Here is a 57,671-nt window from a genome sequence, read left to right on the forward strand (position 1 = left end):
GCTTTCGCACAGAAAACATTTGTTGCTGCCGCTTCGCTTTCGCACAGAAAACATTTGTTGCTGCCGCTTCGCTTTCGCACAGAAAACATTTGTTGCTACCGCTTCGCTTTCGCACAGAAGACATTTGCTGAATGTAGATAAAAAAATCAGTATTCATCTCTCCATCGATACAGATTGAAAGAAGAATACTGAAATAAGTTAAAACATTCGATATCCACTTTTACGTAAATAAATCATGACAATCCCCGCAACAATTGAACCTGCAAAACCACCAGATAAGATGGAAATATCCACAAATTGCAGTGCTTGCAATTTATCTAAAAGTGCAGGAAATGCGGAACCTGGATTGAAAATATAATCTAAAAAGCTTACATCATCGATAATAAAGATAACAACAATTGGATACACAATTGCCATTAACCATGTCATTCGCAGAAGCATATTCAATAAAAATCCGATACCAAAGAACATGACGAAAAATAACAAAATTGAAATGATTAACTGTACTAATGAAACTGGACCATCCATGTATGTATAACCTCCGTTTTCCTCTCATTAGTTTACATGATTACTACAATGCTTTCAATGAACATATCCTTGAATTCGCCTGTTCGTCATATTTAGGCAAATCAATTCTATTTTTTTCGCCAGGTTTTCCTTTTGGCCACTGTATCTCTCTCCTTCGGTCGGGTTTTCCTTCTCTCTCCGCGGGTATTTCTTCTCTTCGCGCGGATACCACAACTAGTAGAATCATATTTACCATCAAAAAAACTATTGAAAACTAATCGTCTATTAGTTTTCAATAGTTTCGCATTCTACATTATGAAGCTGTTTGTGATAATAAAAACCTCGGTGATTTCCAAAGCTCCGCCCATTTTTTAAAGGCCGTTATAACAATGATTAACCCTAAAATTAACATAATTACTGACAAAATACCATTTAATACATTGTAACCAGCAGCTGCTGTATTCCAATATACATTTTTAACCATCCAATAGCCGGCTACGTTTACAGTTACATATAAATATGCCAATGGGATGAAGCATGTTAAGGCGTAGATTCTCTTATCTGCAACCTTCAATACCATAGTTACACCACATACTAAACCAATGGCTGCCATTAACTGATTCGAAACGCCGAATAATACCCAGATCGAACTGATATCTCCTGAATACAGTAAATAGCCCCACATAAAGCATGCAAGTGCACTTGCAAAGATTGTACCTGGAAGCCAATTTGTACGCTTCAATGGCTTATAAACATTGCCGCCAAAATCTTGAATTAAATAACGTGCTACACGTGTTCCTGCATCAATAGCCGTCAAAATAAAGACCGCTTCAAACATGATAACGAATTGATAGAAATAGGAAGACATGTTAGCAAACCAAGGAATTCCCGTGAAAATATCAGTCATGCCAACAGCTAAAGTTACAGCTCCACCTGTACGCCCTTCTAAATCCATACCAATACTTTGTGCTAAGGCGTGTAAATGAACTGGCTCCATCCCTAATGTAGCAAAAACTGCTGGTGCTGAGTTAATCGCAAAATAATCTGCTGGATGAAGGGCAGTTGCCGCAATTAAAGCCATTACACCTACTAAAGATTCTACAAGCATGGCACCAAAGCCTACGATGCGAATATCTTCCCAACGATCAATCATTTTTGGAGTTGTCCCAGAGCCCACAAAAGCATGGAAGCCCGAAATTGCTCCACAGGCAATTGTAATGGATACAAACGGCCAGACAGGTCCAGCAATGACAGGTCCACCGCCATGAATAAACTCCGTAAGTGGTGGGAATTGAATGCTTGGGTTAACGAAAAAGACCCCTAAAATTAAGGCAATAAATACCCCAATTTTCATGAAACTACTTAAATAATCACGCGGCGCTAATAACAGCCAAACAGGTAATGCTGCCGCAAAGAATGCATAGATAGGTAGAATAATAGCTAAAGTATCACGATCAAACGTTAAAAAATCACCAAATGCTGTTCCTTGAATCATTGGCCCAACAAATACACCGATCAGCAGCAAAATAAACCCTATTGTCGAAGTCACCAGTAAATTTCCTGTTTTACGATAGGCAATACCAACAAGCATCGCTATTGGAATCGTAATGCCTACCGCAAAAGTTCCCCATGGATTTCGCTCCAATGCACCGAGGACAACCATTGATAGCCCGGCCATTGTGATTGTAATAATGAAAAGCATGGCAAGACCTGTACAGAATCCAGCGACAGGACCTAGCTCCTCCTTCATTACTTCTGAGAGCGACTTTCCACCGTGACGCATAGAAGCAAATAACACAACAGCATCATGGACAGCACCACCGATAACCGCACCAATTAACAGCCAAAGGAGCCCTGGCAAATAACCAAATTGTGCTGCTAAAATTGGTCCAACTAACGGTCCAGCGGCTGCAATCGCTGCAAAATGATGCCCAAATGTTACCCATTTATTCGTCGGAACATAGTCTTTACCATCTTCCAAAGCGTGTGCGGGGGTGGGTGTATCATCTTTAATCTTTAATACTTTCTTTGTGAAAAATATGCCATACAAACGATAAGCAATCATCAGTATACATATGGAGCCTATCACAATTGTAATCGCATTCATTTTAACACTCCCTTTACTTTTTCCACATCATAGCAAATGAATAATACAATTATTCGTTAAATTCACTGAAATGTCAGAAATTAAAGTTAAAAGGAAGTTTTCTACTGTTGAAATGCATTTATTTCGATAGCTGAAAGATTTTCCGTACATCCTTCATATAAAGTCTACTGACAGGTATCGAATGCCTATTATGCAAAATCAAATTGTATTTCGAGCTGCTCCAAGGCTCCAGTTCTACAATATGTTCTAAATTGACGATAAACGCCCGATGTACACGCACAAAACCTTTTAAAGTGAGTTTTTTCTCCAGAATGGCTAAAGACTCTGAAGCAAAATATCTCCCTTTCTCAGTGACAACAATCGTCTTACTATCTTCAGACGTACAATATAAAATGTCCTGTATTTTAATAAGTAAAATTCGATCATTCACATATACTGTTAATTTATCAAGCCTGTCCAATTGGAAATGCTTTAATTCTTCCAACGTTTTTTCCTGTGTCACGTTTCTTTTGGCCACTAACTTTTCCACAGCATTCAGTACACGCTCTGGCTCAAAAGGCTTCAAAATATAATCAAAGGCGTTCACTTCGAACGCTTGCAAAGCATATTCATCATAAGCTGTCGCAAAAATGATTTCAGGCTTATGGATACTTTGCTGCAATTGTTTTGCCAGTTCAAGACCATTGTTGACACCAAGCTGAATATCTAAAAACACACAATCAACTTGCTCAAACCTTGGATTCTTCAATAAATCCTCCAGATCCTCCGATTCACCATTCACCTCAACTAGCTTTGTTTGCTCTAGTAAATAGCGTAACTCAGCCCTTGCTAACGGTTCATCATCTACAATATAAACATTTAACATCTATCTACTCCCATCTTGTTGCTTTTAAAGGTAGCTGTATCAAAATTTTTGTGCCAACATCCAGCGTACTTGAAATATGAAAATCTGCTTCTGTTCCATAGATTTCATGAATACGCTGATAAATATTCCATAAAGCTGTCCCTGTTCCTTGTTCGGATTGCATGATCGTTTTGCCAAGCTGTTTGACCTGCTCTTTTCTCATCCCGCAGCCATTATCCTCCGTTAACAGAAGTAGCTTATTATTAATTTGTTGTACTTTGACATTAATTTTGCCTTCCTTACGATTTTTAAAGGCATGGGAAATGGCATTTTCGACAAGTGGCTGTAAGGTAAATGGGGGAATTTGTACGTCAAAAAGCGATTCATCCAGTTGAAATTGCACATCATAACGATTCGGAAATCTTGTTTGCTCTATCGACAAATAGGCCTCTACATGGTCGATCTCATTTTTTAATGGTATCAACATTTGACGGGCTCCCTGCAAATTACTCCTAAAAAATGTACTAAGCTTTAGCAATAATACCCTAGCTTCATCTGCATCCGTTCGTATCAAGCTTGAAATGGTATTGAGACTATTAAAAAAGAAATGTGGGTGTACCTGTGCTTGTAGCGCTTTAATTTCGGCATCCTTTAATAACTTTCTTTGTTGCTCAATTTCAGCATATTCGAGCTGTGAGGAAAATAGTCGGCTTAGGCCCTCAGCAAGCTCCTTCTTTACTCCTGTTAACGAAGTAGCATTTATAAAATATAGTTTTAGGCTACCTACCGTTTTATGCTGAACTTTTAATGGTAAGACAATTGCAGCACTTAACGGACATCCTTCATGTGGACAATTGATTTCTTTAGCAGAAGTAGCTGTAATAATACGCCCTTCTACTAATACACGCTTTGTTAAAGAGGTCATTATTTCTCGATGAATTAAATGATGATCCTCCCCTACTCCAACATGTGCTAAAACCCCTTTTTTATCAGTAATCGCAACTGCATCAACCTTTATTTCTCTTTTTATGATTTCTGCAACCGTTTGGCACGATTCTTCATTTAATCCTTTGCGGAAATGTTCAATTGTTTGTTGAGCAATTGAAAATGCTTGATGTGTTTGTATTGCTTTGGTGCGCTCTTCTTCATCAATAAAGGTTTTAATAATAATGAAAAATAAGAAAATCCCAAAGGCATTCATCATGATCATTGGTAGCGCAATTAAAGACACCAATTGCAACGCTTGTTCAAATGGCTTTGCGACTACTAAAATAACAATCATTTGTATAGTTTCTGCACAGATTCCAATCACAACAGCTTTTTTATAGGAAAAGGTTTGGCGTATTTTTAATTGCTTACTTAATCCCCCTGTTATAAACCCAGCTAGTATTGTCGAAACCCCACAGGCAACTGCTGTAAAACCTCCAAGGCTGATACGGTGAATTCCTGCTATAAGGCCTACACTTACACCAACAAGTGGCCCGCCAAAAATACCGGAAATGGCCACGCCAATTAGCCTCGTATTGGCAATAGCCTCCTCTGCATTTATCGTGCTATGTATCATTTTATTCAAAGGATGAATGCTGCCACTTTCGATTTTTATCCCTGTGTAGCTACTAACAATACTTAATGCACTGAAAATCACAATAAGCCAGATTTTTTCTTTACTCCCTTGATCCTGAAATAGCATCCCTCGGAAAAGGTGCCATCTTGACATTAAAAAGGCAAACACGATGATTAGCCCTACTCGCTCAAGCATAAACAAAAATAGTTCCATCATAGGTCTCCTCCTCTGTCACTTTATTTTTTAAAGAACAATCGATAGGATGAATAACCAAATACGTCCCCTGGATTAATACCATCGATCCCCTGTAATTGGTGCTTTTCAAATTGATTGGATGCCATTTCCCTTAACATAACGGAAGTCATTTCATCTTGTGCAAGCTCCTTTGGATATATCCATTTTGCTTCTAATAATTCATTTTCCTGAATACAAATCTTTTGCTGCTCATCTTTCATTCGACAATAAAATATCGCCATATTATCACTGATTTCACCACGAATAACACCCGTTCGAAAACCGATTAAGCCAGATACGTAGCAATCGATACCTGTTTCTTCCTTTAATTCGCGGACAACAGCTTCATCTACAGTTTCACCCGCATCGACAAAACCGGCTGGCAATGACCATCGTCCCTTTAAACCGCTATAAGCTTTTTTGACAACGAGCCATTGACCAAGCTCATTTACAGTAACCCCTGCAACCCCTAGCCAAACTTTTCCTCTATCTTTTTTCATAACACTCACCCCTATATCGTTATTATAACTGCTTGTTTTCTATGTATAGAAGTATTAGTTCAGAATTTTTTCGTCAATCCAAACTCTTAGTACCAAAATACGTATATGAACCAATTTTGTGAATATGTTACACTAAATAAAAGACTGCATATTCTTTCATTCGCAAAGGAGGAGGTTTATGTTAAACGAACTATCACCTAGGGCAAAGTTTTTTCTTTTGGCGATAGCGCTGTTTTTAGTATCTCCCATCATTGTTTTCATGTTGCCATTTGCTATTTCGCAGACGTTCTATTTTAGTAGAGAAAATATTGTTTTAATCACACTAACAAAAAACTTTGTTATGCTTTCTCTCGCACTTGGGCTAATGATTATAACGGTGATTATGCTTGGATTCAAAAGAAATAAATACACTTATTCGATTACGGTCATAACAATCGCGAGTAGTCTGGTATTAGGCTACTTTTCTCTTTTAAGTTATATTGCTATACAGAAAACACAAATTGTTTTCCAAGAATTTCATCATCAAATCACATATGAATGGCAGGATATTAAGGAAGTCATTTATGAATATGAAATAGGAACAGTAGGCACTTATTATTTCCAAACAAAAAATAATGAAAAGTTTGTCATTGAAGAAAACGCGCAATTTGGTACTGAAGAAAAAAGTGCCATATACCGTTTAGCATATGAAAATGGAGCTTTATTTGTAGAGCAAGAGAAGGTTGAATAACTTTTATGGAGTCCATATAGGAAAAACAATTGCTTATTTTTGATTTCTAACCAAACTTTTCCTCTACAATTGTTCTTAATTTTAGACTTTTTAACATTAAATATTATCGCCACATTAAAAAGCCTCTTTCGTATAGTAGTACGCGAGAGGCTTTTAGCTTTTTTCATAGCAGTATTTGGTCTACTGTTAAAAATAGTTTATTACTTTTTTATTCATACGCTATTTTAGGATTTGTTTGCATCACTAAATCAAAAAATCTTATGCTTCCAAATACCCATTCCAATTAAGCATTAATATTTTTTTTAAGTTCGTCACTTGATCTTCGCCTATAGTATTGATCAGTTGTTGTTCAATTTCAGCTTTATAATGTTCGTTCTTTTCAAAACAGTCTTGACCAAATTCAGTCATATGAATGGCTTTATGTTTTTTACTATGTTCGACATTTATGACCTTCACCAAACCTTTTGCTTCCAAACTTTTAATAAATTTATGAGTTGCTTGTCTTGTAAAATCAACATCCTTAGCAACATCAGAAATCATAGGTTGTTTTTTATAAACCATCCCTAAAATACACCATTCTGAGTTTGAAATATAAATATTATTATGTTTATTCCACTTCTCTTCAGCAAGTCGTCGAAGTAGTTCGTGACGTTCGCTTAATAAATCAATTACATCTCGATTCTGCAATTCGTCCTTCAACTAGTTCACCTTCATTCCATATTTTTCGTTATTACTATACAAAAAAACGACAGCAATCGTCAATCAAGTTGACAAAATTCTTTTAATTGCTTATAATGAATTTAGTCAACCAAGTTGACAATATAGTTTGTTGGAGGGAATATACATGTACAATGTTGGCGATGTAGTCATTTATTCATCACACGGACTTTGTTCTATTGAAGATATTTGTGAACAAACCTTTAACGACATTACTAAAACTTATTACGTTTTAAAACCACAAAATGAACCACAATTATTCATCCGTATCCCTGTTGACAACTCCCAAAAACGGCTTAGAGACATTATTAAAAAAGAAGAAGCACTCAATATTTTACATTCATTCACATCACCTGGCGTGGAATGGATTGAACAAAGTACTCATCGATTGAGATTTCATCTAGAAATAATTAAATCCGGTAATCGCCAAAAACAAGCAAACCTGTTAAACACATTGTTACGAAAAAAACTCGAATATAGCGCTACTGAAAAAAAATTCCCTAACCAAGAAGAGAAATTACTGAAATCTTTACAAGATACCATTTTTTCAGAGTTCTCCATAGCTCTTAATAAATCATCGGATGAAATTTATGAATATGTATTAACACAGCTTCACTAACTGTGAATTGTTGGTACATTAATAAGGCCACGATTAAAAATAATCGTGGCTTATTTCTTATTAAAAAAGAAATATAAATTCCATATATTACTTTAAAAACTTATATATTTTGTGGTCTTTCGAAAATTATTTCATAGTAAGTACCCATTGCTACTCCAGAAATAAAATCAGGAGTTAAGATTTGAATTTACACGTACTCCTTTTATATTTATGCATCAATCCACTCAATATAAAAAATTAGTAACTATTTTTTACTATACTTAGAAAGTATTTTCCTCCGACCATTTCATTTGTTTCTTTGCCATCATACAATTTCTTCAAGAGTGTTGCCTATATGCATCACTTTATATTTTATCAATATCATAACCCCATCAATATACACCAAGGACAATCCAAAAACAGAAAAAGCATATTTGATACACAAAAGAGAATATGTTAGTTTTATTAACAAGATACTTTCAATTTCGCACCACTAGCTCGATAGTTATTAGACGAAAATACAAATTATGTTGCACATTTGCATCTCTATGAAGAAAGGAGGCTTTCCATGGAACATGCTATGAAGTTACAACCGATTGGAGTTTTCCCTAGTGATACGACTACCCTAGTGCATCTCTTAAATACAATGACAACTCAATCATATCATTATGGTATCATTATTGGGCGTTTCGGAAAATTAGAAGGCTTCTTTAACGCAATGGACCTATTACAATATTGCATGAAGATTGGAATTGATTATATAGAAGATATTGATCAATTAAAGGCATTTACACGTATGATTCATAAACAATTTACTGTCCTTACACATATTCCATCTACTGAATATGAATGGCCGATAGATACACATTTACTCATTATTAAGCACGATAATAAATATATAGGATGCATCGATAAAGCAACCTTTTATGAAGCTGTTGCACAAGCGCATCAGTTTCAATTAAAACATTATAAGACCGTTTTTCAAGCCGTACCGAGCGGCATAATGGCGGTCGATATTCAAGGTAATATCACGATGATGAATCAAGCAGGTGAAAAAATCTCTGGTGTCCCACTTGAAAAAGCAATTGGTCGCTTTATTACTGACGTGGTTCCACCAAAAGGATTGCTACAAGTACTTCAAACAGGACAGGGACAAGTAGAAAAATATAAGGTGCGCAAACGTTGGTACATTTCTCACCGTGAACCAATTTTTGATGGCAAACAGCTTGTTGGAGCTGTTGGTGTATTTGAGGACATTTCAAAAATGGAATCCCTCACCTCTGAATTAGAAACGTACCGGCAACTAGTCCGTGAAAATGAAATGCTACTGGAAACGAGTGATCATGGCATTGCCATTATGAATCCAGCCGGAGATATTCTGCGTCAGAATGCTTTATTTCATCAATTCTATGTATCTATTATGTATGAAGAGTCACAACGTGTTAGATTTTCTCATGCACTGCAAGAAATAATACAAAATAAAAAAATACAAAATACCATTCGCATGACAAATCGGCATCAACAAGTACTAGATTTTCATTTTTCTATTATCGTCAATCAAGAGCAAAATTCAATTGATCGTATCGTTATACGTATTTCCAATATTACGACAATGTCTCACCATCTAAAAAAAATGAAAGCACTTCAGCAGCAGCTTCATCATGTTTTTACTTTAAAAAATGAATTAATTGTTCAGTATCCGCCAGAGCTTATGAACAAAATTAAACAAATTGCTAAAGTAAGTTCCTCTGTCTTGATTAAAGGAGAAATCGGCTCAGGTCGTTCAACATTAGCTAAACAAATTGTGTTGAATAGTGAACGTAAAAAGGCACCCTTTATCGAGATTGATTGCCGAACAAAAACAAAAGATGAATTGGAGCATTTATTATTTTCTACTTCAATTGAAGGTTATTATTTATTTTCTCTCGCTACAAATGGTACGTTATACTTCAAAAATATTGATTATTTACCTTTTACGTTACAAGAAAGACTTGCTTCCCTCATAGAACAACAGAGTTCCACCATAAATATTCGAATCATGGCCTCCATTAGTTTGGATGTTTCCTTTGATTCAACACCAAATTTCAGCGAAAAACTTTATTATTTGATTAATTCCATTACGTTTCATGTATCGTCAATAGCTGAACGATCAGAAGAAGCAAAAGCAATTATTCAACATTTTATTCATCTCCTAAACGAAAAACATAATCGTTCTATTACATTAACTGCAGATGCGATTCAATTTCTATTGCGGCAACAATGGGCAGAAAACTTCACAGAAATTTTCTCATTATTAGAACAGCATGTTTTATCATCTAACCGAATCCTTCTTCATGCTTTTCATATTAAACAATTACTAGCTGTTCAAGAGGACATAAGCAAAAAGCCGATTATCGTAAATGATATTTTACCGCTAAAAACGGCCGTGAAAGAGCTAGAAAAAGAACTGCTTCTTTTACTAAACGAAAAAAATATTTCCTATCGTCAAATGGCGAAAATCCTAGACGTTAATCCCTCTACTATTGTCAGAAAAATCAAAAATATAAAGGAGTGAAGTGCATGGTTAACTCAATCTCTATTATCGGTGCAGGCATTATGGGAAGAGGTATCGCCTATACCGCCGCAATTAGCGGGTACACGGTAACATTGCATGATATTTCTACCACTAGCTTACAAAGAGCCCAACAAGAAATAGAACAAATAGCAAGACAAAGCATGACTAAAGGATTTATCTCAACACAGCAACAACAAGCAGTGGAGCAAATTCAATATACGACTTCTATCGAACAAGCTGCTACTAATGCTGAACTCGTGATAGAAGCTGTCGTTGAACGTATTGAGGTTAAAACTACGATTTTTAAACAACTCGATACACTTTGCCCACCTGAGACCATTTTAGCAACGAATACATCATCACTTAGCCCAACGGAAATTGGTTGTCAAACAAACAGGCCACATAAAGTGCTTGCTATGCATTTCTTTAATCCGGTACACAAAATGAAGCTTATTGAAATCATCCGCGGTCTCGATACATCCGATGAAACCGTTAAAACTATTAAACAAATTGCTAAACAAATGCAAAAAGAGTCAGTTGAAGTTCATGAATTTCCCGGATTTGTTACTTCCCGCATGAATGCTCTTATTGGGAATGAAGCAATGAACATGCTGATGGAAGGCGTAGCATCTGCTGAGGATATCGATAAAGCAATCAAGCTAGGGCTCAACCATCCTATGGGTCCCCTTGAAATGGGTGATTTAGTCGGACTAGACACAAGATTACGCACACTAGAGTATTTACACAAAACACTTGGTGAAAAATATCGCCCAAGCCCGATATTAGTAAAATATGTAAAGGCTGGTCGCTTAGGCAGAAAAACAGGTAAAGGATTTTATAACTATGAGGAGTGTGAACAACATGCTAACACTTGATTATATTCATCTTTCAATCGTTCAACAGATTGGCTATATAACGCTCAATCGACCAGAAGTACTCAATGCACTGGATGAAAAAATGGTAAAAGAATTGCAAGAAGCTTTTACGTACTTAGAAAAAGAATCGGCCATCCACATCATTATTGTACAAGGAGCTGAAGGGAAGGCTTTCGCTGCTGGCGCCGATATTAAATCATTAGAAAAACGAACATCTTTAGATGGTTTAGTCCTAGGCATGCAAGGTGTATACAATCAAATCGAACAGAGCACTAAGGTGACTATTGCTGTTATTAATGGTTTCGCACTCGGCGGTGGCTGCGAATTGGCACTCGCTTGTGACATACGCATCGCAACGGAAAAGGCGAAATTCGGATTACCTGAACTCAGTTTAGGGATTTTACCTGGTGCGGGTGGTACCCAAAGACTTGCACGCATTATCGGTAAAGGACGTGCGCTCGATCTTATCCTCACAGGAAGAATGGTTTCAGGTGAAGAAGCACAGCAAATCGGAATCGCAACCTATTACTGTCAAGAAGCACAGCTAGAACAACAGATACAAGAAATTACCGAAGCTATTTTGAAAAAGAGTCCCATCGCTATACATCTTGCTAAACAAACTGTACACCATGGCTTTGATGTAGATATGCAGACTGCACAATGGATGGAGAAGTTAGCTATTTCCCTGCTCTTCGGTACAGAAGATAAAGCAGAAGGAACACGAGCATTTATCGAAAAACGACCGGCAAACTTCACAAATAAATAGAGGAGGGTTATATGATGAATTTTTCATTTAGTCAGGATACCTTAGCGTTAAAGGGCTTAGTACAAAAGTTTATTCGGGATGAAGTAGAACCATTTGCAAATCAAATCGAAGACCAAAATACGATTCCCCCACACCTTGTAGAAATGGCAAAAAAAATGGGCCTATTTGGTTTAAGTATTCCTGAAGAATATGGTGGGCTTGGACTTGATATGGTCAGTAAATGTGCCATATTAGAGGAATTAGCGAAAACACATAACGGATTTACTACATTAATTTCTTGTCATATTGGTATTGGCTCTGTTGGCATCGTGGAGTTCGGCTCCCCTTCTCAAAAAGAAAAATATTTACCACGCATGGCAACTGGTGAATGGATTGGTGCATTTGCCTTAACTGAACCATCTGCTGGTTCAAACGCAGCAAATTTAAAAACGACAGCTGTGCGCAAAGGCGAAAAGTATATTTTAAATGGCTCCAAGCATTATATTACAAATGCACACGACGCCCATGTCTTTACGGTCATGGCGGTGACAGATCCAACGAAAGGCGCAAAGGGAATTAGCTCGTTTATCGTAGAAAAAGGAATGCCCGGTTTTGAAATTGGTGCACCCGAAAAGAAACTTGGATTACGCGGCTCAAACTCAGCTGAGCTATTTTTTGAAAATGTTGAAATCCCGGCTAAAAACTTACTTGGATTAGAAGGGGCCGGGTACGTAAATGCGTTGAAAATTTTAGCAAATGGGCGAGCAGGTATGGCTGCTCGTTGCTTAGGCTCTTCCGAAAAACTATTAGAGCATTCCATGCAACATACAGCAGAACGTGAGCAATTTGATCAACCTATTTTCAACTTTCAGGCAATCCAGCATATGTTGGCTGATATAGCGATGCAAATAGAAGCATTGCGCGCTTTGACATATCGCGTTGCTTGGATGGTCGATCAAGGAGAACGTGTTGTAAAAGAAGCAGCAATAGCAAAATTATTCGGTTCTGAAGTATATAACCGTATTGCTGATACAGCACTACAAATTCATGGTGGGCTTGGTTATATGAAAGACTATCCAATTGAACGCTACTTCCGCGATGCCCGTATCACACGCATTTACGAAGGGACTTCTGAAATCCAACGTAATATTATCGCTTCCGAGTTGGGACGTGAATATAGCAACAAAAAAGGCGTGAATGTATGAGAGATGTGTATATTGTCGATGCAGTCCGCACACCCATTGGCAAAATCGGGGGTGCCTTTAAAGAAATAGGAGCTGACAAGCTAGCAGCACATGTGATACAAGGACTTCTCAATAGACAGCCATCCCCTATTCAAGTCGATGAAGTCATTTTAGGTCAGGCTAGGCAAAGCGGTGAAGCGGCAAATATTGCACGTGTGGCATCGTTACGTGCCAATATTCCAATTGAAACTACTGCTTATACTGTTCACCGTCAATGTGGATCTGGTTTACAAGCAGTAAATAATGCCGTACAGCAAATCGCACTTGGTCTAAACGACGTCATTATTGCCGGTGGCACAGAAAGCTTAAGTACAGCTCCATTTTACTTAAGTCAAGCCCGTTACGGATTGGGTGTAGGGAATGTTGTTTTATATGACTCTAATACGGAGAGCCAAGTCAATTCGCAACCAACTGACATATACGGGCATATCACCATGGGTTTAACAGCTGAAAACTTAGCTGAAAAATATCATATTTCTCGAGAAGCACAGGATGCATTTTCTTTACGTAGCCAAGAGCTTGCACTAGCAGCAATCGAAAACAAGCTATTTCACGATGAAATCATTCCATATGAAATAAAAACAAAAAAATCGACGACAATCATCGATACAGATGAACATCCGCGTCAAACTTCCCTTGAACAATTAGCAAAACTAAAGCCTGTATTCAAAGAGGACGGAACCATATCAGCAGGCAGTTCAAGTGGTCGAAATGATGGTGCCTCTGCCCTTTTACTTATGAGTGAAGAAAAGGTAAAAAAGTATGACTTAACACCAAAAGCAAAAATTATTGCACAAGCAGTCGCTGGCGTAGCACCGGAAATCATGGGTATTGGGCCTGTACCAGCCACAGAAAAGGCACTTGCTCAGGCAAATTTAACACTTGATGATATTGATTTAATTGAACTCAATGAAGCGTTTGCTGCTCAAGCTCTTGCTGTCATTCAAGAAGGAAAATTTAAAATAGAAAAAGTGAATGTTAATGGTGGCGCTATTGCATTCGGTCATCCTATCGGTGCAACAGGGGCTATTATCTTAACAAAGCTTGTCTATGAATTACAGCGACGTAATGGTAGGTATGGTCTCGCTACGCTTTGTATTGGCGGTGGACAGGGCATTACAACTATTATCGAAAACTACACATTTAATTCCTAGGAGGAGGATTTCGCCTATGCTAAATTTTGAATTTACTGATGAACAAGAGCAATTCCGTAAAATTTTACAGGCCTTCGCAAAGGAAGAGTTATTACCACACTATACAAAATGGGATCGTGAGGGCATCACACCCCGACATCTTTGGAAAAAGCTTGGTGATTTAGGGGTTACAGGGCTTCGTATTCCCGAACAATATGGTGGTGTCGGAGCAGATTGTATCACAACAGGCATTGCAGCAGAAGAGATTGGGCGTGGTGATTTTAACTTAACATACTCCGTTATGTTAAATGGTCTAATCGGGGAAATTCTTACCCAACACGCAAGTGAGGAAATAAAAAATGAATGGTTACCACAAATTGCAAGTGGTGAAAAAATTGTTGGCATTGCTATTACAGAACCTGCTGCAGGAACAGATGCTGGAGGCATCACGTCGACGGCACGCCATGAAGGCAATGAATATGTATTAAACGGTGAAAAATCTGGCATTAGTGTTGCTACATGTGGAGATGCTTTCATCGTCTTTGCTAAAACGAATCCTTCGCTCGGAAATCGGGGAATTAGTGCATTCCTTGTACCATCTAATGTCGATGGATTTGAAGCTAAAGGCTATGAAGATATGGGGAATATCCCTATTGGACGCGGCTCGATTTATATGCACGATCTACGCATTCCAGGAACAAACCTAATTGGGCAAGAAAATCAAGGATTCTCACAAGTAATGAACGGCTTCGACTTAAGTCGGTTACTTATTGGTTTACAATGTGTTGGCGCCGCGATGCAAAGTATTGATGAAACAATTGAACACGTAAAAATTCGGCACTCATTCGGGCGCCCCTTAGCCACATATCAAGCTGTTTCGTTCCCTATTGTGACACATCATACACAACTGGAACTCATTAAATGGCAAGCTTACCGTGGATTATGGTTACGCGACCAAGGGCAAAAACATTCAAAAGAAGCTTCGAGTGTGAAATGGCTTGGTCCAAAATACAGCGTAGAGGCTATTCATGAATGCCTTCTGCTGAATGGACACTATGCATATACAAAAGAGTTGCCGTTAGAGCAACGATTGCGTGATGTAATTGGCTTAGAAATCGGGGACGGTACAGCACAAGCAAATCAAATGGTTATTGCAAAAGATATTATCGGAAAAGAATTCCGTACACATCAAACTCAAACAGTTTAGGGGGAATGAAAATGGAAATTTCAAATCCGCTTGTTGGCACTCACCAGCAAATAGAACTGACTGATATTTTATACAAAAAAGAAAAAGGTATTGCCACAATCACCATCAATCGTCCAGAAGTGTATAACGCATTTCGTGGGGAAACGGTACAGCAACTCATTTGGGCATTTCGTGAAGCTTGGGACGATAATCACATTGGGGCCGTCATTTTAACAGGTACAGGCGAAAAAGCATTTTGTGTGGGTGGAGACCAAAAATCAAAAGGTTCGGAGGGAGGTTATAACTACAATGGTGGATTAGGTGGCGGCATTGGCTTAGAAATTGAAGCGCTCCATCAAGTCATTCGCAATATACCAAAACCAGTTATAGCTGCAGTAAACGGTTTTGCAATCGGTGGCGGGCACGTTTTACACGTGATTTGTGATTTAACAATTGCTGTAGATACTGCGAAATTTGGACAAAGTGGTCCCAAGGTAGGTAGCTACGATGCAGGATTTGGCTCTGCTTATTTAGCTCGCATTGTTGGCGAGAAAAAAGCACGTGAAATTTGGTATTTATGCGAGCAATATACAGCTCAAGAATGCAAAGAAATGGGCTTAGTCAATAAAATCGTACCAGCAGCACAATTAATGGAGGCTGCTTATGAATGGGCACAAAAATTACTTGAAAAGAGCCCAACTGCCTTAAAGATGCTGAAATATTCTTTTAATGCAGATAGCGCTAATATTCAAGGCATTTCACAGCTTGCCATGGGTAGTTTAGCCATGTTCTATAATACCGAGGAATCCAATGAGGGGAAAGAAGCATTTTTAGAAAAGCGTCCAGTCGATTTCAATAAATTCCGTGTATAGAATAGGAGGCATTTTGAATGAAACAACTGCAAACGACGTTAACAAAGGAATATGTAGAAAAGTATCAATCTATTTGGCCACAAAAAACGATAATTGACTATCTAAATGATGCCGTAACAAAACATCCAAATAAAGTCGCTATCATTGATCGCAAAAGTCGCTATACTTATCAGGAACTTTCAAACATGGTGAACCGTGTAGCACTAGGGCTACAACAATTAGGCGTAGAAAAAGGTGATGTAGTGTCATTACAACTACCTAATTGGAATGAATTCATCATTTTACATTACGCTATTACACGACTCGGTGCCATTACAAATCCTTTAATTCCCATTTATCGTGAGCGCGAGATTAGTTATATGGTTAGAGCAGTAGAATCAAAAGTTATCATTATTCCAGATACATTCCGCGACTTCAATTATGTAAAGATGTATGAAAATTTACGCCATCAATGGCCAGCTGTTAAGCATATACTTGTCATCGGCAACAGTGTTTCAGAAAATATGAAATCTATTGACTTCTTGTTTAATACAGCTTGGGAGGAGCAAATCGATGTTGCACTTCTCGACACCATTGAGCATCATCCAGATGACGTAACAGAAATTATTTTCACTTCAGGTACTACTGGTACGCCAAAAGGTGTCATGCATACGCATAACACACTTTGTGTCTCTACAAACTGGTGGATTGAACGTTTACGTTTAACTAGTGACGATGTGTTCTTTATGGCCTCTACGTTTGCACATCAAACAGGCTTTGGTTATGGTGTACGTTTACCCACTCATTATGCTGGTACAGCTGTTTATCAAGATATTTGGAACACGAAGGAATTTTTAGGACTTATAGAAAAGGAGAAAATTACATTTACAGCAGGCGCTACACCATTTTTACAGGATACCGTGTATTCACCTTATATTAAAGATTACGACCTTTCTTCATTCCGGGCATTCATTGCATTAGGTGCCCCTATTCCGCGAGCACTTGTAAAACAAGCCAAGGAAATTGTAAACTTTAGTATTTTATCTGGTTGGGGGCAAACAGAAAATGGTCTAGTGACACTCACTAAACTCGATGATTCAGACAATAAGTTAACGAATACGGACGGAGTGGCCCTCCCTAACATGAGGGTAACTGTAGTTGATACAGATTTCAATGAAGTCCCACCAAATGTAGAAGGCAACTTATTGTGTAAAGGTCCTGCCCTATTCGTTGGCTACTTAAACCAATTAGACATTACTCAAAACGAATTTATAGATGGCTGGTTTATCACGGGAGATCGTGCCGTCATGGACGAGGGTGGCTATATTCGTATCTCCGGTCGTAACAAAGATGTTATCATCCGTGGCGGTGAAAATATCCCAGTTGCCTATATTGAAAATATTTTATATGAACATCCAGATGTGTTTGCTGCACAACTTGTAGCAATGCCAGACCCACGTCTTCAGGAAAAAGCCTGCGCGTTCATCTGTATGAAACCTAACACAACACCTTTAACGATGGAATCGATGCAAGCCTTTTTACATCAAAAAGGAGTGGCAAAACCATACTGGCCTGAACATCTAGAATTGCTAGAAGATTTCCCTCGTACAGCGAGCGGTAAAATTCAAAAATTTAAACTACGTGAAATGGTGGCTCAACAAGCACCACTTTCATAAGGGGGATTGAGAAATGACAAATCAAGTAGCATTTATTACAGGAGCTGGAAGTGGCATTGGGCGTCAAATTGCGATAACTCTAGCAGCGAAAAAATTTGATGTGATTGTAGCGGATATTAACGAGGCAAATGCTGAGCAAACTGTAACTTTTATTCAAGAACAGCATGGGCATGCTATTGCTATTTACTGCGATGTGACACGGCTAGAAAGTGTAGAAGAGGCGGTAAGTAAGAGCATTGAGCAGTTAGGTAAAATAGATGTGTTAGTCAACAATGCAGGCTGGGATAAAATTGAGCCCTTTTTAAAAAGTGAACCAACTACATGGGAAACCATTATCAACATCAACTTAATGGGGCAAATTCATACATGTAAAACGATTTTACCAATTATGATTGAAAACGGTTTTGGCAAGATAGTCAATGTAGCATCGGACTCAGGACGTGTTGGATCGAGCGGTGAAGCTGTATATTCCGCTGCGAAAGGCGGTGTTATTGCGTTTACAAAAACACTTGCACGTGAAATGGCCCGTCATAAGATTAATGTAAACTGTATAGCTCCTGGTCCGGCCGATACGCCACTGTTTAAGGAAATTAGCGAGTACAATGCAGGCATTGCAGAAGCATTAGTAAAGGCTATTCCATTTCGTCGCTTAGCGCAACCAGAAGATATCGCTAACGCAGTAGCCTTCTTGGCATCAACTGAAGCAGAGTACATTACAGGTCAAACGCTATCAGTAAATGGCGGCTTAGCTATGGTATAGAAATAACAGGGGTTACGCTTTGTGACTCCTGTTTTCTTAAGGGGGTATAAGAAATGGAACAAGTTATTTTAGTCACCGGAGCATCTGATCGTGTTGGACGTGCTATCGCTTTACAAGTAGCATCTCAAGGCGCTACCGTTGCAGTTCACTATCATCATTCGAAAGAAAAAGCACAAGAAACGGTCAGACAAATTACTACGTTAGGTGGGAGAGCTAAAAGTTTCCAATCAAACATTGGCATTTTAGAAGATGTTCAGCGGCTACAACAAGAGATTACAGCTTCTCTTGGATCTGTGACGGCCATCGTGAATAATGCCGCGTTTACACAAATGAAATCATTTTTTGATTATAAACCAAATGAATGGCAGCAAGAGCTAGATGTATGTTTAAACGGTGTTATCCATTTAGCTTATGTATTTTTACCACAAATGAAGGAAATCAATAAGGGTAAATTTATAACATTAATCGGTGATTCCGCTCGTACAGGCGATCGCAAACTCATTATTTCTGCTGCTGCCAGAAGCGGTGTTATTAGTTTAATGAAATCTCTAGCACAAGAAATTGGTCGCTATCAAATCCAATGCAATACGATTTCAATTGGTTTACTAGATCAAGGTGACTTACATTTTTCTCCCGATGTTCAAAAGCAGATATTAAAGGGCTATCCGTTACAACGCTTAGGAACAGTAGATGATGTCACAGGGGTAGTCGCCTTTTTACTAAGTGACGCAGCTAATTGGATAACAGGTCAAGTGTTATCTGTTAACGGTGGACACTCGATGCTTAGTTAATTTTACGCGAAAGCGAAAACTCACGTATCGTAATTGTTGATTAGCCAAACTCGATGGAGTTTTCGCTTTGTGTAAGAAAATATCTTTCTTACATGGTAATTGAAGAACGTATTATATTTAAGATAATAGTTCAAACAGATTTATATTTTAAAAGACCGATATTTCTTAAGCATTTATAATACATAAAGATGTAAGAGAGGTAATTTTATGATTTTTTCACTAAACAAAACTTACCCCACCATCAGCAATGATATTTTGTCCCGTTATATAAGTTGCCTCATCAGACATTAACCATGTCACGACTGCCGCTGCTTCTTTAGGTGTTCCTATTCTACCTAAAGTATTTAGATTATTATATTTATCTTCTAGCCTTTTTGCTTCTTCTGCTGATAAACCTTCAAATTTACTATCGATCATAGAAGTTCTAATTGCACCTGGTGTGAGAGTATTAACTCTTATTCCTTGCTTCCCGTATTCATGGGCAACACACTTTGTTAGAGTAATGATACCACTTTTACCTGTAGCATAGGCGGTAGTACCTGGTGAGCATAAAAAAGCATCAAGCGAGGACGTATTTACGATAGAACCCCCTCCATTTTCTAACATTGCTCGAAGCTCATATTTCATACAAAGCCAAACACCTTTTATAGAGACACCCATCATGTTATCAAAATCCTCTTCGCTAAATTCATGAGTGAGTGCTGTTTTACCTTCAGTATTTCCAGCATTATTAAAAGCAAAATCTAATTTGCCAAAAGTTGATACGGTTTTATGGACCATTTGTTTTACTTCATTTGATTTACTTACATCAACAGATAAATACATGACATCGGAATGTATTTGCTTTAATCTTTGTAAAGCTGCCTCTCCCTTTTTCTGATTTCTTCCTACAATAACTACTTTCGATCCCTCTTGGGCTAAACTTTGGGCAACGGCTAATCCGATTCCTGAAGTCCCGCCGGTAATTAAAGCTACCTTATTTTCAAACCTCATATGATACCCCTCCTTTCATTAATATTTTGCCTACTTTATTTACATGCCTTCTTATTCTCCTAAATGGCCCGTTAGTCGAATAGTAACAATCTTTCGGAGAATTATCCATCATTTTCACAAAATAAAAAAATTTGTATATAAGGTCAGAATACCAGAAAGCGCCTGTCAGAATCGAGGGCTTTGGGGGTCATGCACTTAAAGGTGAATATCTAAGTGCTTAACCTGTATATCACCGTCAGTCATCTGCACATATCTGCGAGTCATCGTAATACTGGAATGACCTAAAATTCGCATTAGTGTATACGGATCACCACCATTTAAAATGAAATTACGAGCAAACGTATGTCTCCACGTATGTGCGGTACTTCTAATTTCTTTACCAACTCCGGTAACATCTCCACAATATTTCAATCGTTTATTCATCTGCGTATCGCGCACTTCTTCACCGTAACAGGATAAGAAAATCGTTTCGATTCCGGGAAATGCTGCTTATTCCCGTCTACCAACTTAAATAGAAGTTTTAATGTATCTTGCGAAATCGGTACGACTCGATATCGTCGATTTTTATTAAACTCCGCACCCAAATGAATGCAACGAGTCTTAATGTCGATTGATTCAGGTGTAATCGAAAGCAATTCATTCATTCATTCATTCATTCATTCATTCGCATTCCAGTATCTAATAGACAAATTTGAAAAACATAATCGCGGAATCCTACATAAGTACGTTGATCGCAGGCGTTTATTAATGCTCCAATTTGTTCATCTGTAAACGATTCAATCTTGTCTACATCATCTTTTTGGCACCTGATATTATCCATCGGGCTCACTCGTACCATTTTCTCCGCCTTCCAAAAGTTAAAGGCTACCTTCAAAGCTCTAATCCGCATATTAATAGTTGCAGATGACAAACCTTTGCCGTAGTCACCGCTCATGTATTTGTGATTTTTAAAGCGCGGTGCTTCTTCTGTTAAATAACGAATGTAATCACGGCACATTGTCGATGTAATATCATTTACATATCGAACCTTATAATCAGCCTCGAATAGCCATTCGGTAAAATAACGCCAAGTATTCGAATAATCCTCTTGCGTCCTTCTCTGAATACCTTCGTCGATCTTAGCCGTAATGAAATAATTCCAAGCGTCAGATAGACCGATTTTATGAACGGCCGTAATCTATTCATTTTCACGTGTCTCTACCCTTGCTCTACGTCGCTTAATAGAACGGTTTTCATACATAAAAAAAGCGCTCCCTTCCGTATCGTTTTCAATACGTAAGAAAGCGCAATTTAGCGTTAATATTCATATATCCGATAAAAACCAACTAACAACAAGTCGGTATAAATACGTAAGCATGACGTTCTACTGTCCGTTCAATTCGTTAGTCGCAAATCTCAGGTGTACCTTCACGTTTTGCTGTTTTGAAAGACGTCCCACAGCCACATGATGCGATGGCATTTGGATTATCGATGGTGAAACCTCCACCCATGAGCGATTGTTTATAGTCAATTTTTGTTCCCATTAATATCGGCGCATCTTCACGGGAAACAAGAATTGTTAGACCATGTTGTACATCTTCAAAATCATCTTCATTTTTCTCTTTATCAAAATGCATACCATACGATAGGCCGCTGCATCCTCCACCATTAACAACTACGCGTAAAAAAGAGCCTTGTTCCTCATTATGCTCCATCATCTCATTAATATGAAAGCCAGCAGCTTGTGTAATTTCAATTACTTGCTTTAAACTTGTCATCCCAATCACCTTCCTTCTTACTTAATATCATATCAATTTTGACTATTGTATGACAAATATTCAGCTTCAAGAGGATATTAGTGATAATTCTAATTTTTTTCACATTTTTAGTATTTTCGATTCATGTTTATAAAAACCCAATTGGTATAATAGTTATAATAACATCGATGAAAGAGGTATAAAATATGGAGATTTCACCGTATTACGAAAAAAAAATTCAATGTCTTAATTGTAAGAAAGAATTTCCAACATTAAAAGTACGCTCTAAATTCATTAAAGTAGACCATACCGAAACAGATTTTCATCCCATCTATGCAGATGGAGTAAATGCCCTTTATTACAATGTATTCGTTTGCGAGCACTGTGGCTTTTCATTTACTGAAGATTTTACAAAATATTTTGCGCCTGGCATTCAAGATGATATTCGCACGCAAATCACAGAAAAATGGGTACATCATGATTTCAAAGGTGAACGTACTGTATTCCAGGCAATTCAAGCCTATAAATTAGCTTTTATTTGTGGCACTATTAAAAAAGAAAAACATGTTGCTTTAGCTGGACTAGCATTACGTCTTGCATGGCTTTATCGTTCCCTTAATAACAGTGGTCAGGAACAGCGATTTATGAAGATGGCCTGTGAAAACTATATGGAATCCTATTCGACTGAGGATTACAGCTCAACTCAAATGTCAGATGTACGCATTATGTATATGATTGCCGAATTATCACGACGAATCGGTGATATTGAAAACGCTACACGCTTCTTTTCAAAGGTTATTGAAAAGCAAAGTATGGGTGGCGAAGCAAAGATAATTGATATGGCGAAAGAACAATGGACTATTATTCGTGCAGAAAAAGAACATGCTCGACAAGTGTAGCCTTGTACCTATTCAATGAAAAAAGTTCTAGTCTGAATAATATCAGCTAGAACTTTTTATCTTCATTCGGCACGCAATTACGCCAAGGCGTAATCGATTAGAATACTTGCTCTACTTCAATAACACCTGGTACTTCTTCTAATAATGCGCGTTCGATACCAGCCTTAAGTGTAATTGTTGAACTTGGGCAACTACCACATGCACCTAATAAACGTAATTTTACAATACCGTCTTCTACATCTACTAATTCACAGTCTCCACCGTCGCGTAGTAAGAATGGGCGTAATTTATCTAATACCTCTTGAACTTGATCGTTAATTGTTGCTTCTGCCATTTGTCTCGACTCCTTTCCTTATAATGATTATAATGTTAGCAAAAGAAAAAATCCAATATAGAATCACGGGGAGAGAGATACTATGGAACTAACGAAACCAATCATCGAAATTTATGGTACGGCAGTAATCTGCGCGAGCTGTGTCAACGCGCCATCTTCAAAGGATACATATGAATGGCTACAAGCAGCCATCGATCGAAAATACCCAAACCAAGGATATGATATTCGCTATATCGATATTGAAGGACCAATTGAGAATGAACGTGATCAGGATTATGCTACACGCATCCAAGAAGATGAATTTTTCTATCCACTTGTTCTAATAAATGATGAAGTCGTTGGTGAAGGCTATGTGCAATTAAAACCTGTATTCTCAGCACTCGAAAATTTAGGTTTCGTACCAGACGAAACTGTTTAAACAAATGATAAGGGATTGCTTCAATTTTTTTTGAAGCAATCCCTTTTATCTAGGTGAAAGACCCAACTAACATGGTCTAACATCATCTAATTAATCATTTTGACGTTTGTAATACCATAATAATCCTGATTTCATCAAACGGGCGATACGTCCTGTTACTGTTGTATCTGCTAAATAAACGAAGCCTTGTTTTTTACCTAGAGCTCCCATGAAACCTTTTAATTTGATATCTGGCATTTTCTCAGGTAAATGTTCGCCTTTCCAACGCATGCGTAGCACTTTCACGATTTGCTCTGCTTGTTCCTCTGCTAACTGCGCAGTTGGAGGGAATTCTGAAGAAGCACAGTCGCCGACAACATATACATGCTCATCATCAAGAACATTAAAATATTGTGTTACAAGAGGGCGATCTTGTTTATCTTTCTCAACTTCCAGATCACGAACAATTTTGACAGGCTGTACACCAGCAGTCCATACCACAGCATCAAGTACAATCTCTTCTTCATGATTATAAATTTTACCCTGTTCAACTTTTGTAATATTTGAATTGGCAATGACATCAACATTATGTTTCACAAACCAATCTTTTACATATTTACTTAGCTTTTCTGGGAAGTCCTTCAGAATTCGTGGACCACGGTCAAATAGCTGAATTTTTAAATCTGATCGACTTTCACGAAGCTCACTTGCAAGCTCAATCCCACTTAAGCCAGCTCCTATAATTCCGACTGTGGAGCCTGCTGGTAAACCACAAAGTGCTTGGAATGTTGCACGTGATTGCCCCATTGTCTGAATGCTATATGTGTACTCATCTGCCCCTGGTACACCATGATATTTATCCTCACAACCAAGACCTATGACTAAATCATCATATTCAATACGTTGCCCATCTTCTAAAATGACTACTTTTTCCGCACGATTAATTTCAACGATTTCTCCATATACAGCCGTTAAACGTTCATGCTCTGGGAAGCTTACACGAATTTCTTTATCTGTTGAAGTCCCTGCTGCTAACGCGTAAAACTCTGTTTTTAAACTATGGAAAGGGGCTCTGTCTACTAGCACGACTTCTGTGTCTAATGGAAGGTTATTTAATAGTCGAAGCATGACACGCATATTGCCATAGCCGCCACCTAAAAGTACTAATTTTCCCATAATAGTCTCCTTTTATATCTCTTAAAATAATTGTTCACAAAGTATCCACAAATGAGTATAACCGATTGTGAGAAGTTTCACAATATAAGAATGCAATTTTGTGAAAGATTTCACAAATTGACTGATAACTCGCTCTTTTCAAACGCTTTTTGATTCCTTTACCTTTTAAGCAAAATGTTGAAGTAGTTCTGTTTTATACAAATATTGTGTCACTGTCGTATTACTTTTACCTCTTTACTACTGAGTATACTTTCACTTCAAGGTAAACTTAAATCGTTGACGAATGTTTTAAAAGCGAGTAGCATTACTTTGGTGAGGTGACATGTATGAATCCAATGGTTGAATTTTGTATAAGTAATTTAGCAAATGGCTCTCAAAAAACTTATGAAGTACTAGAACGCGATCCGAATATCGACGTTTTGGAATATGGCTGCCTCAGTTACTGTACAAAATGTTCAGAATCCTATTATGCGATCGTCAATGGTGAATTAGTGGAAGCTGATTCTCCTGAAGAATTAACGAAAGCCATTTATCAATTTATCGAAGAAAATCCTTTATGGTAAAGATAAAACATGTTCTACTAATAAATTTGAACATATGAAAAGGATGTTATGCCAAAAAATTCGACATAAGCATCCTTTTTATGTTTAGTCTTAAAAAGACCTATTAAATTAGAGCTTCCACTACATAAGTAGGTTGCTGTTTCTTCTCTTGCACAATCTTTGTTGGTGTAACACCTGTATTTACATGGATTGTATCACAGCCAAAACGAATGCCACACATAATATCTGTGTCATAATTATCGCCAATCATCACCATTTCATCTTTTACAAAGCCATGCTCAGTGGCAATGATTTCAAGCATTGCAGGTGATGGCTTACCGATATAAATTGGCTCAACATCTGCAACTTCTCCCACTAATCGGGCAAACGCCCCATTCCCGGGGAGGAATCCATATTCTGTCGGAAATTTAATATCTTGATTCGTTGCTATAAACTTCGCGCCATTTTGCACAGCAATCGTGGCCTTAGCAAGTGCCATATAATCAAGTGTTCGATCAATCCCCATGACAAAAACCTCTGGTTCATCTTCGATTGGTTCAATGCCCTCATTTAATAACGCTTTACGAATACCATCAGAGCCCATCATTGCTACTTTTTGGCCTGGGAAATGCAAGGCAACATATTTCGCCGTTACTAAAGCACTCGAATAAATATGTTCTAGCGGTGCATGTACACCAATATCACATAAAGCTTCCTGTAGTTGCTCTCTTGTCTTAGAAGAATTATTTGTTACGTAAAATGGCTCGATTCCTACTTGTTGTAAACGGTTAATAAAAGTAACCGCAGAAGAGATACCTTCCTTTCCACGGTAGACTGTACCATCTAAATCGAAGCAATACGCCTTGTAGGACTTCATTGATGATCCTCTGGCAAAAATGCTGAAACAGGGCCAAGTTCATTTGTTAAATAACTGCTCACAGCTGGTGAAAATTTCTTTAATACTGGCAGACTCGCTGTTAATACATGTACAACTTCCGGAATATCTACATCTATAAATTCACGAACAAGCATTTTACGTAGGCCAACAACTGCCTTTAATGATGCTTCCATTTCAGTTGATACGACTTTTTCATCGATTAAAATATCAATAATATCCTCATAGCTTCCTGGATCACGCATAATGAAGCCGTCAATCATTAAATTCCCTACATCCATCATTGACTCCATCACGTTGTGACCAATACGCTCGATTGCTAATTTTTTAATATCATTTTGCAGCCAGTTATCTTCTGACTCTAAAATAGCTAATAGTCCATCTAAGTACTGTAAATTTTTTGTGATTTTATTACGATCTACAAAATACACAAGGAAAGCCCCCATTCAAATCTTTAAAAGTTGATAGTCTTTTCTCTTCTATAGTACCATATCTATAGGACTGGAAGGAGATTAAAAGATGGAACGTTTTTTTTTATATGATGATGTAGAAGATACAAAAACACGCTTTGTTAGTTTTGCTGGAAAAAAGTTACGTTATGATTTAGCCATTTTGCAATCGGGCCGCTTCTTTGGTAAAGTGCTTGTCATGGATATCCAATTTGGACGCTTTGCTATAATTGGTCCAGATGATATAGAAGAGCCTGGTTACCTTGAACACGTATACAATCGCACAGAGGAAGACACAGTCGAGCTACGAGAATATTTACGTGAGTTATTAAATTGACACCCTTTAAATTGGGTGGTTGATTTTCACTGCGAGTTAGCGCTTTCCGCAGGCTTGGCTTTAACTTTTTTCAGCGGGTGTCCAAACACCTGCTGAAAGAAGTTAAAGCCTTCAGACGCAATTATGCCTCGGCATAATTGATTCTCCTCGTCACTATGTTCCTGCAGGGCTTTCAGCGCAAGCTCATCCCGAAGGAGCGAGATAGTTTCGAAAAAACCTCACAAAATACTTATGTCGGGGTCTCACGATTATAATACAATACAGCTATAAATTTAGATTAATACAAAAAAATTTCCGCTTTTCTGTAGACATAGGGATATACTTTACGCTTTGTTCAACAGAAATATGGCGGAATTTTTTTGTAAGTATCTTAAATTGAGAAACATTGGATCGTGCTCCTACTTTTCATTATTTAAAGTAGAAGGATTATTTTTATTGTGAGGCTTGTCTTTGTTTTCATTATCATTTTGTTTTTTTGCTTGTTGATTTTGTCCAATGACACCTAAGTCATCAACACTAATATCAAAGCCAAACCCATACTCTTCTCGATCTAACGGTTTTTTATTGCGCTTTTCTTTAGTCAAATTAATCACCTCCAATAAATAAATTATCCTTATTTAAGTAATTTATACGCCATGCTTAAAAGGACGAATTGCTTTTTCACATCAGCCAATTACTCTGTCGCATCGTTAATAATCCAATCAGTGGCACTGATTAAATCAGGAAAAACGGCATCTGCTAACGGATCTGTCTTACCTAAAAATACTCCCTTAGTTCCTGCTCGTTTGCCAGCAATGATATCTGTATCCGTATCTCCCACCATATAGGATTTTGATAAATCAATATTATACTTCTGCCCAAGATCAACGATTAACTTGCTATTAGGCTTACGACAGACACAGCCCGACTTTGGTTTATGAGGACAGTAGACAACTTCATGAATAGTGGCCCCCTTCTTCTTTAACTCTTTTACCATGTGTTCATGAATTTTTTGAAGCTTCTCCTCTTTCATATACCCCAATCCAACACCACCCTGATTGGTTACCACAAATATATAATCAAAATACTTATTCAATTTTTTTATAGCCTCTGGAACACGTGGCAGGAAGTAAAGATCCTTTGGCTTATTCACAAATTTAACGCGATTCGTTAATACTTCATTGATGACGCCATCGCGATCCAAAAATACAGCTCTTTTCATCTAATATCACACCTTTGAAAGTAAATAATTCAATACTATTGTTCCCCAAATTTTTAAAAAGCTATCAATGCATAAAATAAAAACCTGATGCAAATCGCATCAGGCTTTTAAAGGTTTATTCAGCTATTTGTTCATTCTCAATAGGCTGTGTCACTTCGTTTTCTTCACCTACAACTTCTGGCTGTTGAATAGATTTACCGGATTTATGTAATACGAAATATGCACAGCCAAAATTACAATACTCATATAAGTAATCTTGAAGCGTACTAATTTTCGTATCGAAAGTAGATTTCTGATTTTTATCGTCAAAAAAGCCTTTTAAACGTAACTGATTATAGCCCCAGTCACCCACAATATAATCATATCTGGCTAAAATATCTGAGTATCGTTCCTTAAATACTTCCTCTTGAAAAGCTTCTCGGTAATCTTTAATAAGCTCATATTCATATCCTTCAATAATGATCAAAGTGACACCAACTTTCCATTACAGCGATTGTTTTTAAATTTCTGCTTGTAATTGACGTTCTTTTGTTGCTGCGTTAACTTGTTCATCAGCATGATAGCTACTACGTACAAGTGGACCAGCTTCACAATGTTTAAAGCCTTTCTCCATTGCAATTTTACGCAATTTACCAAACTCGATTGGGGAATAATACTTTTTAACAGGCAAATGCTTTTTCGTTGGCTGTAAATATTGACCAATTGTCATAATATCTACGTTATTTGCGCGTAGATCATCCATCACTTCTAGAATTTCTTCATGTGTTTCACCTAAACCTATCATTAAAGATGACTTTGTAGGGATATCTGGCTGCATTTCTTTTGCCAAACGAAGGAATTCTAATGAACGCTCATATTTTGCTCGTGCACGCACTCTAGGCGTTAAGCGGCGCACTGTCTCGATGTTATGATTTAAAATATCTGGTTTAGCATCCATTAACATTTGAAGGTTCTCTTCTACACCACCTAGATCAGATGGTAAAACTTCTATCGATGTGAACGGACTTTTACGACGAATCGCACGTACTGTTTCAGCTAATACCTGTGCACCGCCATCCTTTAAATCATCACGCGCAACCATTGTAATAACAACGTGTTTCAAATTCATAATTGCTACTGAATCTGCTACGCGTTCTGGCTCAGCTAAATCTAACTCATTTGGTAAACCTGTTTTAACAGCACAGAAACGGCAAGCGCGTGTACAAACAGAGCCAAGAATCATCATTGTTGCTGTACGTCGTTCACCCCAACATTCATGTATATTAGGGCAGCGTGCTTCCTCACATACTGTATGCAGATTTTTTTCACGCATGAGCTTCTTTAGCCCTTTATATTCATCATTCGTATTTAGTTTTATTTTTAGCCAATCTGGTTTTCTTAGATGTTCTTCTTTGTCTTTGCTTGTAGGTTTACAAGATGTCATACGAATATCGCCCCTATCAAAAAATGTGCATTTTTATATTAACTATCTTCACTGTTGTCAATGTAACATAATAAATGAACTGCAACAACTATCACAGTAACATTTCTATTTATTATTAGGTACAGGTATTTCAAGTGAGGGATGTACAGCTTCGCTACCATTGGAATAAACATTGGGAACTGCACCTTTTGTTATACCCATTGCCACCGGAATATCCTGAGTAACGGTAGCAGTTTTACTAGCAAAGGGGACAATAATTTTTACATTTACCTCCAAATGAATTCGTACCTCCACTAATGCACTATTAATACCGTATTCCGTTATTGAAGAGTTAACATCACTATGCACATTGCCCATTACATGAAAGCGTACTGGAATTTTTGGTCCTAAATTCCCAAGCAAAGGGATATTGGCCGCCTGGCTAATAGGTACATAAAAAACTATCCCATCACCTTCCTTGATCCTATTATAATCATATTCAACATTATCAAGATTTGGTAAATCAGACAACTCTCCTTGCTCTGCCTGCTCTAAATACATTTTGACTTGCTTTACAGTTTCTGCTCGTACTCTGTTAATTATTTCGGTATTAAATGTCAAATCAGAGTTGCTGCCAGGGTTTAGTTCCACAAGAATATCATTAATATCTAAAACATTTGATGTGGCTTTACTCACTACATAGGATGCAATCTTATTCGTTTGTATTTCAGCATAATCTAAGTAGACGGGCATAAGTCGCTCATTTAAAAAATAAATAAATAAAATAACACCAACAATAACACTTACAATTAAAAGGGTTAAACGATTCAACCGGTTTCCCTTTTTTCGATAGTTACCATAGTTACCATAATTACTGTATGATCGCAATTTCATCCTTTTTCGAGGGAAAAACAAAAAAATCTCCTCCTGTTCCATAAAGTATGAACAGGAGGAGATTTTTATTCGACCTTCGTTGGGACAACATAATCCGCTTCAACACTTTCTATTGTTACGGTTGGATAATCCACTAAATTAATTTCATATGTAGCTGCTAATAACTGATTTTCCTCTTCAAAAATACGAATCCACGGTAATGCTGCATTCAATGTATTTTGTCTTGATACAATACCACGGCGACCATCCGATAATTTTAAAATAACGCCATTAGGATAATGTACAACAGCTTTTTTTAGCGCTTTGACAATACGTGCATCGTATATAGTACCAGAGCCTGCATCTACAATGGCTAAGCCTTGAGATGGCAGCATTTTTTCACGGTATACGCGACTTGTTGTCACCGCATCAAAGACGTCTGCTACACCAATAATTTTGGCAAAAGGATGTATTTCAAAATCCACTAAGCCCCTTGGATAGCCACTCCCATCGATTCGTTCATGATGTTGGAATGCACAATGGGCAACAAGCAATGATATGGAGTGTAAATTACGTAACAAGTCAAAGCCATATCTAGTATGCTTCTTCATTGTTTCAAATTCCTCATGCGTTAGGCGCCCTGGTTTTGTTAGGATTTCTTTTGGTACCATTAGCTTTCCTACATCATGTAACAAAGCACCAATCCCAATAAGTCGTAAATCCTCAGCTGAGTATCCAAGCTCTTTTGCAATTGCTATCGAATAAAGCGTCACTTGAAAAGAATGTTGATATAAATATTCATCAAATAAATACGCATCTGTTAGTATTGTTAGAATTTCATCATTACCAGTGACTGCCGACAATAGCTCATCTACAATTGAGACAATGGCTTTTGATTGCTGGTCAAGTACATAAGAGGCATTTACTGGATTTAATCCATCCAATGACTGGAAAGAGTCTTTAATGGTCGAAACTGCTTTATTTCGAATAGCAGGTGGAACTGTTTCCTTCACCTCAATACCCTTAGAAATCTCATCGTTTATATACAAATAATGCATATTCAATTCTTGAAGTCTTTGAATAATACGTGTATTAATGACAACGTCCTTCTTTAAAAGCGGATGTCCTGCCTCATTCCAAATGGTTCTTCCTAGTACCATTCCTTCTTTTAATACATCGATTGAAATTAATCGCATCCTCTTCCCCATTCCATTCTAAAAGCAGTTTTATCCCGCATTAACGGGCAGTAATTTAGCTGTACCAAAGCAAAGAATTTAGATGAGAGACTAACTGCCCGTAAAAGCCCGATTGAGGCCAACACGATGTTGGTCACACAAGCGTTTCCGCAGGATGCGGAGTACTTTGCTTGTGTTCCTCTACAATAATCAGTGGGGAATCCCACTGATTATTGTTTCACTTTATCTAGTGCTTAAAGAATCTTTGCCCATAATCTAACATAATGTTTCGTAAAAATTCCGGTAGAATATATTTTTTCTTCGCATATTTAAAACTTGGATAAAAATATCCAAATGTAAACAAATCAAGTGTTACTAATTTATAAATTTGATCGTTATCTGCAAGCTCACCATTGATAAGTAATTGACGATCCTTGTTCATGGAAAAGCCATAAGTTAGCATCTTCCCAAAGATAACGCCTCTAAACCCTAAACCTTTTAGCTCAATATAGGGCCACTCTTCATTTTTGGATTGCTGAAAAATTTCTTTCATTTCATTAACAGATAATTCTATCGTACATAAATTAATTGGATGTGGAAAAATTCTATGCAAATCTAGTGCAGTCACAGTTCCCTTTGGTAGTCCATCTAGAAAAATACCCGCATTAAATAGCGCGCAGTCTGCTCCACTTTTCTCCAAAATGGCATGTGCAAATAAATCGGATAGTTGAGAGTAATGGAACCATTCCTTATTGTACGATCTTCTTGTTGTAAATACTGGCCTATCAAGCAATTGTTTGCCTACTTCTTCATAAGATTGTACGATATCTTTTTCATTTTTAATTGTAGGCAAATCCTTATTATGAATTAAAGTATCCTTTTTTTCAACAATTTTCCTCAGTTTTTTATCATATTCTAAAACAAGATGGCCTGTATATTGTCCAAATTTCCCTCCGCCAGTCAATAATACGTCATTAATAAGCTTTCCGTTTGGCAGAACATGATGTGTGTGTGAGCCAAAAATAACATCTATTTCCGGGCATTCCTCAGCTAAAAGCTTATCCTCGGTTATTCCTAAATGTGACAAACAAACAACAATATCTACTTCCTGACGAAGCTGATGAGCCAAGCGAATGAGTGTGCTCCTTGCCTCGTCCATCTGCCAGTTTAATTCCTTATAATAAATTTCAAACATTGCAGTCGCAGCGATAACTGCAAGCTTTGTACCATGAGCAGTCGTTAAGATAACATATGGTTTCATCCACGCTGGATTTGTTCCTTGTGAGGCATACACATTGGCCACTACAACGTCAAACGTTGCTTCATCATACAGATGAAATAGTTCATTATGTGACAATGTAATACCTTCGTTATTGCCTATTGTCACGACGTCGTAATCTGCTTCATTCAATAATTTCACATTACCTTTACCGACCGTTGCTTCTGTATAAATATTTGAACGATCTAAGTGATCACCGACATCAAATAAATAACTTGTTTCTCCCAAGGTTGCAAGCTCAGTTCGCATCTCTTTCACATAGCGTTGCATTCGTGGCCAATACTTAAAATGACTGTGCAAATCATTCGTATGAAAAATATGAATTTTTTCCAGCAATTAAGCCACCTCTTCTTTAAAATTACTTCCGTGTCTGTAGAAGATTTGCTTTCAAAATCACCCTTACTCATCAGACCTTAATGTCAATGGAAGACGATTTATAGAGACCTCAAATCAATATTACAACAAACCTTCGATAATGGAACGAATTCCTAATAATAATAAAATAACTCGAAGTGCTACTACAAGAGTATCTGATTTAATTCTTTTATTTAATGCTGCCCCAAGCTTTGCTCCTATATAAGCTCCTGGAATAACAGGAATCGTAAAGAGCCATGGCACATGTCCTAAATAAATATGACTCGCCGAATTAACAATCGACGATAGGAATACCATGAACATCGATGTTGCTACTGCAACATGTGGTGGGAATAAAAACAAAAGAATCATGGCAGGCACGATCATCGAGCCACCACCGATACCAAATAATCCAGAGGCAAAGCCAATCCCAAATGTTAATACAATGGCAAACCAAATTGGATACCCATATACAAAAGTATTTCCTTCTTTATCTTCGAATTCCTGTTGCATACCATTTTTTACAAACCATTCTACAGGTTTCAATCTATCCCGTACAAGTAATATCGTGGACAAAATGATTAGTAAAATACCAAAATACAAATTAAATGATGGTAAATCTAGCCCTTTATTTACCCATGCACCCAGCATTGTTCCAGGAATACTTCCTATAAAAAATATCCAACCGCTTTTATAATCAACTGTTTTAGATTTCATATAGCTTAACGTAGAGGCCAGTCCAGTGAAAATCATCATGACAGCAGATAAACCAACCACTTTTTGTGGCGTAATATCTGGAATCATCCCTAAATTTAACCCAACGAATAATGTTGCTGGGACTAAGATAATTCCTCCGCCAAGCCCAACCAACGAGCCAATTACCCCAGATAATAATGCAATAATAACTAAAAGAAAAAATTCCATTATAGTTCCCCTTCAAACATGTTTAATTGTTTAGGCGCTAACCCAACATCTCTTATTGCTAATATTCCTTGTAATTCCTTTGCATTTTTAGCAGCGTGTTGTCCTGAATTGTTATTAAATAATACATATAACTCCCCAACATCTGATTGTAAACGTTTAATTTGCTGTCCAAGCTGTTGCAATTCTTCACTATTATAATCGTATAAAAAACGAACCTTGCGCCAATTTTCGGCATTACCTGTATTACGCCACCCATGAATATTACGTCCATGAATACGTACAAGTCCCTTATTTGCAGTAACAGTTGGATAAAATGGTACAGAGCCTACACCAGCCTGTGGTTCATCACAAATCGTATGAATAAATTGATGCTCCCGTAAAAAATCCATGGTTTGCTGCTCGACATTGTCTGCATACCATGTTCGATTTCGAAATTCAATAGCTACCTCAAAGTCCTTAAGCTGCTGCCGAATATACAATAAATATTGAACATTTATCGCCTGACAATCGAACCATGGTGGAAATTGTGCTAATATCATCGCTAACTTTCCATGTCGTTTAAATTCATTAGCACATTCGATAAAAGCATTAAACATGTCATTCTTCGATTCAAATGGTATATCACCACGCAAATGACCAGTCATTCCTTGATAGGCCTTGACCACAAAACGGAAATTTTCTGGCGTATCCTCACACCATTTTCGAACATTTTCTATAGATGGTATTGCATAAAAAGAAGTATCTACTTCTACCGTTAAAAAATGACCTGTATAATCAAACAATTTATCTTTTGAGGCAGTCACTCCACTATAAAGTGAAGGATGATCCCCCCAACCAGTTAATCCAACTCGAATCATGTGACTCCCTCCTCTATGTACATTATCATAGCACACACTTTCTAACTAAATATGAACCCAGCGTAAAAAAATACTGCTTATAAACAAGCCAAATATGTATATTCCTATAATTTAACTATATGAAAAAATATAGGATTTTCATCAAAACGTGGGTTTGATTTCCGTTCCAGCTGAGCGCTTCCCTGAGGGCGTTCAGCCGGAACGAAAATCAACTTATACACATTAATATACGTTTTAATAACTGTCATTCTGAACTACAATAAAATGAACTTTACAGGTGTAAAGAGCTGTTGAATGAGCAAGGTCAATTAGGAGTACAAGCAGTCGTAGAGCTATATAATCAGCTCGATGATCAAAAATATTACCGTTTTGGCAATCACCTGAGCGTTTCTTTCATAAAGGGATAGAGTATTGTATCGTTTACGATCATCATAAGTTGAATACTCTTTTATCTAAACAAAAACCCCTGTCACATAATTTATTGTGACAAGGGTTGATAAATAGCTTAGCCGATAGAACCTTCCATCTCGAATTTGATTAGGCGGTTCATTTCTACTGCGTATTCCATTGGTAATTCTTTTGTGAATGGCTCGATGAAGCCCATTACGATCATTTCTGTCGCCTCTTCTTCAGAAATACCGCGAGACATTAAGTAGAATAATTGTTCCTCTGATACTTTTGAAACTTTCGCTTCATGCTCTAAAGAAACATTATCATTTAAGATTTCGTTGTATGGAATTGTATCTGAAGTAGATTGGTTGTCCATGATTAACGTATCACATTCGATGTTAGCACGTGCACCACTTGCTTTAGGGCCGAAACGAACTTGACCCATATACGTTACTTTACCACCTTGTTTGGCAATTGATTTAGAAACGATTGTTGAAGATGTATTTGGTGCCATATGAATCATTTTCGCACCTGCGTGTTGGTGTTGACCTTTACCTGCTAATGCGATTGATAATGTCATACCACGAGCGCCTTCACCTTTAAGGATACAAGCTGGGTATTTCATTGTTAACTTAGAACCGATGTTGCCGTCAATCCATTCCATTGTACCGTTTTCTTCAACAACTGTACGTTTTGTTACTAAGTTGTATACGTTATTCGCCCAGTTTTGAATCGTTGTATAACGGCAGTATGCATCTTTACGTACAACAATTTCTACAACAGCTGAGTGTAAAGAGTTTGTTGTGTAAACAGGAGCTGTACAACCTTCAACGTAGTGTACGTGAGCGCCTTCATCTACAATAATTAACGTACGTTCGAATTGACCCATGTTTTCAGAGTTAATACGGAAATAAGCTTGTAAAGGTGTTTCTACTTTCACACCTGGTGGCACATAGATGAATGATCCACCTGACCAAACAGCTGAGTTTAGTGCAGCGAATTTGTTGTCAGTGTAAGGAATCACTTTGCCCCAGTATTGTTTGAAAATATCTTCGTTTTCACGTAAAGCTGAGTCAGTATCTTTGAACACAATACCAAGGTCTTCAAGGTCTTGTTTCATGTTGTGATAAACAACCTCAGATTCGTACTGAGCAGATACACCAGCAAGATATTTTTGTTCAGCTTCAGGAATACCTAATTTATCGAAAGTAGCTTTGATTTCATCAGGTACTTCATCCCAAGATTTTTGTGTGGCTTCTGATGGTTTTACGTAATACGTAATTTCATCAAAATCTAAATCTCCTAGGTCGCCACCCCATTGCGGCATTGGTTTTGTATAGAAAGTTTCAAGTGCTTTTAAGCGGTATTCAAGCATCCACTCTGGCTCTTGCTTCATAGTAGAAATTTCTCGGACGATTTCTTCAGTTAAACCACGTTTTGAACGGAAAATCGATACGTCCTTGTCATGGAATCCGTATTTGTAATCGCCAATATCAGGCATTTTTTTAGCCATTGTTTCTCCTCCGTTCAATATTTATAGTTAGTTATCTAGTTTGATTCCTAACTATAGTGAAAGCAAATATTGACACTTTCACTATAGTATGAGGATATTTATTGTTTTACGCCTTTTTCCATTGCTTTCCAAGCTAATGTCGCACATTTAATACGTGCCGGGAATTGAGAAACACCTTGTAGTGCCTCGACATCCTCAAGGTCAAATTTGTCGCTATACTCTTCACCCATCATCATTTTAGAGAAGATTTCAGCAAGCTCTAAAGCCTCCTCAATCTTTTTCCCTTTGATGAGCTGTGTCATCATTGATGCAGAAGACATTGAAATCGAACAACCTTCACCGTCAAACTTCGCATCCTCTACAACACCGTCAGTCACCTTAAGCGTTAAGTGAATACGGTCACCACAAGTTGGATTGTTCATATCAATCGTTACAGCATTTTCTTCTATCGATCCTTTGTTACGAGGATTTTTATAATGGTCCATAATGACTGAACGATATAGTTGATCTAAATTATTAAAAGACATCGCCAAAATACTCCTTCGCAGAACGTAACCCTGCAACTAAGCGGTCAATATCTTCCTCTGTATTGTACAGATAGAAGCTTGCACGCGCTGTCGCTACTTGTTGAAGACATTTCATTAGTGGCTGTGCGCAATGGTGTCCTGCACGAACAGCAATACCGTTCATATCAAGTACCGTTGCCACATCATGTGGATGTACATCGTCTAGGTTAAACGTTACAAGTCCACAACGCTTCATTGGATCACGTGGGCCGAAAATTTTAAGTCCGTCAATTGTTTCAAGCTGATCCATTGCGTAGCCAGCAAGCTTATGCTCATGTGCTGCAATATTATCTAGCCCAATCTCAGTTAAGAAATCAATAGCGGCTCCTAAACCTATTGCACCTGCAATAATAGGCGTTCCACCTTCAAACTTCCACGGTAATTCCTTCCACGTCGAGTCATGAAGTCCAACAAAGTCAATCATTTCGCCACCAAATTCAATTGGCTCCATCTTTTCAAGGTGTTCTTTTTTACCATATAGTACACCTATTCCAGTTGGTCCGCACATTTTATGCCCTGAGAATCCTAAGAAATCCACATCCAATTCTTGGACATCTATTTTCATATGTGGTGCAGCCTGTGCCGCATCAGCTACCATTACAGCACCATTAGCATGTGCAATTTGAGCGATTTCTTTAATTGGATTAATCGTTCCAAGGACGTTTGATGCCATGGACACCGACACAATTTTTGTTTTCGGTGTAATAGTTGCACGAACCTTTTCTAAATTCAGTGTACCATCTGCTTCAAGCTCGATGTATTTCAGCGTTGCATTTTTTTCTTTTGCAAGCTGCTGCCAAGGAATAATATTGGAATGGTGCTCCATATGTGTAATGACAATTTCATCGCCATTCGCAACATTAGCACGACCGTAACTTGCTGCTACTGTATTTAAAGATGTTGTAGTACCGCGAGTAAAAATGATCTCTTGTGTTGATGTAGCATTGATAAAATTACGAACCTTTTCACGTGCGCCTTCATACTTGTCAGTAGCACGATTTCCTAATGTATGCACACCACGGTGAACGTTGGAATTATCAAATTCATAATAATGTTTCATTGCTTCAATCACTTGAATAGGTTTTTGAGAAGTTGCTGCGCTATCAAGGTAAACAAGCTTATGGCCGTTTACTTCCTGATCTAAAACTGGGAAAAAGCTTTTAATGTCTTTTTTCATCATTAGCGAACTTTCCTTTCAATAACCTCCGTCAGTTGCTTTTGAACGCCTTCGATTGGTAATTGCGTAACAACTGGCGCAAGGAATCCATGGATAACAAGGCGCTCTGCTTCTGCTTTCGAGATACCACGACTCATTAAATAATAAAGTTGTAGTGGGTCAACTCGACCAACAGATGCTGCGTGTCCTGCTGTTACATCGTCTTCATCAATTAATAGAATTGGGTTAGCGTCGCCACGAGCTTTTTCAGAAAGCATTAATACACGTGATTCTTGTTGCGCATCTGCTTTTGTCGCACCGTGTTCGATATAGCCAATACCGTTAAAGATTGATTGTGCTGCATCTTTCATCACACCATGCTTTAAGATATGACCGTTCGAGTTCTTACCCCAGTGACGAACTTCAGTAGTAAAGTTAAGTTTTTGTTCACCACGGCCAACAACTACTGTTTTTGTATCCGCATGAGAACCGTCACCGATTAGATGTGTAATATTTTCAGAAATAGTATCTGAATCATTCATTAAACCAAGAGCCCAATCTACTTTCGCATCACGAGCTAGTCGCGCACGACGATTAACGTAAGTAGTATATCCTTTTGCAAGTACATCAACCGCACCGTAAGTAACTTGTGCATTATCTTGAACTACTACTTCTGCAATAATATTTGCTTGACCTTTTGCTTCTTCAACTGTTGAAATATATGTTTCAACATACGTCACAGCTGAATTTGCTTCAGCTACAACTAACACGTGGTTATATAATGAAGCTTCTGCGTTATCATTTAAGAATACTACTTGAAGCGGCTGTTCAATAATTACATTTTTCGGTACATATACGAACACCCCACCATTAACAAGTGCCGCATGAAGCGCTGTTAATTTATGCTCATCAACTTTTACAGCTTCTGTCATAAAGTACTTTTTAACAAGGTCACCATGTTCACGAATCGCTGTTAAAATATCAGTAAAAATAACACCTTTATCAGCTAGTTCTTGTGATGTTTTAATGAAAGCTGGTGTGTTATTGCGTTGAATATATAGATTTTCTTGTGCCTCAAGATCAATTAAGCCTTTTGCTTCATCTGGTAATGCATCAAGTGAAGTAAATTCTTCACTGTCTACTGTATGAGTAGGGAAATTCACGAAATCCCATTTTGTAATATTTGTTCTGTCTGGTTTTGGCAAATCTAAACCAGTTACTTTGTCTAGTGCTGCCGTACGAAGCTCTGTAAACCAAGTTGGTTCACCGTTTGCTTCTGAGAACGAGCGCACGTCCTGTACAGTTACAGGCAAGTTAAGTTCCACTGTCATGCTAGTTCGTCCTCCCTCTTATGCTTCTTGTTCTTCTGTTTCTTCTTCGATACCTAATTCTTTTTTAATCCAGTCGTAGCCCTCAGCTTCTAAACGTTGTGCTAATTCTTCGCCACCTGATTTAACAACACGACCTTGCATCATTACGTGTACATGGTCTGGTGTAATGTAGTTAAGTAAGCGTTGGTAGTGAGTGATCATTAAGCAGCCGAAGCCTTCTCCACGCATTGCATTGATTCCTTTTGAAACAACTTTAAGCGCGTCAATATCAAGACCAGAGTCAATTTCATCTAAAATTGCGAATGTTGGTTTAATCATCATTAATTGAAGAATTTCGTTACGTTTTTTCTCACCGCCAGAGAAACCTTCATTTAAATAACGTTGAGCCATATCTTCATTCATTTCAAGAAATTCCATGTTTTTATCTAATTCACGGATAAATTTCATTAGAGAAATTTCATCGCCCTCTTCACGGCGTGCATTAATTGCTGAGCGTAAGAAATCAGCATTTGTTACACCAGCGATTTCAGAAGGATATTGCATAGCTAGGAATAAACCTGCTTGAGCACGCTCGTCCACTTCCATTTCTAGTACATTTTCGCCATCAAGTTCTACTGTACCAGAAGTTACTTCATATTTAGGGTGACCCATGATTGCAGAAGCTAGTGTTGATTTACCAGTTCCGTTTGGTCCCATGATTGCGTGAATTTCATTTGTATTAATTGTAAGGTTTACGCCTTTTAAAATCTCTTTCCCGTCGATTTCAACGTGAAGATCTTTAATAACTAAAGTTGACATGAAAATACCTCCATAGTGTGTTCAGTGAATGGTGTACCATTCCTTAATTATCATCATTCTAATCTTAACTGAAAATCGTTCTCTATGCAAACCATTTCAATTACTTTTACTTCTCTCTAATAACATCCTTAAAAACAAAGACTTTGTAAGCATTTTCAGATTATTATTAATCGTTTTCGACATTGAGAATCTACTTTCTTCATTTTCAATAAATTAACTCTAATTGAGAATTAATTTCATCTAGCAACATAGTGAAAACCCCGCAGGAAGAGCTATTTGTAGCGGTTTTGTGACAGAAATACATGAATAACATTATCAATACTATAACCTTTTTCATTAGATTGGAATCAATTAATGGAAAGAAATATAGAGACTAATTGGTAAAGTTAAGGCTCATCATAACGTGGAGTTGATTTCCGTTCAACTTACCCCCAGGACATATCCATTAACAAAATGTCATCCAACTTTTGAGTTTTATCGGAGCACTTTTCCGTTTTATCGTCCAACTTTTGAATTTTATCGATTAACTTTCACGTTTTATCACCCAACTTTTGAATTTTATCGATATCGACCTGCCAAAGAGCGAAAAAAGGATTCATACACAAAACTGTGTGTGAATCCTTTAACTTTATTGTGTCACCCAGTCTCAATTCCAATCAACCAGTATGCATGGCATTCGTTTTAACCAATGACATCCCCACCTTTTATAATGAGCCAGATTTAATAATTGAAGATAGAATTTTCTTTTTATCACTACTTCATTTTTCCTTTACTTTCTTGAACTCTAATGAAGTTACTGAGCATCTCCTTCATTTAAAGCACGCTAACTCTAACATTTATTATTTACAATCATTTTTCATCTTAAATAGTATATAATTGAGGAATAATCAATCTTATTTTTCGATCAATAGAGGTGAATTTATTGGAATTACGTCAATTACGTTATTTTGTTGAAGTTGCTGAGCGTGAGCACATTTCTGAAGCCGCCGAGCATCTCCATGTTGCTCAATCTGCCATTAGCCGTCAAATTGCAAATTTAGAAGATGAATTAGGTACACCCCTTTTTGAACGTGTAGGACGAAATGTAAAACTAACGCCGATTGGAAAAACGTTTCTTGAGTATACAATTACTGCATTAAAAGCCATTGATTTTGCTGCAAAGCAAGTAGAAGAATATTTAGATCCTGCTAAAGGTACTATAAAAATTGGTTTTCCAACAAGCTTGGCTAGTTATGTATTACCAACCGTTATCTCAGCATTCAAGCGTGAATATCCTGACTTGCAATTCCAGCTCCGTCAAGGTTCCTATCGTTTTTTAATTGATGCAGTCAAAAATCGCGAGTTAAACTTAGCTTTTTTAGGACCTCTTCCACCGAAAGATGAAACGATTCAATCAACCATTTTGTTTACTGAAAATATCGCTGCATTACTACCGGCAAACCATCCTTTAGCTAAAAAAGAAAGTATTCAGCTCGCTGATTTACGAAATGACTTATTCGTGTTATTCCCAGATGGCTTTATTTTGCACAAAGTAGCTATGGATGCCTGTCGAGCTGCCGGCTTCTTGCCAAACGTCATCTCAGAGGGTGAAGACTTAGATGCCTTAAAGGGTCTTGTCGCTGCAGGCATTGGGGTCAGCTTATTACCAGAAAGCTCACTATATGATTCTGCTGCTCGTTTTACCGTAAAGGTCCCAATTGAATCACCTACGATTCCAAGAACAGTCGGCATTATTTCTCCAGTAAATCGTGAAATTGCGCCATCAGAAAAAATATTTTTAGACTTCGTAACGAAATTCTTTTCACGTCTATCTCAATTCCAATAAAAAAAATCGCCATTGCTGGCGATTTTTTTATTGACTAAGGTGATCTATCCGTCACTTTGATGATTCTATCCGTCACTCTAGCATTTCTATCGGTCACTTTAATGATTCTATTAGTCACTTCGATGTTTCTATCCGTCACTCTGGTATTTCTATCCGTTATTCTTTAAACAACTTTTGTAAAATATAATATGATTGTTTTAAACGCTCTTCATATTTTGGAGCTTGCCATGTTTCCCAAGAATAAGATGATAATTTAGGTAAAACTTGGCTATTCGTCTCTGGTAAAGATTGGACAACATTACCTTCTTCATCTACAAATAAAGCACCAATATTAATATTATCGACTTTTATGGAAGCAGTCTCACCATCTTTATATAAATCTCCCATAAACTCACGTTGACTTGGATCTCTTGATTGAATTAGTAGCCAAGGAATTCGTAGTTCAATCACATTATCATCTGTCCACGTATAGTCTACTAACGAATTATAATCTTTGGCCTCTGGGTTAGCATTTCCTTGAAGCAGCTTCCCAGTTTCATAATAACTAAAATCGGTAGTAATTTTTTGCTCTGGTAAGTATAACTGTTTATTTAACACATAGTAAATCGGTGCAAACTTACCACTATTTTTTGTAGCAACTGGCATTCTAGGAGAAATCAAATTTAAACTATGGCCATAGAAATAATCATAGAAATCATAATATTCATCGATAACAACTCGTGAATCACCCTTTTTATTTAATTCCACAATAAAATCTATGCCATTTGAAAATGTCATATTTTTTATGGATGTTGCCGATGTATTTCCTTGGTTTGGTACTACATCAAGTAAAATGCGTGGAGAGGCTTTTTCTAAAACATCACTTTTTATTTTGAAATACAAATATTTTTCATCATAATCGACAGCAAAATCTGTAGCGTCTGAAGGTGATGTGGTATACAACTGGGAACCTTTCCACTCCTCCGTATTACCATCTACTTTTACTTTAAATCTATCAAAGCTGAGTAAGCCGAACTGCTGTTCATTTGTTTGTGCATTTGACCAAAACGGTCGACGATTTGGATCATCGTAATCCATCGTATTCCATGTTCGCTTAAACCACTCGTCCTGCCATGTAAAGACAAGTCCACCTAACAAGCCTTCGTGCATAATATCCTCATATAAATGTTGAAGCGTTTCGCCCTGTGCTTGCTCCGACATATGCCCCTGGTTCCAACCATAAACATTTTCATGTGTCATACCACGCGATCCAGGGATTCCAAACTCCGCAATAAGGACAGGCATTTGATGTGCTTCATGTAACTCTTTTAAATATCCTGCATAACTATTGTTATTGCCCCGGAAATCTTTATAATTTAAATATTTTTGATCGTAGTTAAAGAAGTCAGGGTAATATGGATACACATGATAAGAAGCAAAATGACCCGGAGCCTGCATCTCATCTTTTGTATAAATAACATTAGGATTAACGCCTACCAAGTCCTCTTCCTCAGATGGTTCAGACGGATGATCGAGTAAATCTGTTGTTACCCAGTTAGTGAAACTCATCGGACGCATCCAATTATATTTGTCCTTCTCATAAACTGTAATTAGATCCATTTGCTCAGCTAGCCAATGCTCAAATGGAGAAGCATTTTTCGTTTCGAAATACTTACCATCATATTGGCCAATTGCAGCGTGCTTTTCATTTGTACCAACAACCATTTGTGGATACCATTCAATACCTAACACCCAACCAATTACGTATTTTGAAACGTCGACATCATATAATCCTGATGCGTGACCCGTTACAGGCTTCACATAAATATTACCGTGAATCACGTCAACCATACGTTTCATTTCCATTTGAAAATCCTTCAAGGTAGCTTCATCATAGGCATCTAATGAATTAGCCAAGCCTTCCTCATTAATCCATACACCATGCAACACATACAATGGTTTATCTGGATTTTCTTCATTGTATTTAGCAAGTGCCCGGTAAAAACCTGGCGGATGCAATGTATATACACGAATTGTATTTGCATTCATATCCGCAATTTGATGGAACCATCGATAATACTCTTCTTCTGAGATAGCGGCCTCGCCTGGGAATGCTCCTGGTTTCCCCATGCCGATATTCACACCCTTAAATACGATTGGCTCCCATTGTCCATCTTTTAAAATCTCAAAGGATTGTCCTTGAATACGTGCATTAAAATTTAACTTTTCATGATTAACTGTTTCTTTAACCTCTTTTTTCTCAAAGGTTTCAAAAATTTTATGCATTACTGGTATAAAGATTGACCAGTAAAATGAACTATCAGCATACTTTTCAGCGTATTTATAGATGGTTGGTAAACCCTTTAGTTTATTGAAGGTCGGAACACGTGACACGTCATTAAAGTCTCCGGCAAAATAATAACTTGTATTATAGGGCTTATCCTGTGAAACAATTGCCGCAAATTGCTGTGGAATATCGTTGTCCTCTAATATTTTTGCTCCTTCTTCGGTTAAGTCCCATTTATAATTAGCAAGTGCATCCTCGGCATATTTAGGTGTAATAATATCAAACCAATAGCCATACTCAGCACTGGCAGAGGTATTAAAGAATTTTTCCCCTTCTTTTGTGAATTGCACTTGAATACCTTCTGTTTTTACATGCTTGTCTAGTTCTAGCACAATGAGCTTTTCAGTTCTTTCATTAAATAGAAAAAAGCCTCCACCCTTATATGGCCAATTATCACCATGTTCATCTACGACCCATTGTGGAATTTCTGAACTTTTATGATAATCAAGCTCATCGAAATAACGACCAATCCATCCAGACCATGAGATTCCTAAATAATCCTGAAACTCTTTTCTAACAGCTTCTGATGTTGGAGAGGCAAATGTATTGTACTCCGCTATTAACATGCTTTTCTTATTGCTTGCTAAACGGTCTACAATTGCCTGCCATTCTTCCATTTCTAAGCCACCAACAATTTTTTCTGAGCGTTTACCAAGGCGTTTTTCTACATTTGAGTCATCCTTTAAATCATCCTTGTAAACACCATACGTATCTGCCAAATAAATAACATCATAATTACTATAATCAGTCGGAAACTTTTTTTCTGATATACTTTTCGTTTTATCATTCGGAATCGTACCATAGTAATTTTTTTGTACATCATATGGTTGATGATCAATCCTGTATTTATAATGGTTTAAAAACCAGTTCACACCTAAATGTTCTCGATAGGTTTCATTCGGAACTGTTTTATCTAAAATCGCGACATTCAGCGGTTTTTCATCGCTCAAATACCACCAAGCTATAGGTGTAATAATGAGAATTAGAATGGCTATAACCCCTATATATATTCGCTTCATACACTTTTCTCCTTTTCAGCAATGCCGACTCGCTTCATATTACCCCAATCGCTTTTTCTAAGCATGAATCGAATTAACCCTTCACAGCGCCAGAAAAGTGTAAGTGGTCGATACCAAAAAATTTCTGTAAATGCTAAAAATATCATTCGTAATAGCTCTCTCTTTTTTGGATAAGTATTCATGCTCCAAGCCTCGAACAATATAGATGCTATTGAAAAAATTACACCATAAATAACAAAGAGTAATAACAGCATGATTGCTATTTCATAATAGATTTTCCCTAAGAAAAATGCTATAACGATATAGATATAGCCACCTAGCTCAACAATTGGTCCTAAGCATTCTACTAGCCAAAAATATGGAAATGAAATTAACCCTATCAAGCCATATTTGGGGTTTAACGTCATCTTCTTATGCTTCCAAAGACTTTCAAACAATCCCTGGTGCCAACGTCTACGTTGATTACGTAACACCCCTAATGTTTGAGGTGCCTCGGTCCAGCATACCGGGTCTGGTACAAATTCAATGCGCTTGTTCTCTTTTTTCTCTTTTATTAAACGGTGAATATTTACGACTAGCTCCATGTCTTCGCCAATAATATTTGTTGAATAACCACCAGCCTCAACAGCCCATTTTTTCGAAAACACACTAAATGCTCCCGAAATAATAAGCACAAGATTGAATTTACTTAAGGCTATTCGTCCCATTAAAAACGCTCGTAAATATTCTATTATCTGCATAATAACCAGGTAATTACCAGGTAACTGCGTTTCATATATAGAGCCAAGTTTCATTTTCGATCCATTGGCAATTCTAATATTTCCTCCAGCAGCAATTACTTCACCATCAGATAGAACAATTGGCTTCATAACACGAAGCAATGATTTTTCATCTAAAATTGAATCGCCATCAATCGAACAAAAATAAGGATATTGAGATACATTAATACCTACATTCAATGCGTCTGCTTTCCCACCATTTTCTTTATCTACTAAAATACAATTTTTATAGATTTCAGATTCATAAATTTGCTTGACCTGTTTTGTGGGGATATTTGCTCGGATAATTTTATCTACGGGCTTCATTCGGAAATGTTCGATTACGGTTTGAAGTGTATTGTCAGTAGAACCATCGCTGATAATGATAATTTCCGTTTGTGGATATCGTAAATTCAATAACGAATAGACTGTATCTACAACACCTACTTCTTCATTATAAGCAGGGACAAGTAAAGATACAGGTTTCGAATAGAAGGCATCTATATGTGCATCATCATACTCTGAGGGATCTAATCTATAGCGTTTTCGTAAATCAAGCATTGCAACAAGGAACATTGTACAATATGAAACGATAACAAATAGCATATAAAATAGAATAACGCCCCCAAAGAACCACATAAAATAATCTAATAATTTCATTGGATCCCCTGCTTTCTCACTACTATTTCCTGTGCCATTTCAATTGCATATTGGTCGTTTGAGGACTCCATAAAATGCTGTAATTTCGTTATACCTTGTCGATCTTCTGCAATGGTTTTAGCAGCTTGAGAGCGTACCCACCAATTTTCATCCTGAAGAAGCTGCTCTAAATAAGGATAGGTATAGTTTAATGGTGCATACTTAAAAATTTTCGCTACCATTAATCTTACCTCCCACATTTCTGATGTCACAAAGGGAACATAAGATTCAATTTCATCAATCACACCAATTTCGTAAAGACCCTTCAATGCTCTTATTTTTATCTCTGCCATATCATGTGATAAAAGTTGTTTTAACTTATCAATATATTGCATATTTCTTTTGACAGCTGCTGTATCAATTGCAGCAAATTGAATTTTCTTTGTCCAACCATTAAAGTCTTCAAATAATCGAATAAATACGTCATCCTCTAACAATATAAATAATCTTCTATATTCGCTTTCAGAATAATTTGCTCTTGGTTCTTTAATTCTTTCGATAAATAAATTCGGCTGAAAGAGTGAGTATATTTTTAACAGTTGAAAATACTCTTCCTCCGAAATTTTGGCTTTCTCAAATTTTTGACAGATGTCTAGTAATTCATCTATTTGCAAGTCAGCAATGCGATATAAGGCATTCATCCTAATACTCCATCGTTTGCTTGATAAATCCTGTTCATAAAACTTTTTTAAATACAAATTGGAAAAATCTTTTATTTTATGTTTAAATTTTACATCATCTGCGTTCTTTAAATATGATGAAAAGATTATTTCGATAGCTGCAACTTGAGCTCTTTCACGTGGTACAAGCACAATAGAGAAAAGCTCATCATTAAATAAATAGTCATACCAGTTTTGTGAATATTTTTGTAAATAAGCATCACGTTCTTTTTCAAAATGTATCTCTCGCTGGCGCTGATAAAGTAAATACATCGTAAATAAAAATAGTATGACTAATAAAACAGCTATTACCGTTAAAAGAAAAGATATTGACAGCTTAATCATAGCCAAAACCTCGCAAAAGTTCGTTTAATTTTTGCTTCTAGCAAACGCAAATTAAATGGTTTTACGATATATTCATCGACGCCACCCTCATAAGCATTTAGTGCAGCTCCCTCAGAATTCCGTTCTGACATCATATAAATAATGAACTTTTTCTCATTCGGCATTTCTCTCAAAACGTGTAAAATTTCTAAGCCGTTTTTACGCGGTAAAATATCGTTCATCACAATTAAATGCATATGACCCGTTTTATAACTATTGGACTGTAAAAAGCTATAGCCATCTTCATAGGCTGACACTTCTAAAGTAAAATGAGGAATATCTAATTGAAGGATCGTTGTTTCTAGCACTTTCCTAAAGATAGCATTTTGTTCAATAATGCTTACCTTAACTTGCTCATTTGGTTGTACACTATAATCAGTAACCTGTTCTATAGACCAGTCCAGCTGTTGCGCATCTGCTAGATTCTTTTTATTTTTATCTAATAAAGTTTCAAAGGAAACGCTATTTCTTATTTCTGTAATTGAAGCCTTCAACGCTATTTGCTCGAATTCCTTTTCCTGCTTTAGGATTGCAAAAATCCGTTTTAAAAACGCTTTTGCCTCTACATCACTACTTTGTAGAAAGAATATACACCAATGCTCTCCATCTGCTAATTGGAAAAGTAAATCTGTTTTTCGTATTTTTGATTGTAAAAAGCTTGAAATTTGATGATTAACATCTCTAGTCTCTTTGGGGGGATTCGCTAATTTTAAAAAGACTGCTGTAATCGTAAAACGTGAACGAATGACACTCTCACGCCACATTTCAAAATTTCGCTTTACTTCATGTTCCTGCATGATATCCTCAGCAACGATTAACTCACTCACCTTTATCACCTCAATATGGAAAAGTATTTAAATCTTTTTAATTATTTATCTATATTAATTTAAACAGAATAACACATAGTCACTATAGTAATAGATATAACTGAACAAATTCTAAACAAATCCCTTACTTAACATATATTATAATTTTGAAATAAGCTACCGAAAAATAATGTTCAGCAAAAATAACATTTTTCTGACAAAATCTTTTATATTTCATTCCAGAAAGCGAATTAAGTTTTATATTTATATACCCAGATTGTAGAATGACTAAAAATTTGAATAGTCCTAGATTATGTCTTTTGAAAGAAAAATAAAGAATGACCAAAGACATGGTGATCAAATTTTTTAATGGCTTTTGTCGAAAATTAAAAAGGGTATGTAAGCTTTAATACTTACATACCCTTTTGTAGAAAAATTATTTAACAGGTACTACTGCACCTTTCCATTCTTCAATGATGAAGTCTTGGATTTCTTTAGATTTTAATACTTCTAATAATTTTTTAATTTCTTGTTTTGTTTCGTCACCTTTACGAACAGCAACAATATTTACATATGGAGATTCCTTATCTTCAAGAGAAATAGCGTCTTCAAGTGGATTTAAGCCATTGTCGATTGCAAAGTTAGAGTTGATAAGAACTGCATCACCCTCATTGTTCTCGTACATTTGTACAAGCATTTCAGGTGCTGTATTAGCATCGAATTTGAAGTTTTTAGGGTTTTCTACGATATCTTTGATTTCTGCTGCTGTTTTATCGATACCCTCTTTAAGTTTAATTAATCCCTTTGCTTCTAATAATGAAAGCATACGGCCGTGGTCAGAAACTGAGCTAGAAAGTAAAATTGTTGCACCTTCTGGTAAATCTTCAAGAGATTTATATTTTTTAGAGTAGATACCGATTGGCTCGATGTGAACGCCACCAGCATTTACGAAATCATAACCATTATCTTTAATTTGTAAATTTAGGTAAGGAATATGTTGGAAATAGTTTGCGTCCAGGTCTCCTGATTCTAAATCTTGGTTAGGTAAAACATAGTCTTGGTATGGTTCAATTATTAAATCAATACCTTCTTTAGCTAAAATCGGTTTAGCTTTTTCTAAGATAACTGCATGTGGTGTATTAGAAGCACCTACTTTTAAAGTTACGTTTTCTTTACTATCTGCTTTATCTGAGCTTGCATCCTCTTTTTTATCAGCACCACAAGCAGCCAAAGCAAGTACTAATACTGATAGGAATAATCCTACTAATAACTTCTTCATTTTATTACACTCCCTTTTATCTTGTTCAAAATATGTTAGCGGTATATAACCGGAATAACCTCTTATTGTTTTTAGCGTTTATCTGTTTTGGCTGTAATCATATCGCCAATCCATTGAATGATAAATACTACTACTAAGATCAAAATAGTTGCCATTAATGTCACATCTTCGCGATTACGTTGGAAGCCGTCTAAGAAGGCTAAGTTTCCTAGACCACCTGCACCGATAATACCTGCCATCGCAGTATAACCAACAAGTGCTACGGCCGTTACTGTAATACCCGAAATAAGCGCTGGTAACGATTCTGGAATTAATACTTTCAAAATAATCGTTGATGTTTTGGCCCCCATTGAACGAGCTGCTTCAATAACACCTTTATCAATTTCACGTAATGCAATTAATACCATACGTGCGTAGAATGGTGCCGCACCAATAATTAGTGCTGGTAAAGCTGCATTGGCACCACGAATTGTGCCGAGTAAATATTTCGTAAATGGAATTAACAAAATAATCAATACAATAAATGGTATTGAGCGAAAAATATTAACAAGTGAACCTGTTAAAAAGTTAACAATTTTATTCGCCCATAATTGGTTAGGACTTGTTAAAAATAGTAAAATCCCAATTAATAAGCCTAGAACAAATGTGATAACTGTTGAAATCGTTGTCATGTACAATGTTTCATAAGTAGCATCCCACATTTTATTCCAATCGACATTCGGAAAGAGATTAGTTAACATTTGCAATCACCTCCGTTTGTACTTCGACTGTATTTAAGTAGCTAAGCGCATTGGCAATATTCGCTTCTGAGCCATCAATTTGCACAATGAGTGTTCCGTACGCACCATTTTTCGTTTGCGAAATATTCCCATGAACAATGCTTACCTCTACATCGAATTGCTTCACAAGATGTGAAATCACTGGCTGCTTTGTTTTTTCTCCTACAAAGATAAGCTTTACAAGTTGTCCAGTAGGGTAATTTGCTTTAATCTGCGCCACAGTTTCCTGTGTTTCCTTCGTATCCGTAATTTGAGAAACGAATTTTTTCGTAATAGCAGCTTGAGGGGCTTGGAATACTTGTAAAACCTCACCGCGCTCTACAATTTCTCCAGCCTCCATAACTGCTACACGGTGACAGATTTTGCGAATAACGTGCATTTCATGTGTGATTAACACAATTGTTAGACCTAATCGTTCGTTAATATCGACAAGAAGATCAAGGATAGCATCTGTTGTCTCAGGATCAAGTGCGGATGTTGCCTCATCACATAACAATACCTCTGGATTATTAGCAAGCGCACGAGCTATACCTACACGTTGCTTTTGTCCCCCTGATAGTTGCGATGGATATGCCTTAGCGCGTCCTTCTAAGCCAACTAGTGCTATCAATTCTTTCACACGTGCTTCACGTTTTGCCTTCGCAACACCTGCGATTTCAAGCGGAAAAGCGATATTTTCCTCAACAGTTCTTGACCACAGTAAATTAAAATGCTGGAAAATCATACTGACCTTTTGTCTAGCATCTCTGAGCTTTTGCCCCTTTATAGATGAAAATTCTTGATTGTTAACCGTCACCGTACCGGATGTAGGCTTTTCTAAACCGTTTAACAAACGAATCATTGTACTTTTACCAGCGCCACTATAGCCGATTATGCCAAAAATTTCACCTTTATTGATAGAAAGGTTGACGTCTTTGACTGCTGTTAATTCGCCATTCGCGGTTTTGTATTTCTTCGTAATATTCTGAAGCTGGATCATGGCGTATACTCCTTTTCTTTATATCAATTTCGCCTTGGCGTAATTGCGTCCGGATTTTGAATTGTGCCATTTGTAGGAAGTTAACCTAAAACCGTCACTTCCTGTGACAACGGTTAACTGACCTACATCGGTAAAAACGCCACGTCCTGTGGCTTTACCGAAATGACCGACATCGTGTCGGCCCTCGTGCAGGCCTCCTTTCAAAATCCGTGACATCCGCCAGAGCTTTGGGCCAACAGATGTTTTTTGTGCGAAAGCGTAGTGCTAACGCAGCGGCAGCAAAATGGTTTTGTCTGTGCGAAAGCGTAGCGACAGCAACAACATGATGTTGGTTACTCAGTCGTTGCCACAGGACGTGGCGTTCTTAGACTGAGTTCCTCTATTTCAGTAGGTGTTTGTACACCCACTGAATGAAGATAAAAAACCCCTTCACTCATAGACAAGTAGAAGGGGTCACGTAAATTTACGCTAAACCGTTCTCTCATCTTTCAAAGATAAATCTTTGGGTGATTTGGCACCTTTTCACATGTGTGATGGTTGCCGGGCTTCATAGGGCACTTCCCTCCGCCGCTCTTTATAAGAGTTCGATATATTTATTGTTTTAGTAATATATTTGTTACTTTACCACGCATGTAAAGTTCAGTCAATTGATTTTTTTAACAATTCGTACAAAAACGGTACGGATTGAAATGCGTAGAGCTTTTCTGTCACTTTTCCGCCATCACAGACGAGTAAACATGGTACACTTTCGATTTTATTATCATAAGCTATTTGCTCAAAATAATTTATATTTGCTTTACCAATTGGTAGCTGTGGTAATAATTGCTCGATAACTGTCATCATTTTCGATGCAACTGCACATGTTCCACACATAGGTGTATATAAATAAAAAGCAGCTTTTTCACCCGACTGTATTGCCGCGTCCCACTGCTCTTTTGACCATTCTTCCATCTTTTTCACGCAACCTTACAAAATATATTCATTATGGATTGAGAAATGTGCACGTAGTAATATCATCGCTAACACTTTTCTCGGTGTTGTCTCAACTTCCTTATAAGTTGGCATCGTACGTAAATGCTCAGCCTCTGGATAATGTCTGTCCATTAATGCCCGTAGCTTATCACCTGATGTATCTGCATCAAAAAATGTATAAAGTTCATAGCCCTCATATGGATCGAGGAGCTCTTCTAATTGATGTACACCAATTGTACCATTCGTACAAAGTATTGTAACATCTTCACTTAAAATAGGTTCAATTTGAAGCTTATCCGAACGGCCCTCAACAATTAAGCACTTCCCATCGAACATCACGCCACCCCCTATTTTTCCCTTATAATCATTATATTAATAAACTTGATGGTCACTCAGGCATTTTCACAGGTTGTGATATTGTAGGCCTTGAATAGGGGCTATACTCGCACCAACTATAGAGGATCTGTAGTCCCACTAAAACATTTTACTGGATGAAGATAACAAAAAACGCCGGTGAGTTCCGACGTTTTTCTATTACAGGCTTGTCTTATTCTGCAATCATTTCTTCGTATTGCTCAGCTGTCATAAGTTTTTCAACTTCTGATGCATCAGCAGGCTCTACCACGATCATCCATGCTTTTTCATATGGTGATTCATTTACGAATTCTGGGCTATCTTCTAAATCTGCATTTACTTCAACTACTGTACCTGAGATTGGTGCGTATAATTCAGAAACTGTCTTAACAGATTCTACGCTACCGAATGGATCATCTGTTTTGATTTCATCGCCAACTTGTGGAAGCTCAACGAAAACGATATCTCCAAGTTCAGATTGTGCGAAGTGTGAAATACCGATACGTACTTTACCATCTTCTACTTTTACCCATTCATGTTCTTCAGAGTATCGTAAGTCTTTAGGTGTGCTCATGCAAAAAACCCCTCCATAAATATGTAATATATTCATTTTCAGTGTGCCATACTTCTTGCATAAAAACAAGCAAGAATCAATTATGCCTCGGCATAATTGTGTCCGGAATCGGCTTTGTGCTTGCACAAAGAACTCCTTTCCGATTCCTTGACATCCGCCGGAGGCTTTGGGCCAACGCGATGTTGGTCACTCAGTCGTTGCCACAGGACGTGGCGTTCTTAGACTGAGTTCCTCTATTTCAGCGGATGTTTGAAAAGTGACTTATAACCGAATTCAACACACACCTATAGAGGTGGTTGACTTCTGCTAAAAGAAGTTAAAAGCGGTTATTTCCAAGCTTGCTCAAAATCCGATTCTTTAAACCCTAAAGTAACTTTTTTTCCATCTGTTACAATCGGACGTTTAATCAGCATACCATCTGAAGCAAGCAGTTCTAGTTGCTCCTCATCAGTCATGTCAGCCAGTTTATCCTTCAAGCCAAGTTCACGATATTTCATACCAGAAGTATTAAAAAATTTCTTTAAAGGGATTTCACTTGCTTGCCATAAGCTTGTTAATTCATCCTTCGTAGGTGGTTGCTCAACAATGTGAACTTCTTCATATGAAATCCCATTGTCATTTAGCCACTTTTGCGCTTTTTTACAAGTAGTACATTTTGGATAATGAATAAATTGAATCGTCATTTAAAGGCTCCTCTACTAGGACACTAACTTTCAGCGTCTTCTCATTTTCTGTAGTATACCATCATAACTGTTACGAACCAAAGTGAAACCTCATCACGCCAAAGCGTGGGGTCTTGGCAGGTGGATATCGATAAAATTCAGAAGTTGGGTGGTAAAACGTGAAAGTTAATCGATAAAATTCAAAAGTTGGGCGATAAAACTCAAAATGATATTTTGTTAAATCATATATCATGTAGATAAGTTGATTGCCACATCTGCCAAAGAGCTTTATTTAATATGACACCTGTAAATCTCACTGATACTATAGTTTCTCAACAAAAAACCTAGCTATCACATGTCGGATAGCTAGGCTTTTTTTATGATTAAACTACAAATTTTTCTGCTTCGATTAGCTTAACAGAAGCTTCTCGTTTCTTCGCGATTAAGTTGTATGGATTGTTACGAGTTAACTTACGTAGTGCAGATAATGTCATGCGTGCTGCATCACCGTCTGCTGAAGCAAGAATTGTGTCTTTTGCTTCTTTTTCAATTTCTGCAAATGCTTCTTGGCAGAAGATTTGAGTGTACAGTAATTTTTGATGCGCTTTTTCAGCACCGTCACGAGCAATAGCTTTTTCTGTACGTAATACAGCAGACTCCATAGCGAACAATTGGTTTGCAATGTTTGCAATATTCACTAATACTTCTTGCTCTTGATCAAGCTTCGCGCCGTAGCGTTGTGCCGCTAAACCTGCTGCTAAAACAGCAATTTTCTTCGCATTTTTCACAAGATATTTTTCTTGTGCTAATGGCTCTGTACCGATATCCTCAGGCATTAACATAAGAAGCTCTTGCTGTAAATTTTGAGCTACTTGAAGTAATGGTAGTTCACCTTTCAATGCCTTTTTCATAAAGGTACCAGGTACGATCATACGGTTAATTTCATTTGTACCCTCAAAAATACGATTAATACGAGAATCACGGTAAATACGTTCAACTTCATATTCAGCCATAAAACCGTAACCACCATGTAATTGAACAGCCTCATCTGCAATGTAATCTAAAGTTTCTGAGCCGAAAACTTTCGCAATAGAGCATTCAATCGCATACTCGGCAATTGCACCAGCAATTACTTTTCCTTGCTTTTGCTCTTCAGGGCTTAATTGACTTAAACGGTCCTCAAATAAGCCTACTGTACGATAGTTTAATGATTCAGACGCATATAATTGAGAAGCCATTGTCGATAATTTTTCTTTTGTTAGATTAAAATCAGACAGCTTTGTTTTGAATTGCTGACGTTGGTTCGTGTATTGAATGGCTAGCTCTAATGCACGCTTCGAGCCACCAATTGTTCCAACACCTAGTTTATAGCGACCGATATTTAAAATATTAAAGGCAATAACGTGTCCGCGACCCACTTCTCCTAGTAGGTTTTCAACAGGTACTTCTGCATCTTCAAGTACTAATGTACGAGTTGAAGAAGATTTGATACCCATTTTCTTCTCTTCTGGTCCTACTGAAACGCCATTGTAAGCACGTTCTACGATAAATGCTGAGAATTTATCGCCATCGATTTTGGCATAGACAACAAATACATCAGCAAAGCCTGCATTTGTAATCCATTGCTTTTCACCATTTAGAATATAGTGTGTACCTGCATTATTTAATTTCGCTGTCGTTTTTGCACCTAATGCATCAGAACCTGAACCTGGCTCTGTTAATGCATAAGCAGCAATTAATTCACCTGAAGCAAGCTTTGGAAGATACTTTTTCTTTTGCTCTTCGTTGCCGAAAAGTACGATCGGTAAAGATCCAATACCTACATGTGCACCATGCGTAATAGAGAAGCCGCCAGCAACAGACATTTTTTCTGCGATTAATGCAGAAGAAACTTTATCTAATCCTAGACCTTCATATTCTTCAGGTACATCTGCACCTAGTAAGCCAAGCTCACCTGCACTTTTTAATAGACGAACTGAATGCTCAAATTCATGGTGTTCTAAATTTTCTACTACTGGTAACACTTCATTTGCTACATACTCTTCTGTAGTTTTAGCAATCATTTTATGCTCATCTGTGAAATCTTCTGGTGTAAATACACGATCCAATTCCACATCTTCAATAATAAATCCGCCGCCTTTAATGAAATCCGTTGTTTTTTCTGTCATGCTAAACTTCCTCCCTATGCATCTATTTTTAATGGCTTTATTTCCCCAATATATAGAAAAGCTCGAAGCACTGTGTTCGGAGGCAACCGGAAACGCCGCACTCCAAGCTGTTCTAGCAACAATCCTTTGGCATAATTGCGTCTGGATTCGACTTTATGCAAGCACAAAGAACTCCTTTCCGAATCCATGACATACGCCGGAAGCTTTAGGCCAACTCGATGTTGGTCACTCAGGC

Annotated in this window: 58 protein-coding genes and 1 riboswitch; of the genes, 17 read left to right on the forward strand and 41 right to left on the reverse strand. The window is 37.3% G+C overall.

Translation table 11 applies throughout. From position 1 onward, the window contains the following. Positions 1 to 198: 198 nt before the first annotated feature. The 5 genes from ACIQXF_RS07870 to ACIQXF_RS07890 all read right to left on the reverse strand — a co-directional run bounded on the left by ACIQXF_RS07870 (position 199) and on the right by ACIQXF_RS07890 (position 5,756). The gene (locus ACIQXF_RS07870; protein WP_402781078.1) at positions 199 to 528 is read right to left on the reverse strand and encodes a YuiB family protein; all 330 of its coding nucleotides are present in this window, start codon (positions 526 to 528) and stop codon (positions 199 to 201) included. A 292-nt stretch (positions 529 to 820) separates the two neighbouring features. Beyond that, the gene (gene cstA / locus ACIQXF_RS07875; RefSeq protein WP_402781081.1) at positions 821 to 2,614 is read right to left on the reverse strand and encodes a carbon starvation protein CstA; all 1,794 of its coding nucleotides are present in this window, start codon (positions 2,612 to 2,614) and stop codon (positions 821 to 823) included. Positions 2,615 to 2,732: 118 nt separating this feature from the next. After that, complete coding sequence (locus ACIQXF_RS07880; protein WP_402781084.1) at positions 2,733 to 3,479, reverse strand: LytR/AlgR family response regulator transcription factor; 747 nt, start codon at positions 3,477 to 3,479, stop codon at positions 2,733 to 2,735. 4 nt (positions 3,480 to 3,483) lie between these two features. After that, entirely contained in the window at positions 3,484 to 5,235 is a 1,752-nt protein-coding gene (locus ACIQXF_RS07885) for a LytS/YhcK type 5TM receptor domain-containing protein (RefSeq protein WP_402781286.1), read from the reverse strand. Positions 5,236 to 5,258: 23 nt separating this feature from the next. Next, complete coding sequence (locus ACIQXF_RS07890) at positions 5,259 to 5,756, reverse strand: NUDIX hydrolase (protein WP_402781087.1); 498 nt, start codon at positions 5,754 to 5,756, stop codon at positions 5,259 to 5,261. A 178-nt stretch (positions 5,757 to 5,934) separates the two neighbouring features. Here ACIQXF_RS07890 and ACIQXF_RS07895 point away from each other — a divergent pair, with 178 nt between their 5' ends. Next, entirely contained in the window at positions 5,935 to 6,486 is a 552-nt protein-coding gene (locus tag ACIQXF_RS07895; protein ID WP_402781090.1) for a hypothetical protein, read from the forward strand. Positions 6,487 to 6,744: 258 nt separating this feature from the next. Here the strand turns inward: ACIQXF_RS07895 and ACIQXF_RS07900 are convergent, their stop codons facing one another. Then, entirely contained in the window at positions 6,745 to 7,185 is a 441-nt protein-coding gene (locus tag ACIQXF_RS07900; protein ID WP_402781093.1) for a MarR family winged helix-turn-helix transcriptional regulator, read from the reverse strand. Between the two features lie 145 nt (positions 7,186 to 7,330). On the opposite strand from ACIQXF_RS07900, the gene ACIQXF_RS07905 reads away from it, so the two are divergent. The 11 genes from ACIQXF_RS07905 to ACIQXF_RS07955 all read left to right on the forward strand — a co-directional run bounded on the left by ACIQXF_RS07905 (position 7,331) and on the right by ACIQXF_RS07955 (position 19,616). Next, entirely contained in the window at positions 7,331 to 7,822 is a 492-nt protein-coding gene (locus ACIQXF_RS07905; RefSeq protein WP_402781096.1) for a CarD family transcriptional regulator, read from the forward strand. Between the two features lie 547 nt (positions 7,823 to 8,369). Continuing rightward, entirely contained in the window at positions 8,370 to 10,355 is a 1,986-nt protein-coding gene (locus tag ACIQXF_RS07910) for a sigma 54-interacting transcriptional regulator (protein ID WP_402781099.1), read from the forward strand. Positions 10,356 to 10,360: 5 nt separating this feature from the next. Further along, positions 10,361 to 11,230, forward strand: a complete 870-nt coding sequence (locus ACIQXF_RS07915; protein WP_402781102.1) for a 3-hydroxyacyl-CoA dehydrogenase — start codon at positions 10,361 to 10,363, stop codon at positions 11,228 to 11,230. Further along, positions 11,217 to 11,996 (forward strand): enoyl-CoA hydratase/isomerase family protein, encoded by a 780-nt coding sequence (locus ACIQXF_RS07920; RefSeq protein WP_402781105.1) that lies wholly within the window; start codon positions 11,217 to 11,219, stop codon positions 11,994 to 11,996. The genes ACIQXF_RS07915 and ACIQXF_RS07920 overlap by 14 nt, the downstream gene beginning before the upstream one ends. A 14-nt stretch (positions 11,997 to 12,010) precedes the next feature. After that, complete coding sequence (locus ACIQXF_RS07925) at positions 12,011 to 13,180, forward strand: acyl-CoA dehydrogenase family protein (protein WP_402781289.1); 1,170 nt, start codon at positions 12,011 to 12,013, stop codon at positions 13,178 to 13,180. Then, the gene (locus ACIQXF_RS07930; RefSeq protein ID WP_402781108.1) at positions 13,177 to 14,373 is read left to right on the forward strand and encodes a thiolase family protein; all 1,197 of its coding nucleotides are present in this window, start codon (positions 13,177 to 13,179) and stop codon (positions 14,371 to 14,373) included. The genes ACIQXF_RS07925 and ACIQXF_RS07930 overlap by 4 nt, the downstream gene beginning before the upstream one ends. Positions 14,374 to 14,389: 16 nt before the next feature. Next, complete coding sequence (locus ACIQXF_RS07935) at positions 14,390 to 15,559, forward strand: acyl-CoA dehydrogenase family protein (RefSeq protein ID WP_402781111.1); 1,170 nt, start codon at positions 14,390 to 14,392, stop codon at positions 15,557 to 15,559. A gap of 11 nt (positions 15,560 to 15,570) precedes the next feature. Then, positions 15,571 to 16,410, forward strand: coding sequence for a 1,4-dihydroxy-2-naphthoyl-CoA synthase (menB, locus tag ACIQXF_RS07940; RefSeq protein WP_402781114.1), 840 nt, complete (start codon positions 15,571 to 15,573; stop codon positions 16,408 to 16,410). Between the two features lie 17 nt (positions 16,411 to 16,427). Beyond that, positions 16,428 to 18,065 (forward strand): AMP-binding protein, encoded by a 1,638-nt coding sequence (locus ACIQXF_RS07945; RefSeq protein WP_402781117.1) that lies wholly within the window; start codon positions 16,428 to 16,430, stop codon positions 18,063 to 18,065. 13 nt (positions 18,066 to 18,078) lie between these two features. Continuing rightward, positions 18,079 to 18,825 (forward strand): SDR family NAD(P)-dependent oxidoreductase, encoded by a 747-nt coding sequence (locus ACIQXF_RS07950; protein WP_402781119.1) that lies wholly within the window; start codon positions 18,079 to 18,081, stop codon positions 18,823 to 18,825. Between the two features lie 53 nt (positions 18,826 to 18,878). Beyond that, positions 18,879 to 19,616 (forward strand): SDR family NAD(P)-dependent oxidoreductase, encoded by a 738-nt coding sequence (locus ACIQXF_RS07955; protein WP_402781122.1) that lies wholly within the window; start codon positions 18,879 to 18,881, stop codon positions 19,614 to 19,616. A gap of 219 nt (positions 19,617 to 19,835) precedes the next feature. Here the strand turns inward: ACIQXF_RS07955 and ACIQXF_RS07960 are convergent, their stop codons facing one another. From ACIQXF_RS07960 to ACIQXF_RS07975, 4 genes are all read right to left on the reverse strand, one after another. Next, a complete protein-coding gene (locus ACIQXF_RS07960; RefSeq protein WP_402781125.1) occupies positions 19,836 to 20,609 on the reverse strand; it encodes an SDR family NAD(P)-dependent oxidoreductase in 774 nt (257 codons plus the stop codon). 195 nt (positions 20,610 to 20,804) lie between these two features. Next, the gene (locus ACIQXF_RS07965; RefSeq protein WP_402781292.1) at positions 20,805 to 21,083 is read right to left on the reverse strand and encodes a tyrosine-type recombinase/integrase; all 279 of its coding nucleotides are present in this window, start codon (positions 21,081 to 21,083) and stop codon (positions 20,805 to 20,807) included. A gap of 178 nt (positions 21,084 to 21,261) precedes the next feature. Further along, positions 21,262 to 21,786: a tyrosine-type recombinase/integrase gene (locus tag ACIQXF_RS07970; protein ID WP_402781295.1), complete on the reverse strand. Its 525-nt coding sequence runs from the start codon at positions 21,784 to 21,786 to the stop codon at positions 21,262 to 21,264. Between the two features lie 205 nt (positions 21,787 to 21,991). After that, complete coding sequence (locus ACIQXF_RS07975; RefSeq protein WP_402781128.1) at positions 21,992 to 22,366, reverse strand: HesB/IscA family protein; 375 nt, start codon at positions 22,364 to 22,366, stop codon at positions 21,992 to 21,994. Positions 22,367 to 22,551: 185 nt separating this feature from the next. Between ACIQXF_RS07975 and ACIQXF_RS07980 the strand changes: the two genes are divergently transcribed. Then, positions 22,552 to 23,244: a DUF2225 domain-containing protein gene (locus tag ACIQXF_RS07980; RefSeq protein ID WP_402781131.1), complete on the forward strand. Its 693-nt coding sequence runs from the start codon at positions 22,552 to 22,554 to the stop codon at positions 23,242 to 23,244. A 97-nt stretch (positions 23,245 to 23,341) separates the two neighbouring features. Here ACIQXF_RS07980 and ACIQXF_RS07985 read toward each other — a convergent pair whose 3' ends face one another. Next, a complete protein-coding gene (locus ACIQXF_RS07985) occupies positions 23,342 to 23,578 on the reverse strand; it encodes a NifU family protein (RefSeq protein WP_100546189.1) in 237 nt (78 codons plus the stop codon). A gap of 82 nt (positions 23,579 to 23,660) precedes the next feature. Between ACIQXF_RS07985 and ACIQXF_RS07990 the strand changes: the two genes are divergently transcribed. Then, positions 23,661 to 23,996 carry a YuzD family protein gene (locus ACIQXF_RS07990; RefSeq protein WP_402781134.1) on the forward strand — a complete coding sequence of 112 codons (336 nt, stop codon included), beginning with the start codon at positions 23,661 to 23,663 and terminating at the stop codon, positions 23,994 to 23,996. Positions 23,997 to 24,086: 90 nt separating this feature from the next. On the opposite strand, the gene ACIQXF_RS07995 is transcribed toward ACIQXF_RS07990, so the two are convergent. Then, the gene (locus ACIQXF_RS07995; protein WP_402781137.1) at positions 24,087 to 25,151 is read right to left on the reverse strand and encodes an NAD(P)/FAD-dependent oxidoreductase; all 1,065 of its coding nucleotides are present in this window, start codon (positions 25,149 to 25,151) and stop codon (positions 24,087 to 24,089) included. A gap of 326 nt (positions 25,152 to 25,477) precedes the next feature. Between ACIQXF_RS07995 and ACIQXF_RS08000 the strand changes: the two genes are divergently transcribed. Continuing rightward, positions 25,478 to 25,714 (forward strand): YuzB family protein, encoded by a 237-nt coding sequence (locus ACIQXF_RS08000; RefSeq protein WP_402781140.1) that lies wholly within the window; start codon positions 25,478 to 25,480, stop codon positions 25,712 to 25,714. 103 nt (positions 25,715 to 25,817) lie between these two features. On the opposite strand, the gene ACIQXF_RS08005 is transcribed toward ACIQXF_RS08000, so the two are convergent. Both ACIQXF_RS08005 and ACIQXF_RS08010 read right to left on the reverse strand, forming a co-directional pair. Further along, positions 25,818 to 26,570, reverse strand: coding sequence for a TIGR01457 family HAD-type hydrolase (locus ACIQXF_RS08005; RefSeq protein ID WP_402781144.1), 753 nt, complete (start codon positions 26,568 to 26,570; stop codon positions 25,818 to 25,820). Continuing rightward, a complete protein-coding gene (locus ACIQXF_RS08010) occupies positions 26,567 to 27,019 on the reverse strand; it encodes a DUF86 domain-containing protein (protein ID WP_402781147.1) in 453 nt (150 codons plus the stop codon). The genes ACIQXF_RS08005 and ACIQXF_RS08010 overlap by 4 nt, the downstream gene beginning before the upstream one ends. A gap of 88 nt (positions 27,020 to 27,107) precedes the next feature. Between ACIQXF_RS08010 and ACIQXF_RS08015 the strand changes: the two genes are divergently transcribed. Continuing rightward, positions 27,108 to 27,374 (forward strand): DUF3055 domain-containing protein, encoded by a 267-nt coding sequence (locus ACIQXF_RS08015; protein WP_402781150.1) that lies wholly within the window; start codon positions 27,108 to 27,110, stop codon positions 27,372 to 27,374. A 398-nt stretch (positions 27,375 to 27,772) separates the two neighbouring features. Here ACIQXF_RS08015 and ACIQXF_RS08020 read toward each other — a convergent pair whose 3' ends face one another. The 14 genes from ACIQXF_RS08020 to sufC form a co-directional block, all read right to left on the reverse strand. Continuing rightward, positions 27,773 to 27,958: a hypothetical protein gene (locus tag ACIQXF_RS08020; protein WP_402781153.1), complete on the reverse strand. Its 186-nt coding sequence runs from the start codon at positions 27,956 to 27,958 to the stop codon at positions 27,773 to 27,775. An 89-nt stretch (positions 27,959 to 28,047) separates the two neighbouring features. Further along, positions 28,048 to 28,575, reverse strand: coding sequence for a D-glycero-alpha-D-manno-heptose-1,7-bisphosphate 7-phosphatase (locus ACIQXF_RS08025; protein WP_402781156.1), 528 nt, complete (start codon positions 28,573 to 28,575; stop codon positions 28,048 to 28,050). Positions 28,576 to 28,690: 115 nt separating this feature from the next. Beyond that, entirely contained in the window at positions 28,691 to 29,041 is a 351-nt protein-coding gene (locus ACIQXF_RS08030; RefSeq protein ID WP_402781159.1) for a YutD family protein, read from the reverse strand. A 33-nt stretch (positions 29,042 to 29,074) separates the two neighbouring features. Continuing rightward, positions 29,075 to 29,998: a lipoyl synthase gene (gene lipA / locus ACIQXF_RS08035; RefSeq protein ID WP_402781162.1), complete on the reverse strand. Its 924-nt coding sequence runs from the start codon at positions 29,996 to 29,998 to the stop codon at positions 29,075 to 29,077. A gap of 105 nt (positions 29,999 to 30,103) precedes the next feature. After that, on the reverse strand, positions 30,104 to 30,913 hold the full coding sequence (yunB, locus tag ACIQXF_RS08040; RefSeq protein ID WP_402781165.1) for a sporulation protein YunB: 810 nt from the start codon (positions 30,911 to 30,913) through the stop codon (positions 30,104 to 30,106). Positions 30,914 to 30,936: 23 nt separating this feature from the next. Beyond that, on the reverse strand, positions 30,937 to 32,046 hold the full coding sequence (locus tag ACIQXF_RS08045; RefSeq protein WP_402781168.1) for an HD-GYP domain-containing protein: 1,110 nt from the start codon (positions 32,044 to 32,046) through the stop codon (positions 30,937 to 30,939). 226 nt (positions 32,047 to 32,272) lie between these two features. Next, on the reverse strand, positions 32,273 to 33,640 hold the full coding sequence (locus tag ACIQXF_RS08050; protein WP_402781171.1) for a bifunctional metallophosphatase/5'-nucleotidase: 1,368 nt from the start codon (positions 33,638 to 33,640) through the stop codon (positions 32,273 to 32,275). 120 nt (positions 33,641 to 33,760) lie between these two features. After that, positions 33,761 to 34,582 carry a sulfite exporter TauE/SafE family protein gene (locus ACIQXF_RS08055; RefSeq protein ID WP_402781174.1) on the reverse strand — a complete coding sequence of 274 codons (822 nt, stop codon included), beginning with the start codon at positions 34,580 to 34,582 and terminating at the stop codon, positions 33,761 to 33,763. Beyond that, positions 34,582 to 35,439, reverse strand: a complete 858-nt coding sequence (locus ACIQXF_RS08060; RefSeq protein WP_402781177.1) for a DUF72 domain-containing protein — start codon at positions 35,437 to 35,439, stop codon at positions 34,582 to 34,584. Before ACIQXF_RS08060 ends, ACIQXF_RS08055 begins: the two co-directional genes overlap by 1 nt. Before the next feature lie 505 nt (positions 35,440 to 35,944). Then, positions 35,945 to 37,342 carry a Fe-S cluster assembly protein SufB gene (gene sufB, locus ACIQXF_RS08065; RefSeq protein WP_068985344.1) on the reverse strand — a complete coding sequence of 466 codons (1,398 nt, stop codon included), beginning with the start codon at positions 37,340 to 37,342 and terminating at the stop codon, positions 35,945 to 35,947. A 98-nt stretch (positions 37,343 to 37,440) separates the two neighbouring features. Next, the gene (gene sufU / locus ACIQXF_RS08070) at positions 37,441 to 37,869 is read right to left on the reverse strand and encodes a Fe-S cluster assembly sulfur transfer protein SufU (RefSeq protein ID WP_402781180.1); all 429 of its coding nucleotides are present in this window, start codon (positions 37,867 to 37,869) and stop codon (positions 37,441 to 37,443) included. Then, the gene (locus tag ACIQXF_RS08075) at positions 37,859 to 39,088 is read right to left on the reverse strand and encodes a cysteine desulfurase (protein ID WP_402781183.1); all 1,230 of its coding nucleotides are present in this window, start codon (positions 39,086 to 39,088) and stop codon (positions 37,859 to 37,861) included. Before ACIQXF_RS08075 ends, sufU begins: the two co-directional genes overlap by 11 nt. After that, positions 39,088 to 40,395, reverse strand: coding sequence for a Fe-S cluster assembly protein SufD (sufD, locus tag ACIQXF_RS08080; protein ID WP_402781186.1), 1,308 nt, complete (start codon positions 40,393 to 40,395; stop codon positions 39,088 to 39,090). Before sufD ends, ACIQXF_RS08075 begins: the two co-directional genes overlap by 1 nt. An 18-nt stretch (positions 40,396 to 40,413) precedes the next feature. Then, positions 40,414 to 41,193, reverse strand: a complete 780-nt coding sequence (gene sufC / locus ACIQXF_RS08085) for a Fe-S cluster assembly ATPase SufC (protein WP_068985348.1) — start codon at positions 41,191 to 41,193, stop codon at positions 40,414 to 40,416. Positions 41,194 to 42,115: 922 nt separating this feature from the next. On the opposite strand from sufC, the gene gltC reads away from it, so the two are divergent. Beyond that, positions 42,116 to 43,018 (forward strand): glutamate biosynthesis transcriptional regulator GltC, encoded by a 903-nt coding sequence (gene gltC / locus ACIQXF_RS08090; RefSeq protein WP_402781191.1) that lies wholly within the window; start codon positions 42,116 to 42,118, stop codon positions 43,016 to 43,018. 156 nt (positions 43,019 to 43,174) lie between these two features. On the opposite strand, the gene ACIQXF_RS08095 is transcribed toward gltC, so the two are convergent. The 13 genes from ACIQXF_RS08095 to ACIQXF_RS08155 form a co-directional block, all read right to left on the reverse strand. Next, a complete protein-coding gene (locus tag ACIQXF_RS08095; RefSeq protein ID WP_402781194.1) occupies positions 43,175 to 46,363 on the reverse strand; it encodes a hypothetical protein in 3,189 nt (1,062 codons plus the stop codon). After that, positions 46,360 to 47,781 (reverse strand): glycosyltransferase family 2 protein, encoded by a 1,422-nt coding sequence (locus ACIQXF_RS08100; RefSeq protein ID WP_402781197.1) that lies wholly within the window; start codon positions 47,779 to 47,781, stop codon positions 46,360 to 46,362. Before ACIQXF_RS08100 ends, ACIQXF_RS08095 begins: the two co-directional genes overlap by 4 nt. Then, positions 47,778 to 48,824 (reverse strand): HEAT repeat domain-containing protein, encoded by a 1,047-nt coding sequence (locus ACIQXF_RS08105; protein WP_402781200.1) that lies wholly within the window; start codon positions 48,822 to 48,824, stop codon positions 47,778 to 47,780. The genes ACIQXF_RS08100 and ACIQXF_RS08105 overlap by 4 nt, the downstream gene beginning before the upstream one ends. Further along, complete coding sequence (locus tag ACIQXF_RS08110; protein ID WP_402781203.1) at positions 48,821 to 49,690, reverse strand: response regulator; 870 nt, start codon at positions 49,688 to 49,690, stop codon at positions 48,821 to 48,823. Before ACIQXF_RS08110 ends, ACIQXF_RS08105 begins: the two co-directional genes overlap by 4 nt. 415 nt (positions 49,691 to 50,105) lie before the next feature. Next, positions 50,106 to 50,948 (reverse strand): MetQ/NlpA family ABC transporter substrate-binding protein, encoded by an 843-nt coding sequence (locus ACIQXF_RS08115; protein ID WP_402781206.1) that lies wholly within the window; start codon positions 50,946 to 50,948, stop codon positions 50,106 to 50,108. A gap of 71 nt (positions 50,949 to 51,019) precedes the next feature. Further along, entirely contained in the window at positions 51,020 to 51,688 is a 669-nt protein-coding gene (locus ACIQXF_RS08120; protein WP_402781209.1) for a methionine ABC transporter permease, read from the reverse strand. Further along, on the reverse strand, positions 51,678 to 52,706 hold the full coding sequence (locus tag ACIQXF_RS08125) for a methionine ABC transporter ATP-binding protein (RefSeq protein WP_402781212.1): 1,029 nt from the start codon (positions 52,704 to 52,706) through the stop codon (positions 51,678 to 51,680). The genes ACIQXF_RS08120 and ACIQXF_RS08125 overlap by 11 nt, the downstream gene beginning before the upstream one ends. 332 nt (positions 52,707 to 53,038) lie before the next feature. Then, positions 53,039 to 53,191, reverse strand: coding sequence for a hypothetical protein (locus ACIQXF_RS08130; protein ID WP_402781215.1), 153 nt, complete (start codon positions 53,189 to 53,191; stop codon positions 53,039 to 53,041). Continuing rightward, a riboswitch (SAM riboswitch) is annotated at positions 53,185 to 53,289 on the reverse strand. Its footprint overlaps the gene before it by 7 nt. 56 nt (positions 53,290 to 53,345) lie before the next feature. Next, positions 53,346 to 53,657 (reverse strand): thioredoxin family protein, encoded by a 312-nt coding sequence (locus tag ACIQXF_RS08135; protein ID WP_402781218.1) that lies wholly within the window; start codon positions 53,655 to 53,657, stop codon positions 53,346 to 53,348. Between the two features lie 15 nt (positions 53,658 to 53,672). Then, the gene (locus ACIQXF_RS08140) at positions 53,673 to 54,014 is read right to left on the reverse strand and encodes a toprim domain-containing protein (protein WP_402781221.1); all 342 of its coding nucleotides are present in this window, start codon (positions 54,012 to 54,014) and stop codon (positions 53,673 to 53,675) included. Between the two features lie 211 nt (positions 54,015 to 54,225). After that, positions 54,226 to 54,606, reverse strand: coding sequence for a glycine cleavage system protein GcvH (gene gcvH / locus ACIQXF_RS08145; protein ID WP_402781224.1), 381 nt, complete (start codon positions 54,604 to 54,606; stop codon positions 54,226 to 54,228). 326 nt (positions 54,607 to 54,932) lie between these two features. Further along, positions 54,933 to 55,289, reverse strand: coding sequence for an arsenate reductase family protein (locus ACIQXF_RS08150; RefSeq protein WP_402781227.1), 357 nt, complete (start codon positions 55,287 to 55,289; stop codon positions 54,933 to 54,935). Between the two features lie 362 nt (positions 55,290 to 55,651). Continuing rightward, positions 55,652 to 57,436 carry an acyl-CoA dehydrogenase family protein gene (locus ACIQXF_RS08155; RefSeq protein ID WP_402781229.1) on the reverse strand — a complete coding sequence of 595 codons (1,785 nt, stop codon included), beginning with the start codon at positions 57,434 to 57,436 and terminating at the stop codon, positions 55,652 to 55,654. Between the last annotated feature and the right edge of the window lie 235 nt (positions 57,437 to 57,671).

The sequence above is a fragment of the Lysinibacillus sp. NPDC097231 genome (genome assembly GCF_044761885.1).
In the GTDB taxonomy this organism is placed as follows: Bacteria; Bacillota; Bacilli; order Bacillales_A; family Planococcaceae; genus Lysinibacillus.

What these genes read in the sequence shown, in the direction of transcription:
- ACIQXF_RS07870 (WP_402781078.1), bottom strand. Translation starts at nt 528, where the DNA reads ATGGATGGTCCAGTTTCATTAGTACAGTTAATCATTTCAATTTTGTTA.
- cstA (WP_402781081.1), bottom strand. Translation starts at nt 2,614, where the DNA reads ATGAATGCGATTACAATTGTGATAGGCTCCATATGTATACTGATGATT.
- ACIQXF_RS07880 (WP_402781084.1), bottom strand. Translation starts at nt 3,479, where the DNA reads ATGTTAAATGTTTATATTGTAGATGATGAACCGTTAGCAAGGGCTGAG.
- ACIQXF_RS07885 (WP_402781286.1), bottom strand. Translation starts at nt 5,235, where the DNA reads ATGGAACTATTTTTGTTTATGCTTGAGCGAGTAGGGCTAATCATCGTG.
- ACIQXF_RS07890 (WP_402781087.1), bottom strand. Translation starts at nt 5,756, where the DNA reads ATGAAAAAAGATAGAGGAAAAGTTTGGCTAGGGGTTGCAGGGGTTACT.
- ACIQXF_RS07895 (WP_402781090.1), top strand. Translation starts at nt 5,935, where the DNA reads ATGTTAAACGAACTATCACCTAGGGCAAAGTTTTTTCTTTTGGCGATA.
- ACIQXF_RS07905 (WP_402781096.1), top strand. Translation starts at nt 7,331, where the DNA reads ATGTACAATGTTGGCGATGTAGTCATTTATTCATCACACGGACTTTGT.
- ACIQXF_RS07910 (WP_402781099.1), top strand. Translation starts at nt 8,370, where the DNA reads ATGGAACATGCTATGAAGTTACAACCGATTGGAGTTTTCCCTAGTGAT.
- ACIQXF_RS07915 (WP_402781102.1), top strand. Translation starts at nt 10,361, where the DNA reads ATGGTTAACTCAATCTCTATTATCGGTGCAGGCATTATGGGAAGAGGT.
- ACIQXF_RS07920 (WP_402781105.1), top strand. Translation starts at nt 11,217, where the DNA reads ATGCTAACACTTGATTATATTCATCTTTCAATCGTTCAACAGATTGGC.
- ACIQXF_RS07925 (WP_402781289.1), top strand. Translation starts at nt 12,011, where the DNA reads ATGAATTTTTCATTTAGTCAGGATACCTTAGCGTTAAAGGGCTTAGTA.
- ACIQXF_RS07930 (WP_402781108.1), top strand. Translation starts at nt 13,177, where the DNA reads ATGAGAGATGTGTATATTGTCGATGCAGTCCGCACACCCATTGGCAAA.
- ACIQXF_RS07935 (WP_402781111.1), top strand. Translation starts at nt 14,390, where the DNA reads ATGCTAAATTTTGAATTTACTGATGAACAAGAGCAATTCCGTAAAATT.
- menB (WP_402781114.1), top strand. Translation starts at nt 15,571, where the DNA reads ATGGAAATTTCAAATCCGCTTGTTGGCACTCACCAGCAAATAGAACTG.
- ACIQXF_RS07945 (WP_402781117.1), top strand. Translation starts at nt 16,428, where the DNA reads ATGAAACAACTGCAAACGACGTTAACAAAGGAATATGTAGAAAAGTAT.
- ACIQXF_RS07950 (WP_402781119.1), top strand. Translation starts at nt 18,079, where the DNA reads ATGACAAATCAAGTAGCATTTATTACAGGAGCTGGAAGTGGCATTGGG.
- ACIQXF_RS07955 (WP_402781122.1), top strand. Translation starts at nt 18,879, where the DNA reads ATGGAACAAGTTATTTTAGTCACCGGAGCATCTGATCGTGTTGGACGT.
- ACIQXF_RS07960 (WP_402781125.1), bottom strand. Translation starts at nt 20,609, where the DNA reads ATGAGGTTTGAAAATAAGGTAGCTTTAATTACCGGCGGGACTTCAGGA.
- ACIQXF_RS07975 (WP_402781128.1), bottom strand. Translation starts at nt 22,366, where the DNA reads ATGACAAGTTTAAAGCAAGTAATTGAAATTACACAAGCTGCTGGCTTT.
- ACIQXF_RS07980 (WP_402781131.1), top strand. Translation starts at nt 22,552, where the DNA reads ATGGAGATTTCACCGTATTACGAAAAAAAAATTCAATGTCTTAATTGT.
- ACIQXF_RS07985 (WP_100546189.1), bottom strand. Translation starts at nt 23,578, where the DNA reads ATGGCAGAAGCAACAATTAACGATCAAGTTCAAGAGGTATTAGATAAA.
- ACIQXF_RS07990 (WP_402781134.1), top strand. Translation starts at nt 23,661, where the DNA reads ATGGAACTAACGAAACCAATCATCGAAATTTATGGTACGGCAGTAATC.
- ACIQXF_RS07995 (WP_402781137.1), bottom strand. Translation starts at nt 25,151, where the DNA reads ATGGGAAAATTAGTACTTTTAGGTGGCGGCTATGGCAATATGCGTGTC.
- ACIQXF_RS08000 (WP_402781140.1), top strand. Translation starts at nt 25,478, where the DNA reads ATGAATCCAATGGTTGAATTTTGTATAAGTAATTTAGCAAATGGCTCT.
- ACIQXF_RS08005 (WP_402781144.1), bottom strand. Translation starts at nt 26,570, where the DNA reads ATGAAGTCCTACAAGGCGTATTGCTTCGATTTAGATGGTACAGTCTAC.
- ACIQXF_RS08015 (WP_402781150.1), top strand. Translation starts at nt 27,108, where the DNA reads ATGGAACGTTTTTTTTTATATGATGATGTAGAAGATACAAAAACACGC.
- ACIQXF_RS08025 (WP_402781156.1), bottom strand. Translation starts at nt 28,575, where the DNA reads ATGAAAAGAGCTGTATTTTTGGATCGCGATGGCGTCATCAATGAAGTA.
- lipA (WP_402781162.1), bottom strand. Translation starts at nt 29,998, where the DNA reads ATGACATCTTGTAAACCTACAAGCAAAGACAAAGAAGAACATCTAAGA.
- yunB (WP_402781165.1), bottom strand. Translation starts at nt 30,913, where the DNA reads ATGGAACAGGAGGAGATTTTTTTGTTTTTCCCTCGAAAAAGGATGAAA.
- ACIQXF_RS08045 (WP_402781168.1), bottom strand. Translation starts at nt 32,046, where the DNA reads ATGCGATTAATTTCAATCGATGTATTAAAAGAAGGAATGGTACTAGGA.
- ACIQXF_RS08055 (WP_402781174.1), bottom strand. Translation starts at nt 34,582, where the DNA reads ATGGAATTTTTTCTTTTAGTTATTATTGCATTATTATCTGGGGTAATT.
- ACIQXF_RS08060 (WP_402781177.1), bottom strand. Translation starts at nt 35,439, where the DNA reads ATGATTCGAGTTGGATTAACTGGTTGGGGGGATCATCCTTCACTTTAT.
- sufB (WP_068985344.1), bottom strand. Translation starts at nt 37,342, where the DNA reads ATGGCTAAAAAAATGCCTGATATTGGCGATTACAAATACGGATTCCAT.
- sufU (WP_402781180.1), bottom strand. Translation starts at nt 37,869, where the DNA reads ATGTCTTTTAATAATTTAGATCAACTATATCGTTCAGTCATTATGGAC.
- ACIQXF_RS08075 (WP_402781183.1), bottom strand. Translation starts at nt 39,088, where the DNA reads ATGATGAAAAAAGACATTAAAAGCTTTTTCCCAGTTTTAGATCAGGAA.
- sufD (WP_402781186.1), bottom strand. Translation starts at nt 40,395, where the DNA reads ATGACAGTGGAACTTAACTTGCCTGTAACTGTACAGGACGTGCGCTCG.
- sufC (WP_068985348.1), bottom strand. Translation starts at nt 41,193, where the DNA reads ATGTCAACTTTAGTTATTAAAGATCTTCACGTTGAAATCGACGGGAAA.
- ACIQXF_RS08095 (WP_402781194.1), bottom strand. Translation starts at nt 46,363, where the DNA reads ATGAAGCGAATATATATAGGGGTTATAGCCATTCTAATTCTCATTATT.
- ACIQXF_RS08100 (WP_402781197.1), bottom strand. Translation starts at nt 47,781, where the DNA reads ATGAAATTATTAGATTATTTTATGTGGTTCTTTGGGGGCGTTATTCTA.
- ACIQXF_RS08105 (WP_402781200.1), bottom strand. Translation starts at nt 48,824, where the DNA reads ATGATTAAGCTGTCAATATCTTTTCTTTTAACGGTAATAGCTGTTTTA.
- ACIQXF_RS08115 (WP_402781206.1), bottom strand. Translation starts at nt 50,948, where the DNA reads ATGAAGAAGTTATTAGTAGGATTATTCCTATCAGTATTAGTACTTGCT.
- ACIQXF_RS08120 (WP_402781209.1), bottom strand. Translation starts at nt 51,688, where the DNA reads ATGTTAACTAATCTCTTTCCGAATGTCGATTGGAATAAAATGTGGGAT.
- ACIQXF_RS08125 (WP_402781212.1), bottom strand. Translation starts at nt 52,706, where the DNA reads ATGATCCAGCTTCAGAATATTACGAAGAAATACAAAACCGCGAATGGC.
- ACIQXF_RS08130 (WP_402781215.1), bottom strand. Translation starts at nt 53,191, where the DNA reads ATGAGAGAACGGTTTAGCGTAAATTTACGTGACCCCTTCTACTTGTCT.
- ACIQXF_RS08135 (WP_402781218.1), bottom strand. Translation starts at nt 53,657, where the DNA reads ATGGAAGAATGGTCAAAAGAGCAGTGGGACGCGGCAATACAGTCGGGT.
- ACIQXF_RS08140 (WP_402781221.1), bottom strand. Translation starts at nt 54,014, where the DNA reads ATGTTCGATGGGAAGTGCTTAATTGTTGAGGGCCGTTCGGATAAGCTT.
- gcvH (WP_402781224.1), bottom strand. Translation starts at nt 54,606, where the DNA reads ATGAGCACACCTAAAGACTTACGATACTCTGAAGAACATGAATGGGTA.
- ACIQXF_RS08150 (WP_402781227.1), bottom strand. Translation starts at nt 55,289, where the DNA reads ATGACGATTCAATTTATTCATTATCCAAAATGTACTACTTGTAAAAAA.
- ACIQXF_RS08155 (WP_402781229.1), bottom strand. Translation starts at nt 57,436, where the DNA reads ATGACAGAAAAAACAACGGATTTCATTAAAGGCGGCGGATTTATTATT.